We start from the raw sequence: 56,750 nt of genomic DNA, 5'->3' as shown, positions 1-56,750 counted from the left end.
TTCCTCGCCCCGCTGGAAAAGGCCCCGCCCGCCGACGCACGTGATGCTGGAGCCATCGGCCGCTACTTCGAAGGACTCTTCACCAACGGCATTGGCCTGGACGAGTTGGAAGAAGGCCCGGACTTCCTGGGTGTGAAGCTCAAGTACTGGGCGCCCCTGATGACGCAGTACCAGCAGGCCAAGCGCACCGGCCAGCTGACCGCCGATTCCCAGGCCATTCCCCTCATTGTGCGTTCGGGCACGTCCCTGGACCTGAAGTACAACGTCAAGATTGAGGAAATCGACGACGCGGGCAAGGTGGTCCAGGACGTCGGAACTGTCTCGCAGTCACTGGACCAGGACTACCTGCCGTTTGTTTCGAAAGACCCCTTCGTTCTCGCCTGGCCCGGCTCCACAGACCACTCCTCCGTTCTTGGCGCCACCGGCAACTTCAACCAGGGGCTCTACACTCCCGCGAAGTGGAGCACCGACTTCGCGGCCGCCCCTAAGTACACTGACGGCGGCACCGCAGCAAATGGCGCCGTCGACAAGAACGCAGTCCCGGGCGAGTGGGTCACTGTCAACCGGCTGCCCGAAAAGAGCGCCAACGGCACCCCGGTGGACCAGACCCAGCGCGAGCCGGTGGACGAACGCTCTTACCGGGAGAACCTGGAGACGGGGGAGCAGAAGGCGGCAGCCCCGCTCGCCATGGTTTACGGAACCTTCGATCCTTCCGCAGTGGCAGCGGCCGCCGGTGACGTCAACAAGCTTCCGTTGGGTGGCTACGACCCCGCTCCCTTCACCCTGGTCAAGGACGCCGAGGGCAAGGACGTCGCCGCTGCCGGGCTCAAGCCGTCCCTGAGCGCCACCGGGCTGGCCAGCCAGTCCGCCGGTGCCATCACCGACTACTACGGGCTCGCCGCTGCGCGCGGCTACAAGGAAAACGCAGCAGTCATCGACGCCGTCCGCGTCCGCGCCGATGCACCCGGCAGCTGGAAGGAAGCCCAGCCGGACGTTGAAAAGCTGGCCACCGAGATCCGCGGGATGGGACTGGAGGCCACCATCGTTGCCGGGTCCGCCCGCGAGGAAACCGGCATCTTCGTTCCCGGCTACTCAAAGGACGACGCCGGCAAGGAATCCGACCTGGGCACCGTGCAGCAGTCATGGGTCAGGCAGAACGCGGCAGACGCCGTGACAGGTTCGCTTTCCGGAACAAACATCACGCTGCTCTTCCTGACGCTGTGCGGGGCTGCCCTCCTCACCGGTGCCTCCACCGTGAGCTACATCCGCAAGCGCCGGAACGAAGCGGGAACACTGCGCGCCATGGGCTGGACCCAGCGCCGCATCCGCAGCTGGGTGCTGGAGGAGTTCGGTGTGGGTGCGGTGCTGCTTGCCGTGGCAGGCCTCGTCTTGAGCCTGGTCAGCTGGAGCCTCACAACAGCCCTCGTGTGCGTTGCCGTCCTGGTCCTGTACGCCGGTGCTGCATTCTTCGCAGCCCGGCAGCTGCGCCACCGCGACGTCATCGACCAAGAACCGCAGCACGACGAGCGCCTTATTCCGGTGGACTCACCGCTGACCTTCGCGAACCGCCAGCTGGGCACCAACAAGTTCAACACCCTTGCCCTGGCCGTTGCCGTCGGAGTCTTCGGTGCCGCCGTGGGCGGACTGATCGCCCTGCTGATCGACATCCCCCGCGCTGCCGGCGCCAGTGCACTGAGCGGGCTCGCTGCTGCCAGCGTGGCGCTGCCGAGCATCCTCCTTGCCCTCGCAGGCGTGGTGGTGGGACTCGTCCTGACCCTGGTGACCGGGCGCTTTGAGCTTCACGCCAAGCGGCAGTACCTGGGCATCCTCGAAGCCATGGGGTGGAACCCGGACATGCTCCGCCAGGTCCGGCTTTTCGAGAACGCGCTGGTGGGAAGCGTGGCATTGCCCCTGGGCGTGCTGGGCGCCCTCGGCATTGGCCTGCTGCTGGCCCCCTATGCCGCGCTGTGGGCAGGCGTAGCCGGCCTCGTGGCTGTACTTTGCTGGATACCGATTGCAACGAAAGTGGTCCAATGACAAACCAGACCAATGTCCAGCGGAGCCGCAGGAGCGGCTCCGGCGACGTCCCCCTGCAGACGCGTGCCAACACCATCGTCAAAGAAGCTGACCACGAAACCCCGCTGGAACTGAGCGACATCACCATCCGCTACGGCGGCGGCAAGGGCGGGGCCGAGGCAGTCAGCGTGGTGGAAGGCTTCGACCTCACGCTGCACGCGGGTGAGATGCACTGCGTCGCCGGCCGAAGCGGCTCCGGAAAGACCAGCATTCTGACGGTCGGCGCGGGCCTGACCCTGCCGACGTCGGGTCGTGTCTTCTGGGAGGGTGATTCCCTTGAGAGCATGGGAGACGACGAAATTGCCGACCGCCGTCGTGCACTCATCGGGTACGTGGACCAGGGCGGTGCGCTCATTGACGGAATGAGCGCACTGGAGAACGTGCTCCTGCCGGCTGTGCCGGACGGGGAAGTGGAACAGCGCCGCGACATGGCAAAGGACCTGCTGGACCTCGTGGGCCTGGGCCGCCGTATGCGGCACCGGCCGGCCCAGCTGTCCGGCGGCGAACGCCAGCGCGTTGCGATCGCCCGTGCCCTGATCCTGGGCACCCGGGTCCTGGTGGTGGATGAACCTACGGCGAGCCTGGACCGTGCCTCGGCAAACCGCATCATCAGCATCCTGAAGGACACCACCTCGGACGGCATAGCAGTCCTGGTGGCTTCGCACGACCACGAACTCGTCCGGCTCAGCGACTCCCTGACCGAACTGATCTAGCCTGTCCCTCCGCACCGAAGGTAACGTCCACCCGTGACTGCTTCACAGAAAACGCCGTTCTACATCACTACGGCCATCACCTACCCCAACGGGGTGCCCCATATCGGCCACGCCTACGAGTACATCGCCACGGACGCCATGGCGCGTTTCAAGCGGCTTGACGGGTATGACGTGATGTTCCTGACCGGCACCGACGAGCACGGGATGAAGATCGCCCAAACCGCCGAAAAGGAAGGCATCACGCCCAAGCAGCTGGTGGACCGGAACGTGGAGGTCTTCAAGGCGGCACATGCGGCCCTGGACATCTCGTACGACCGTTTCATCCGCACCACGGACGAGGACCACTACGCTGCCTCGCAGGCCATCTGGAAAAAGATGGAAGCCAACGGGGACATCTACCTCTCCAAATACGAGGGCTGGTACTCCGTACGCGACGAGGCCTTCTACGTCGAGGACGACACCGTGGTCAAGGACGACGGCGTGCGCTACTCGAAGGAGACGGACACCGAGGTGACCTGGACGGCCGAGGAGAGCTACTTCTTCCGGCTTTCCGCCTACCAGGACAAGCTGCTGGCCCTCTACGAGGCCCAGCCCGGGTTCGGTGCCCCGCAGTACCGGTTCAATGAGGTCATCAGCTTCGTCAAGCGCGGCCTGGAGGACCTTTCCATCAGCCGCACCACCTTCGACTGGGGCGTACCGGTCCCGGGCAACGACAAACACGTCATGTACGTATGGGTGGACGCCCTGACCAACTACCTCACCGGCGTGGGCTACCCCGACGTCGATTCAGAAAAGTTCCGTAGGTACTGGCCGGCAAATGTCCACGTTATTGGCAAGGACATTTCCCGGTTCCACGCCATCTACTGGCCCGCCTTCCTGATGAGCGCAGGCCTCGCCCTGCCCAAGCGGGTCATGATCCACGGATTCCTCCACAACAACGGCGTCAAAATGTCCAAGTCGCTGGGGAACGTGGTGGCCCCGGCAGACTTCGTGGAGCAGTACGGCCTTGACCAGGTACGTTTCTTCTTCCTGCGGGAAGTGCCCTTCGGCGCGGACGGCAGCTACAACCACGACGCAATCGTCGGCCGCATGAACGCTGACCTCGCAAACAACTTTGGCAACCTTGCACAGCGCTCACTGTCCATGGTGGCCAAGAACTGCGGGGGCAAGGTGCCTGTCCCGGGCGCGTTCACCGCTGAGGACGACGCCATCCTGGCGCAGGCCGGTGGCCTCCTTGACGTTTCGCGGGCAGCGTTCGAGAAGCAGGAATTCAGCCGTGCCCTCGAAGCGGTGTGGGCCGTCCTGGGCGACACCAACGCCTACTTCGCCGAGCAGGCGCCGTGGGTGCTGCGGAAAACCGACGTCGAACGAATGAACACCGTGCTGTACGTGACGCTGGAAGTCCTGCGGATCGTGGCCATCCTTGCGCAGCCGGTCATGCCCGCCGCTACAGCGGCGCTCCTTGCCAGCCTCGGCCAGCCGGAAGGGGAGGCCCGCCAGTTCTCCGCCATCGGCACGCCGATCAAAGCGGGGACGGACCTGCCGGCACCTTCGCCGGTGTTCCCCAAGTACGAGGAACCCGCGGGAGCGTAGGGGCCGGGACGCTCTCTCACTTAATCCGGGTTTTCCGCGGACGCCCTGTCACCCCTGAATCGCCGGTGAGAGAGCGTCCGCTGTTTTCCTGCAGTAAGTGAGAGAGCGTCGCCTCAGCGTTTCGAATAATGAGACAGCTTGACCAGCATATGGATGTCTTGGCTACGCTGAAAGCATGAGCGCATCCTCCATCGATCTGGCAATTATTCCCGGCGACGGCATTGGCCCGGAGGTCATTGCAGAAGCACTTAAGGTGTTGGAGAAGGCTGCCGCGTCGGAGGGCGTCGAGCTCAAGCAGACCCACTACAAGCTCGGCGCAGAGCACTGGCTGGCAACCGGCGAAACCCTGCCGGACCATGTCCTGGCCGATCTGCGCACCAGGGATGCGATCCTGTTCGGTGCCGTTGGAGCTGCCCCCGGCGATACCCGGATCCCCTCCGGCATCATCGAGCGCGAGATGCTGCTCAAGCTCCGCTTCAGCCTGGACCACTACGTCAACCTGCGGCCGTCCCGGCTTTACGGCACTGTCGGCAGCCCACTGGCCAACCCCGGCGTCATTGACTTCATCGTGGTCCGCGAAGGCACCGAAGGCCCCTACGTCGGCAACGGCGGCACGCTCCGTGCAGGAACCCCCCATGAGGTGGCCACGGAAGTCTCGCTGAACACCGCCCACGGTGTTGAACGCGTTGTCCGCGACGCCTTCCGCCGCGCCAGTGCCAGGGAGCGGAAGCACGTCACCCTGGTCCACAAGCACAACGTCCTGGTCTACGCAGGCCACCTCTGGAAGCGCACGGTGGAGGCCGTGGCACAGGAGTTCCCGGAGGTTACGCACGACTACCTGCACGTGGATGCCGCGACGATCTTTATGGTCACCGACCCTTCCCGCTTTGACGTGATCGTCACCGACAACCTCTTCGGCGACATCCTGACGGACCTCGCCGCAGCCGTCACCGGCGGCATCGGCCTGGCAGCTTCCGGGAACATCAACATGGACCGCACCGCACCGTCCATGTTTGAACCCGTCCACGGGTCAGCTCCGGACATCGCCGGCCAGGGCAAGGCCGACCCCACCGCGGCCATCCTGTCTGCGGCGCTCCTGCTGGACCACCTTGGCTACACCCGCGCGGCCCGCAGGATCGAGGCTGCGGTGGTTGCCGACGTCGAGAAGCGCGACGGCGGTGCCCGCACCACCAGTGCCGTCGGCGACGCCATCGCCGCCGGTCTCTGACCGCGCCAGGGCTTCCGGCATCGGGCGTAAGCTTGTCTCGAATCACCAAATGCCGCCTTGCCTTTCAACGCTGAAATGCCAGGCGGCCGATCGTGGAGGAACCATGACTCAGACCGCCCATGGCGTCGAATTCAGCCAGCAGCCCTCGGCCAACCCGAAGTCTGCTGAAGAGCGTGCAGCAATCCTGGCCAACCCGGGATTCGGCAACCACTTCACCGACCACACCGCCATCGTTGACTACGTCGTGGACGAGAACGGCAACGGCGGCTGGCACAATGCCCGCGTGGAGGCGTACGGCCCCATTTCCCTTGACCCGTCAGCTGCGGTGCTGCACTACGGCCAGGAAATCTTTGAAGGGCTGAAGGCCTACCGCCACGCCGACGGCTCCATCTGGTCCTTCCGTCCCGAGGCCAACGCTGCCCGCCTGAATAAGTCCGCCCGCCGGCTTGCGCTGCCCGAACTGCCGGCAGAGTACTTCCTCGGCGCCATCCGCGAGCTCGTCTCAGCCGATAAGGAATGGGTGCCCAGCGGCGACGGCGAAGCCCTCTACCTGCGGCCGTTCATGATCGCCACCGAAGCCTTCCTGGGCGTGCGGGCTGCGCGGGAGGTTTCCTTCCGGGTCATCGCCTCGCCGGCCGGCAACTACTTCGGCGGCGAACTGAAACCCGTTTCCATCTGGATCTCCCGGGAGTACGCCCGCGCGGGCCGCGGCGGAACCGGTGATGCAAAATGCGGGGGCAACTACGCCGCTTCGCTCATCGCCCAGCAGGAAGCCGAAGCCAACGGCTGCAAGCAGGTCCTCTTTCTGGACCAGTTCAACGACAACGCGGTCGAAGAACTTGGCGGCATGAACGTCTTCTTCGTCATGAAGGACGGCTCACTGGTGACGCCGGCGCTGACCGGGACCATCCTCGAAGGCATCACCCGGATGTCGGTTATTCAGGTGGCCAAGGACATGGGCCGTGACGTCGCCGAGCGCAAGATCACGCTGGACGAGTGGCGGGCGGGTGTTGCCTCAGGCGATATCGCGGAGGTCTTTGCCTGTGGCACCGCCGCCGTCATCACCCCGATCGGGGTCCTCAAGGACGCCACCGAGTTCATCGGCTCCGAGGATGCAAAAGCGGGCGAGACCACCATGGCCATCCGCGAAAAACTGCTGGGCATCCAGACCGGAACGGTTCCCGACACGCACGGCTGGCTCACGCGCCTCGCGTAGGCCACCCTTTCGAGAACGCACGACGGTGCCTGCCGGGCTTCTGCCCGGCAGGCACCTTTGCACTGTGCTGCTCTGGTCCCGCGGAAGAAATCAGCGGCGCGCGGCCTTCCGGGCGGCGTTTTTCAAGGCCTTCCGGGACACAGGCTTGAGGGCCTTCCGCTCTGCTTCTTCGGCCAGTGCCCGGTTGCGGCGGGCGTCGATGATGTCATTCCACAAAGCGGTGGCGAAAGCTCCGCCGTCCTGGGCGTAGACGTCATAGGGGTAATCGGCGAATATGGACGGCGCAGTGCTTCCCGTGGGCAGGGCCTTGCCCGTTACTTCCGCGACGGCGTCGGCGACAGCCCAGGTCCGGGTCAGGTGCCTGGCCAGGTTGTCCTGGACAAAGTTATTCGCGTCACTCGCTGCCGCGGCGCGTTTCAGGAGAGCATCCAATTCCCCGGCGACGGAACGGGCGGCCACTTCTTCCACCGCCCCTGAACCTGACGCAAGGTCTTTGGCGTAGGCGTCGACTTCCTCGCGCCAATCGCTGGTCTCGCGGAACTTCTTCCACGTGGGAAACCACACGATGCTGCCCGTAGCGTGGTTGTGGATGTGCTGGAGTCCGCTGTTCTTCTCGGTTGCCGCGTGGTCGTGGCCGGCGGCGTCAGCTTCGGCGAGGAGATCTGCAAGCGTGGTGGTGCTCATGGTGTCTGGTTCCGGCTTCCTTGTGGACATCAGGTGGTCTTCACTGGAGCTAAACCCGGTTCGCCGGCAGTTCTATTCCACCGCGCGGAAGGGCAACCGGCGCGTGCCGGTGGAAGGATGGGGTGGTGACTTCAGCTTCCGGCCCCGTCCTACAGCGCAGCTCGGCCCTGACGCAGTTCATCCTTGCACCCAACCCGGGCCCCATGAGCCTGGAGGGAACCAACTCCTACGTGCTGCGTGCGGCCGGCAGTCCCGGCGCCGTAGTAGTGGACCCCGGCCCGCTGGATGAGGAGCACCTCTGGGCGCTTGCCGGTACCGGCCCTGTTGAACTGATCCTCATCACCCACCGGCACGCCGACCACACTGCAGGTTCCGCGCGCCTGCATCAGCTGACCGGCGCTCCTGTCCGTGCCGCAGATCCCGCCCACTGCCTCGGCGCCGGAAACCCCCTGCAGGACGGTGAGGCGATCCGGATGGCAGGCATGGACGTCATGGTAACGGCGACACCCGGACACACATCCGATTCGGTGTGCTTCCACCTTCCCGCCGACGGCCCAAACGGTTCCGTACTGACGGGGGACACCATCCTCGGCCGCGGCACCACCATGATCGACTACCCGGACGGGACCATCGGTGATTACCTGGCCTCCCTGGACAGGCTGGAATTGCTGGGGCCGGCCACCGTCCTGCCGGCCCACGGTCCGGTGCTGCCGTCCCTGGCCACCGTCGTGCGGGTCTACCGCATCCATCGCCTGGAACGGCTGGCGCAGGTCCGGACGGCACTGGACCAACTGGGCCCGGACGCATCGGCCGGTGACGTCACGGATGTTGTCTACGCCGGCGTCGACCCTTCCGTGCGGCGCGCTGCCGCTGCGTCGGTTGCGGCACAGCTTCACTACCTGCGGGCGGAGCGGGCCGGCGGCGGCCAGGACCCAGGCAGCCTTGGCGGGACGGTAGGGTAGGAGCCATGCGTATTGCTAGGTTTGTTGTCGATTCTGATCCCCTGTACGGCGTGGTGGAAGGTGAAACGGGCAGCGAGGAGATCACCGTCATTCACGGAGACCCTTTCTTCAACGGGGTGGAGCGCACCTCTGTCCGCCACAAGCTCGAAGACGTCCGGCTGCTTGCCCCGATCATTCCCCGCAGCAAGGTGGTTGGCGTCGGCCGCAACTTCGTGGAGCACGCGCACGAACTTGGCAACGAGGTTCCTGCCCAGCCGCTCCTGTTCCTGAAGCCCAACACCGCCGTCATTGGCCCCAACGATCCCGTCGTGCTGCCGGAGTTCTCTGAAGAAGTGTCCTTCGAAGCTGAACTGTGCGTGGTGATCGGCCGGATTTGCAAGGACGTGCCGGAGGAACGCGTGGACGATGTCATCTTTGGTTACACCTGCGGCAACGACCTCACGGCGCGGGACGTCCAGAAGAGCGACCTGCAGTGGACCCGCGCCAAGGGCTTTGACACCTCGGCGCCCCTTGGCCCGTGGATTGAGACCGAACTTGATCCGGACGATGTACAGATCCAGTCCCGGCTGAACGGAGAGCTGCGGCAGGACGGCAGCACCAGCCAGATGATCAGGGGCGTACGGGAACTTGTGTCTTTGGTCTCCCAGGCGTTCACCCTGCTGCCGGGCGACGTCATCATGACCGGTACGCCGGCCGGCGTGGGCCTGGTGAGCGCGGGTGACCGCATCGAGGTGGAGATCGAGGGCATCGGCCGCTTGTCCAACCCCATAGTCCGCCGCTGACTTTTCTCCGCCGTGACCCCTGGCGGCAGACGGTAAAGTTGAAGCCACTATGACTACTGCTGCTGCACCGAATGCTGCCTCCATCCCGCCCGTCACCGCGGACACTCCCGTCCGGGTCCGTTTTTGCCCCTCGCCCACGGGCACGCCCCACGTCGGACTGATCCGCACGGCCCTGTTCAACTGGGCCTATGCCCGGCACACCAAGGGCACCATGGTGTTCAGGATCGAGGACACGGATTCTGCGCGCGACAGCGAGGAAAGCTACCACCAGCTGCTGGACGCGCTGAAGTGGCTGGGCATCGACTGGGACGAGGGCGTGGAGGTCGGTGGGCCGCATGAGCCCTACCGGCAGTCGCAGCGGAGCGATATCTACCAGGACGTCATTGGCCGGCTCCGGGAGGGCGGCTTTGTCTACGAGTCCTACTCCACCCCGGATGAGATCGAGGCGCGGCACCGTGCGGCGGGCCGCGACCCGAAGCTCGGCTACGACGGCTTTGACCGCCACCTGACGGAGGAGCAGCTCGCGCAGTTCAAGGCCGAAGGCCGCGAAGCCGTCCTTCGCCTACGGATGCCGGACGAGGACATCACGTTCAACGACCTGGTCCGCGGTGAAATCACCTTCCGTGCGGGATCCGTCCCGGACTTCGCGGTGGTCCGCGCCAACGGAGCGCCCCTGTACACGCTGGTAAACCCGGTTGACGACGCCCTGATGGGCATCACCCATATCCTCCGCGGCGAGGACCTGCTCAGTTCGACTCCCCGCCAGATTGCCCTCTACCGGGCTTTGCATGCGGTCGGAGTGGCAAAGTACATGCCGGAGTTCGGCCACCTGCCGTATGTCATGGGACAGGGCAACAAAAAGCTCTCCAAGCGCGACCCCGAATCCAGCCTGTTCCTGCACCGGGAGCGGGGCTTCATCCCCGAGGGCCTGCTGAACTACCTGTCACTGCTGGGCTGGTCGCTCAGCGCGGACGAGGACATTTTCACGGTGGAACAGCTGGTGGAGCACTTCGACATCCATGACGTGCTGGGCAACCCCGCCCGCTTCGACCTGAAAAAGGCCGAGGCGATCAATGGGACGCACGTCCGCATGCTTTCCCCGGAAGTGTTCCGGGAGCGCCTGGTTCCCTACCTCCGCGCAGCCGGCCTGGTGGGGGAGATTCTGACGGACCGGGAAGAGGAGATCCTCACCGAAGCCGCACCGCTGGTCCAGGAACGCATCACCCTGCTGGGGGAGGCGCCGGAGATGCTGGCGTTCCTCTTCAAGGCCGACGACGCCATCGACGTCGCCGCCGACGCCCGCAAAGGACTTCCGGAAAACTTGCCCGAAGTACTCGATGCAGCCATCGCGGCGCTCGAACCGGTGGAGGAGTGGACCGCGGACAACATCCAGACCGCGCTGAAGCAGGCACTTGTTGAGGACCTCGGCATCAAACCCCGCCTGGCGTTCGGACCTGTGCGCACCGCAGTCTCCGGACGGCGGATCTCGCCACCGCTGTTCGAGTCCATGGTGATCCTGGGCAAGGAGTCCTCCCTCCGCCGGCTGCAGGCGTTCCGCGGCTGATGGAAGCTCCCAGCCGGGCAGGCGGCGCAGTGCTGGCCACGCCCTTCGGTACCGTCCGGGGCGTGCTCTTCGATATCGATGACACCCTGGTCGACCTCGAATACTCGATGACCACGGCTCTGCGGGAGGTCAGCGAACACCTCCTGCCGGGGCTTGACCAGGCCGGCTGGGAGCGGTTCGGGCGCATCTTCACGCACGAGACCACGCACTACTACGACCGCTACCTCGCCGGCGAACTGACGTTTAACGAACAGCGGCTGTTGCGCGGCCGGGCGGCATTGGGCCACTTCGGCGTTGAGCTTGGAGAGGGCGAGCAATCGCACCAGTGGCTCAGCGCCTACATCGAAAAACAGCCGGCCTACGTAAAGCCTTTCCCTGACGTGATGCCGCTCCTGGACCTCCTGGACACGGCCGGCATCCCTTACGGGGCCGTCAGCAACAACGTCCATGACTACCAGCGGGCCAAACTGGACGGCGCAGGACTCGGGCGGGTCCGGCGCCTGGTGGGAACGGACACCCTCGGCGTGGCTAAACCCGATCCAGCCATTTACCTTGAGGGCGTCCGGCTCCTGGGCACCAACGCCGCCGACACCCTGTACGTAGGAGACAACCGCCTCCTCGACGCGGAGGGCTCGACGGCGGCAGGCCTTGTCGGTGTCTGGCTCAACCGGGCGGGGGAGCCCGCGGCGGGGTTCGAGGGCAACTCGGTCTCTTCCCTTGAAGGGTTAGTCGCGTAGCGGCGCCTTGTGCGGGCCGCCGCCACTCCGGCGGCCCGCTCACCTTTCGGCGGCAGGGGCCGGAATGCCCGATTTGTGCGAGCCGGAAGTCTCGGGTAAAGTAATTTCTCGTGCTGAGGCGCACGGAGCAGGGTAAATGCCCTGAAAACCGGCCCGAAAGTATCATTGGGATATGGTGTAATTGGCAACACTACGGTTTCTGGTACCGTCATTCTAGGTTCGAGTCCTGGTATCCCAGCTCTGTTTGGAGCCCTGTGCATGGGCCGATAACAGAAGGTTTCGGACGGTCCGCCGATTTGAAACCACAGCGAAGTGTGTGAAACAATCACTGAGCTTGACCAGCGGAAGCGTTGGTTGGAAGTACCGAAAGTACACGGCCCCATCGTATAGCGGCCTAGTACGCCGCCCTCTCACGGCGGTAACGCGGGTTCGAATCCCGCTGGGGTCACCAGCAAGAATGGTCCCGGGCAAACGCCCGGGGCCATTTTTCTTTGCCCGGATGCTTTCCTGCCCGCCCTGGCCTCCTCTTCCGGACAGCACACCGTGGGTTTCCCGGAGGTGTGCTGTTTGGGGGGGCTTTGCGAAGGAACCCCACCAGCGCCGCCCTGAACTGGCATGATGTTGCTGTGACCTACCGGAACGAGCAAGACCACCCGAACGATGCGCAGGCGGCCCCGCCGGCTTTGGCAGCAGTAACGCTGCTGGAAGAGGTCCGGGATGACCTTGCAGGCACGGCACTTCCGCTTGCGTTGCCGGACGCGGAGCAGGCGCGGCGTGATGCGGGCGGGGCGGTGGCCCAGCTCGACGACTACATCCTTCCCCGGTACCGCAGCCTTGATGCCCCGCTCCTGGCAGTGGTGGGCGGTTCCACAGGTGCGGGCAAGTCGACCCTCGTCAACGCCCTGGTTGGCCACCCCGTCACCCGGTCCGGCGCTATCCGGCCCACCACCCGCCAGCCCATCCTCCTGCACCACCCGTCCGAGGCCGCCTGGTTTGAAGGACAACGCGTCCTGCCAAGCCTCAGCCGGATCCGGGGCTACGCTGCCAGCAGCCCGGTGCCGGCAAGCAGGGCGGGAGCCGTGCCGGACGCCGGTGCAATGTCTTCCCTCGTCCTGGTGGCCGACCCCGCAGTTCCGGCCGGTATTGCCGTCCTGGACGCCCCGGACGTCGATTCAATTTCCGATGACAACCGCAAGCTGGCAGCGCAGCTCCTCGCCGCCGCCGATCTGTGGATCTTCGTCACCACCGCCAACCGCTACGCCGACGCCGTCCCCTGGAAACTGCTCCTAAACGCAGCTTCCAGGGACATCATGGTCGCGGTGGTCCTTGACCGGGTACCGCCAGGGGCGGAAACGGAAGTCAGCGAGGACCTGCGCGCCCTGCTGGACCGTGAGGGCCTGGGCGGGGCACAACTGTTCATTATCCCGGAAGCCCCCCTGGATCCGCTGGGCATGCTGCCGGCCGCCGCCGTCCTCCCGCTGCGGACATGGCTTGGCGCGCTGGCGGCGGATGCCGCCGGCCGTTCCGACATCGCCCGGCGCACGCTGAACGGGACTGTCCGGGCGCTGGCCGGCCGTGTGGCTGCCGTGGCCCAGGCCGCCCGGGAGCAGCAGGCCGCCGGGGACAGCCTCGAAGCCGCAGCGGTGGCGGCCTACCGTGATGCTGCCAACCGGATCCTCGACGCCACCAGGGACGGAGCCCTGCTGCGGGGAGAAGTGCTTGCCCGCTGGCAGGACTTTGTGGGAACCGGCGAATTCTTCCGGACTCTGGAACAGAACGTCGGCCGGCTCCGGGACCGGCTGGGCGCCTTTTTCCGTGGTGAACCTGCCCCGGCCGTAACGGTTGAGGCAGCGATCGAGACGGGGCTGCAGGCTGTCATCGTCGACGAAGCCGCAAATGCCGCCGAGGACACAGACCAGCGCTGGCGGACTGACCCCGCCGGGCGCCAACTGCTGGGAACGGACGATCTTTCCGGCACTACGCCGGGCTTTGAGGACAGGACCGCTGCCGAGATCAGGGCCTGGCAGGAAGCGTTAATGGAACTGATCCGCACCGAAGGACAGGGAAAACGGACACAGGCGCGCTGGCTGTCCTTCGGTATCAATGGCCTGGGTGCTGCCCTGATGATCGTTGTGTTCTCGATGACTGCCGGACTGACAGGACTCGAAATCGGAGTGGCGGGCGGAACCGCCGTCGTTGGCCAGCGGCTGCTCGAAGCGGTTTTCGGCGAGGACGCCGTCCGTCGCATGGCCGAAAAAGCACGCGAGGACCTTCACGCCCGGTGCCAGCACCTGTTGCAGGATGAGCGGCAGAAGTTTCTTTCCCGGCTGCCCGGGCGCGATGAGAGCGCCCCGCAGACCCTTGCCGCGCACGCGGACGCACTGGTCCGTCTGGCGGACAACGCATGAGCCGCCACAGCGACACCCGCGAAGCGTCACGGCTTGACCGCAGGCTTTCGGCCCTCAACGATGCCCGCGGGCTGGGCGAGGGCGTCCTTCCCGATGAGTCCCTCCAGGAAGTCTTCACCGTCCTCGAACGCGCCAGTTCACGGCGGTCGCTTTCGGCGGACCACACCGTGGTGGGGTTCTTCGGCGCCACCGGAAGCGGCAAGTCGTCCCTGTTCAATGCGGTCAGCGGAGCTGAAATTGCGACGGCGGCGGCGCGCCGGCCCACAACGTCCGAACCCCTGGCGGGGGTGTGGGGAGCTGAGGGCAGCGACCCCCTCCTCGATTGGCTGGAGGTCCGCAACCGCCACCACGCGGCAGCTGTGGAAGGGTTCGCTGATGAGGAGACGGGCCTGATCCTGCTAGATTTGCCGGACTTCGATTCCACCCGGGCAGCAAACCGCGAGGTGGTCCAGCGGATGGTGGGCCTGGTGGATGTCCTCGTCTGGGTGCTTGACCCCCAAAAGTACGCAGACGCCGCGGTGCACAATGACTTCCTGTCGCGTCTGGCCTCGCACGGCGCCGTCACGCTGGTAGTCCTCAATCAGGTGGACCGGCTTCCGGAGCGTGACGTGCAGCCCGTCCTGGAATCGCTGCGGGCCATCCTTGCCCGGGACGGACTGGCGAAGGTCCAGGTATTGGCGGCGTCGGCCCTGACCGGTGCAGGTGTGGACAAAGTCCGCGCGGCCATCCGGAGCGTAGCTGTGAAGCGCAAGGCCCAGTCCGAACGGCTTGCTGCCGACATCACCAGGGCGTCAGCTGACCTGGCTGCGGTGTCCGGCGGGGGAGAAGCGGCAGGGGTCCGTTCGGCCGCAAAGGAACGCCTGGCCGATGAGCTCGCCGTAGCTGCCAACGTTCCCACGGTGGTCCGGGCGGTAAGCCAGTCTTACCGGCTTGAGTCAGTAAAGCGCACCGGTTGGCCGGTGACCAGGTGGCTGTCCCGGTTCCGGCCCGATCCGCTGCGGCGACTCAACCTGCGAAGCGGGGCTCCGTCTGAGCTGAACCGGACCTCGCTGCCGCCCGCAGGAGCGCCGGAGCGCGCACGCACGGACGCGGCCGTCCGGGAGTTCGCCGACACCGCCAGTGCCGGCGCGCCGGGGCCGTGGCGTGCCGCCATCCGCGGAGCAGCCCGGGAGGGCAGGGAACGCCTTCCTGACGCGCTCGACCAGGCCATCGCCGGAACCGATCTTGCCGCGAACCGCAAGTCATGGTGGTGGGGCGTGTTCAACGTGGTGCAGTGGCTGGCGCTGCTGACGGCGCTGGGAGGCCTTGGCTGGCTCGCCGTCCTGGCCGTCCTCGGCTATTTCCAGATGCCCGTTCCGGAGGTGCCAAGGCTTGAAGGCTGGCCGCTGCCCACGCTGATGATCGCAGCCGGGGTGGTCCTGGGAGTCTTCCTGGCCATAACCGGCCGATTCATTGCCGCTGCAGCTGCGGGTGCGCGGGCGGCGAAGGCGAGGAAACGGCTCAATGCTGCAGTGGCAGCGGTGGCACACGAACTTGTAGTGGAACCCGTGGAAGTGGAAGTTACCAGGCTTTCCGCCTTCAACGCCGCGCTGAAGACGGCCCGGGCCGGATAAGCGGGATATCCGCTGCGGCAAGGCCGGGTTGGAAGGCGGGAGCCTCTTAGTTGCCGGCGGCTGCCAGCTCCGCAGCCGCGTCCCGGACCTTGATGAGGGTACGCAGGTTCCGGGTTGTGGTGGAGGCTTTGAACCTGGGTTTGGCCGTGATCCTGCTGAAGGGGCTGGCCAGCGTTCCCCCCGCCGGCGCCAGCCAGGCCAGTGCCTCGGAACCCAGCCTCGTCTGTTTCGCCCCCTTTAGGGCAGCCCCCGCAGCATCGAGTTCATCCAGCATCGCCTGGTCGGAGGAAAGCGTGATGTAGGTGTGGGTGCTTTTGTCATCGTCCGGGTACGGGCAAGCTGCCACGAGATCGGCCAGCCGGGCTGCGTCGAGCACCACCACCCAGGCGTCATAGCCAAACGCATCGCGAAGGCACTTCTCGCACTCCCGCTTAACTGCAGCCGCATCCAGGCTGCTGGCCAGGACCACGTTCCCGCTGGCAAGCAGGGTACGGGCATCGGAAAACCCGGCAGCCTTCAGCGCCTCCCGGAGGTCCGCCATTTTGATATTGATGCCGCCAACGTTGATGCCGCGAAGAAACACTGCATAGCTGCCCATGGCGGAAATACTAGCCGCCGCCCATCAAAGCTCAGGCGGTCACTTGTCCTTGTTCCGGTTCAGTCGTTGTTCTTGCGCAGGGCCTCGGTGAGGATCCGGCCCGCGTTGCAGACCACTTCGGCATGCAGCCTGCCGGGCTGCCGCGTGAGGCGCTCGATTGGTCCGGAGATCGAAACAGCGGCGATGACCCTGCCGGACGGACCGCGCACCGGTGCGGAAACTGAGGCGACCCCCGGCTCGCGTTCACCGAGGCTTTGTCCCCAGCCCCGCCGTCGTACGCCGGCCAGGACGGTGGGTGTGAAGCGGGCCGACTGCAGCCCTTCGAGCAGGCGGTCGTGGTCCTCCCACGCGAGGAGTACCTGGGCCGCGGATCCTGCCTTCATGGACAGCTGCGTTCCCACCGGGATGGTGTCGCGCAATCCGATGGGGCGCTCGGCGGAGGCGACGCAGACGCGCCAGTCGCCCTGCCGGCGGAAGATCTGCGCACTTTCGCCCGTGGCGTCGCGCAGCTGCATCAACACCGGCCCGGCGGAAGCAATCAAACGGTCCTCGCCTGCAGCCGAGGCAAGTTCAACCAGCCGGCTTCCCAGGACGAAGCGGCCCTGGATGTCCCGGCTCACCAGCCGGTGGTGCACGAGGGCAAGGGCAAGGCGGTGGACAGTGGGCCGTGCGAGCCCGGTGGCTGCCACCAGCTGCGCCAAAGTAGTGGGGCCGGCCTCGAGTGCATCAAGCACATGGGCCGCTTTATCAATGACACCGACTCCACTAGAATTGTCCATGTAATGATATTGCCGTCTCATTATCTGAGATGCAAATCTTTCGGCTGGCGCAGTGCGAACGCGTACTGGTTCAGTGGAACTCATCAGCCAAACAGCAGTGAAGGGAGATGGCCATGGCAAACACATTGGCCGAGAAAGTCTGGGACGCCCACGTGGTGCGCAAGGGTGACGGCGACGGTGCCAATGCCCAGCCCGACCTTCTCTTCATCGACCTCCACCTTGTCCACGAGGTCACATCCCCGCAGGCTTTTGAGGGCCTCCGGCTGGCAGGCAGGAAACTGCGCCGGCCGGACCTGACCATCGCCACGGAGGACCACAACACTCCCACGCTGGACATTGACAAGCCTATCGCCGATCTCACCAGCCGCACCCAGATCCAGACGCTCCGCAACAACTGCGCCGAGTTCGGTGTCCGGCTCCACTCCCTGGGTGACGCCGAGCAGGGCATCGTGCACGTGGTGGGCCCGCAGCTGGGCCTGACCCAGCCGGGCATGACTGTTGTCTGCGGTGACTCCCACACCTCCACCCACGGCGCCTTCGGAGCGCTGGCCATGGGCATCGGAACCTCGGAGGTGGAGCACGTTATGGCCACCCAGACACTGTCGCTGAAGCCGTTCAAAACGATGGCCATTAACGTTGAGGGCACGCTGCGCCCCGGCGTCACGGCCAAGGACATCATCCTCGCCGTCATCGCCAAAATCGGCACCGGTGGCGGCCAGGGCTACGTCCTGGAGTACCGGGGCTCCGCAATCCGCGCGCTGTCCATGGACGCCCGCATGACCATCTGCAACATGTCCATTGAAGCCGGCGCGCGCGCCGGCATGGTGGCGCCGGACCAGACCACGTACGACTACATGAAGGGCCGCCCGCACGCCCCGGAAGGCGCTGACTGGGACGCCGCCGTCGAATACTGGAACACGCTCCGTTCCGACGACGACGCCGTATTCGACGCGCAGGTGGACCTGGACGCCGACACGCTGGAACCGTTCGTCACCTGGGGCACCAATCCCGGGCAGGGCGTTTCGCTGTCTGAATCGGTGCCGTCCCCCGAGGACTTCGGCGATGAAAACGCCAAGGCCGCAGCCGAACGCGCCCTGCAGTACATGGGACTCGAGGCCGGCACGCCCATGAAGGACATCCGGGTTGACACCGTCTTCCTTGGATCCTGCACCAACTCCCGCATGGAGGACCTGCGCGCCGCCGCAGACATCATCCGCGGGCGCCAAAAAGACCCGAACATCCGGATGCTGGTGGTGCCCGGATCGGCGCGCGTCCGGCTGGAGGCCGAGGCTGAGGGCCTGGACAGGGTCTTCAAGGACTTCGGGGCGGAGTGGCGCTTCGCAGGCTGCTCCATGTGCCTGGGCATGAACCCCGACCAGCTGGAAGTGGGGGAGCGCTGCGCCTCCACCTCCAACCGCAACTTCGAAGGGCGCCAGGGCAAGGGCGGCCGCACCCACTTGGTGTCGCCGGTGGTCGCCGCTGCCACAGCCATCCGTGGCACGCTCAGCTCGCCGTCGGACCTTGATCCGGCCCCTGAATCAGCCGCCACCCGCACGAACGCAGCCTAGGACACGCCATGGAAAAGTTCACCACCCACACCGGAATCGGCGTCCCGCTGCGCCAGAGCAACGTTGACACGGACCAGATCATCCCCGCTGTGTACCTCAAGCGCATCACCCGCACGGGCTTCGAGGACGCCCTGTTCTCAGCGTGGCGCAAGGACCCGGCGTTTATCCTGAACCAGGCGCCCTTCAGCGCCGGTTCGGTCCTGGTGGCCGGGCCGGATTTCGGTACAGGATCCTCCCGTGAGCACGCCGTTTGGGCCTTGAAGGACTATGGCTTCAAGACTGTGCTCTCCTCCCGGTTTGCCGACATCTTCCGGGGCAACTCCGGCAAGCAGGGACTGCTCGCCGCCGAAGTGGCCCAGGACGACATCGAATTGATCTGGAAAGAACTGGAGAACGCTCCCGGGACCGAAGTCACGGTGGACCTTGTGTCCAAAACGGTGGTCTGCGGCAACATCGTGGCACCCTTCGAAATCGACGACTACACGCGGTGGCGCCTGCTCGAAGGCCTGGACGACATCGGCCTGACACTCCAGCATGAGGCAGACATCACTGCCTACGAGGCCACCCGCCCTGCCTTCAAGCCGAAAACACTGCCGGCCCGCCTTTCCTGAGCCCGCCCAAGCAGCCGTGACGGGGGCGGCGGCGGCGCGCCACGCCCTGCCGCCGTCGCCCGCGTATTTCGGTTCGGTAACGCAACCTCCTATGCTTGGTTGGAGCCTTTGCAGGGATCTTGGGGCTAGTCATCGTTAGGAAACCGGTATATGAGTAGTGTTCTGACCATCCGCGGCGGAGTCCCGCTTACTGGCCGCGTCACCGTCCGGGGAGCGAAGAATCTCGTTCCGAAGGCCATGGTGGCGGCGTTGCTGGGCAACGAGCCATCGGTGTTGCGGAATGTGCCGGAAATTAAGGACGTGGAGGTAGTCACCTCCCTCCTGCAGCTGCACGGAGTCACCGTGGTCAAGGACCCGGTGAACGGGGACCTGACCCTGGACCCGAAAGCGGCCAAAACGGCCCCCAGCACGGCCATCGACGCCCACGCCGGCGACTCCCGGATTCCCATCCTGCTCTGCGGCCCGCTGATCCACGCCATAGGCGAAGCGTTCATCCCCGACCTTGGCGGCTGCAAGATCGGCGACCGCCCCATCGACTACCACCTGGACGTGCTCCGCCAGTTCGGTGCAGTAGTGGAAAAGCGGCCCGGCGGCATCCACATTTCCGCTCCCAAGGGCCTGCACGGGGCCAAGATTTCCCTGCCGTACCCCTCTGTCGGCGCCACGGAGCAGGTGCTGCTGAGCGCCACGCGCGCGGAGGGCATCACGGAACTTTCCGGTGCCGCAACCGAACCGGAAATTATCGACCTCATCGCCGTCCTGCAGAAGATGGGCGCGATCATCAGCGTCCAGACCGACCGCACCATCCGCATCGAAGGTGTTCGGGATCTCGGCGGCTACAACCATCGGGCGCTTTCGGACCGCAACGAGTCGGCGTCGTGGGCTTCGGCTGCACTGGTGACCAAAGGCGACATCTACGTTGAAGGCGCATCACAGCGCGACATGATGACCTTCCTCAACACCTACCGTAAGGTGGGCGGCGGCATGGACATCGGCGAGGAAGGCATCCGCTTTTACCACCGCGGCGGAAAGCTCACCCCGCTGGTCCTGGAAACGGACGTGCACCCCGGCTTCATGACCGACTGGCAGCAGCCGCTGGTGGTGGCGCTGACCCAGGCCGAGGGCGTTTCGATTGTCCACGAGACCGTATATGAAAACCGGTTTGGCTTCACTGATGCCCTCATCCGGATGGGCGCCAGCATCCAGGTGCACCGGGAATGCCTGGGCAGCGTCCCCTGCAGGTTCGGCCAGCGCAACTTCCTCCACTCCGCGGTGATTTCGGGGCCCACCCAGCTCAAGGGAACCGACATCGACGTGCCGGACCTCCGCGGCGGCTTCAGCCACCTGATCGCGGCACTGGCCGCAACCGGAACCTCCCGCGTTACAGGGATCGACATCATCAACCGGGGCTACGAGCGCTTCACCGAAAAGCTCGCCGGACTCGGCGCCGATTTCGACATCACCACGGCGAAGTAGCGGTACCGAAGTGAAGGAATCGGTCAAGAGCCGCGCCACCCTCGCCGTGGTCGCGGCCATAGTGCGCCCCGTGTTCAACCTCATGATGGACAAAAAGTGGGAAGGCACCGAAAAGCTGCCTGCCGGTGGTTTTATCGCAGCGCCCAACCACTGTACCGAGATTGATCCGCTGATCATCGGCCACATCCTTTACAACCACAAGCGCGCCCCCCATTTCCTGGCGAAGTCCGGACTGTTCAAGGTTCCGGTCCTGGGCTGGGTCCTGCGGGCCACCAAGCAGGTGCCGGTGGAACGCTCGACGGCGGGTGCGAACCGTTCGCTGCAGGTGGCCCAGGAAATTGTTGCCGAAGGCGGCGCCATCATTATTTATCCCGAGGGGACCCTCACGCGCGATCCGGACCTGTGGCCCATGAAGGGGCACACCGGCGCGGCGCGCCTGGCCCTCGAGGGGAATATTCCGGTGGTTCCGATTGCACACTGGGGCGCGCACGAAGTGTTCCCGCGCTACGGTAAGCGGTTTCACCTGTTCCCCCGCAAGAAGTCGAGGGTGGTGGTGGGCGAGCCCGTCGACCTGAGCGCCTTCACCGGCCGTCCCCTGGACAAGGCAACGCTGGCCGGGGCCACCGACGCCATAATGGATGCCATCACCGCCCTGCTCGCAGACATCAGGGGCGAGCAGCCTCCCGCGGAGCGCTGGGATCCGGCCAGGCAGCAGCAGGCGAAGCACGGCCGCTTCGTGGAGCGCGGGCAGCAGCAAAATGGCGAACGGACGGCCGGTGACTCCTGAGGGGAACCACCCCGGTTCAGCCCGGTCCGTCGCGATCCTGGGTGCAGGGTCGTGGGGGACGACGTTCGCCAAGATCCTGGCCGATGCTGCCACTGCAGCAGGCGAGCAGCGCGCCATCCGGATCTGGGGCCGGCGGAGCGAAGTGGTGGAGGAAATCAACACGGTCCACCGCAACGCGCAGTACTTGAAGGAAATCGCCCTCCCCAAGAGCATTACTGCTTCCACCGACGTCCGTGACGTGTTCGAGGGGGCAGATCTGGTGGTCCTGGCCGTGCCGGCCCAGTCGCTGCGGCCGCAGCTGCGCGCATGGAAAGACATGATCGCGCCCGGTGCCATGGTGGTTTCCCTCATGAAGGGCCTTGAGGTGGGAACCGACGCCCGGATGAGCGAAGTCATCAGCGAGGAACTCGGCCTGCCCACCGAGCGCATTGCGATCGTCTCAGGGCCGAACCTTGCCATGGAGATCGCCCGGGAAGAGCCCACAGCCTCAGTGGTGGCCTGCACCGACGCGGCTGCTGCCGGCTGGATCGCACGCAGCTGCACCGCACCGTACTTCCGGCCGTACACCACCTCGGACATTGTCGGGGTTGAGATCGGCGGCATCGTCAAGAACGTCATTGCGCTGGCGGTGGGCATCTGTGAAGGCAGGCAAATGGGGGACAACACCAAAGCCTCCGTGATCACCCGTGGCCTCGCCGAAACATCCCGCCTTGCCCTGGCGTTGGGCGGGGAAGCGAAAACGATGGCCGGACTCGCGGGCCTGGGCGACCTCGTGGCAACGTGCTCCTCACCCCTGTCCCGGAACCACACCGCCGGACGGCTGCTGGGCCAGGGCCTCACGCTGGAGGAGGTGGGCCAGAAAATGACCCAGACTGCCGAAGGCATTAAGTCCGGCCAGGCCGTACATGATCTTGCAAAACAGCTTGGCGTGGAGATGCCCATCACGGCTGCCGTCGTTGCCGTGCTGGCAGGCAAGCTGTCCGTTGACCAACTGGGGCCGGTCCTGCTGGCCCGGGAACTGAAACCTGAAGGCGATTACTGACAATGTCCCATGACAAACTGACCGCAACAGAGCCGGCCGGCGGGGCAAAGCCCCGGGTGGCGGTACTTTTCGGCGGCCGTTCCAGCGAACATGCCGTCAGCTGTGTCACTGCCGCCGGCGTTCTTGGTGCGATCAACAGGGATAAGTACGAGGTCATACCGATCGGGATCGCCAAGTCGGGGCAGTGGGTGCTGGCTGCCGCCGATACCGCCCAGTGGTCCCTCGCCGCATCCTCGCTGCCGGAGGTGGTTCCGTCGCAGCAGACCGTGACGCTGGCCCAGATCGGCGGTGAACACCAGCTGATCGTTGCCTCCCCGAACGAGGTTCCGCAGGAACTCGGCACCGTGGATGTGGTGTTCCCGCTGCTGCACGGCCCGTTCGGCGAGGACGGAACCATCCAGGGATTGCTGGAACTCTCGGACACCCGGTACGTCGGGGCCGGCGTCCTGGCTTCGGCAGTGGGCATGGACAAGCACTTCATGAAAGTGGTCTTCGAAGCCGCGGGCCTCCAGGTGGGCCCCTACATCGCGGTAACGGACCGGCAGTGGAGCAAGGATGCCGAATCCGTGCGGAAAAAGGTGGACCGGCTCGGCTTCCCCGTATTTGTTAAGCCGGCACGGGCTGGATCGTCCATGGGCATCTCCAAAGTTGATTCGCTGGACGAACTGGACGCCGCCATCGAAGAAGCCCGGCGGCACGACCTCAAACTGGTCATTGAAGCTGGAATTGTTGGCCGCGAAATCGAGTGCGCGGTGCTGGAAGGCAGGGGCATCGACGCTCCCCGGACTTCCATGCCCGGCGAAATTTCCGTGGCCGGGGGAAACCACGAGTTCTACGACTTCAACGCCAAGTACGTTGAGGACGACGCGGCCTCGCTCAGCTGCCCGGCAGACCTTCCTGAAGAAGCGATCACCCGGGTGCGCGAACTTTCCGCAGCCGCCTTTGACGCGGTGGGGGCTGAGGGCCTGAGCCGGGTTGATTTCTTCTACACCCCGGACGGCCAGCTGATCATCAACGAGATCAACACCATGCCGGGTTTCACCCCGAAAAGCATGTACCCGCAAATGTGGGCCGCATCCGGTCTGGACTACGCCGGGCTCATTGACGAACTTATTCACCTCGCCCTGAACCGCAAGACCGGCCTCCGCTGAATTCCGGGCTGGATCGCCGGCGCTGAAGCCTCCCTACCCGCCCCTGACCTCGCTTCGGCCAGGGAAGCCGGCGGGCGTGGGCCCCACTACTGGCTTTGCGGCAGGTCCTGGAGCTCTTCCTGGCCCACGCAGTTCCGGGTGGGCGGGATTTCTCCTGCGGCGACGGCAAGATCGGCCAGGACCGTCGCGGAGCTGATCTTGTCCGGATCCAGAAGGATTTCGGTGGCGGGCTCCCGGCCGTAGGTTGTCAGCGTCCAGACGGGGTCGCCTTCCTTGATCACCCAGTCGATTCCGTTGACCGTGACGCAGCGGTCCGTCGTGGGGCCCGGCACGTTGACTCCGCAGCGAAGAACCACCAGGGAGGGTTCGCCCCACACCGCGGTGGCCTGGCTGTTCGTTTTGCGCAACGCAGCGTCACCGATGGCTTCCGGCAAGGCCACCATCATGGGAGCGCAGGCCGGGTTTGCCGCATCCCGGGCTGGGGGAACGTCGACGGCGGGGGAGCAGGCAGCCAGGGCCAGGCAAGCAACAGTCCCCATCACCGCCATCCCGGCAACGCGGGCGGGCAAGGGAAGCGTTGGGCGGTGCATACTCCAAGACTATCGGTGCAGCCGGGTTGTCCCGGACGCACTGCCCGTGCGGTACCTGAATGGGCGCAGGCCGCCAATGTCGGGGGCCCGCTGTAGCGTAGTGGCGTGCCTGAAAAGCGTTTGACAATCCAAGAGCATCCGCCCGTCGCAGCCCTCTCCGAAGCCGAGCTGCTGGCGCGGATTTTCCCGCGCCTGTCCATGGGAGGGGACCACGCCCAAGCCACGCTGCTCGGTCCCGGGGACGATGCCGCTGTGGTGGCGGCCCCTGACGGGAGGACGGTCATCAGCATCGACACGCAGGTGCAGGACCAGGATTTCCGGCTGGAGTGGCCCAACGGGTACCGGACCACCGGCTTTGATGTCGGCTGGAAAGCGGCAGCGCAGAATCTCAGCGATATCAATGCCATGGGAGCTGCAGCCACGTCCCTGGTGGTCAGCCTTACCCTCACCCCGGAGACACCGGTTGCCTGGGTGGAGGACCTGGCGGATGGGTTGACGGCCGGCATCAGGAGCTTGGGCGCCACCAGGTGTTCCGTGGCCGGAGGTGATCTGGGCAGGGGCAGGGAAATCTCCGTCACCGTGGCGGTCCTGGGGACGCTCGACGGCCACCACGCGGTTCTGCGGTCCGGAGCGCAACCCGGTGACGTCGTGGCCCTTGCCGGAACTGCGGGGCACGCGGCTGCCGGCCTGGCACTTCTTGAGTCCGCTGTCAACATCGAGGCCCTTCGCCCTGAACAGCGGGTCTTCCTGGATCGCCAGTGCAGGCCCCGGCCCCCACTGGCTGCCGGGCCTGCCGCCCGGAGCGCAGGCGCCACTGCCATGCTGGACGTCTCGGACGGCCTGCTGCGGGACGGGCTACGGTTGGCGGCGGCCAGCGGCATCACCATTGACCTAGACGCCGCGCCGCTGAGGGCGCTGGCGGACGTGCTGCGGCCTGCCTCGGATCTGTTGGAGACCGATCCGATGGCGTGGGTTCTTGGTGGCGGGGAAGACCACGGACTGCTCGCCACATTCCCACCGCGCGTTCAGCTTCCGGCCGTATTCACTGCGATAGGCTCGATACAAGCATTGGGAAGCAACGAAAGCCCGAGCGTCAAAACAGCGGGCCAATCCGCGGACACCGGGGGATGGGATCACTTTGCACACTAAGGTTGCCGCCAACGCGCAAGCGATGAAGAGGTGGCTGGGCAAGGCGGAGACCGTCCTGGGGAACCACAGCGACCGCCTCAATGCCATCAATATCTTTCCCGTGGCTGACGGCGACACGGGCACCAACCTGTACCTAACTGTCCGTGCGGCCTCCCAGGCTGCTGCAGCCGCGGATGACCAGGCCGCACACCTGGACGTTGGCGCTGTGCTGGCCGGCGCCGGCCAGGCGGCCCTGGAGGAGGCAAGGGGCAACTCCGGCACCCTGTTCTCAGTGTTCCTCTGCGCGGCGGCCGAGCCCCTGGCAGGGCACACCCGGCTGACGTCGACACTGCTGGCTGCAGCCCTGAACCGCGCCCAGATCCGGGCTTGGTCGGCGCTCAGCGATCCCGTCCCGGGAACGATGCTTTCGGTCATGGAGGCCGCTGCCCGCGCCGCCGCCGCCGTGGATGCCGGGCAGAACGGCGATGACAGCAACCACGCCCTCGGGCTGGCCCTCGATGCCGCCGTCGAAGCCGCCCTCGCTGCCGTCATCCGCACCGAGGACCAGCTGGACGCATTGACCACCGCGCGCGTCGTGGATGCCGGCGGAGTAGGGATGCTCCTGATCCTGGACTGCCTTCGGTCTGCTGTCCTGGGCGAGGAGCTCCAAAGCGAACTCCTCGATGGGCTCCACGGCTATGACGTGTCCGATCCCCACATCCACACGGCGCTGCCGGACGACGACGGCGTCGAAGTCATGTGCACCATCAGCCTCTCACCGCTGCAGGCCGCCACGCTTCGCCAGCAGCTTGACGAGATCGGCGAGTCGGTCATCATGAGCCAGGTGGGCAGCGGTTCCGACAGCGAGGGAAACTACCGCTGGCGCGTCCACGTCCACGTCCCTGCCCCTGAACCGGCTGTTGCCATCATCCGCTCCCTTGGTGATCCGGTGCAGATCAGTATCAGCGAACTCACCCTGCCGCAGGGACCGCAAACGGATGCAGTGAACTCCAGTGGGCATGAGCGCTGAACTGGACCTCGCGCTGGAACGCCGCATCGGCAAACGTTCCGCGGCGGTGATTGAAAAGCACCTTGGCATCACCACGGTGGACGGGCTGCTGAACTATTTCCCGCGCCGCTACATGTCCCGGGGAGAGTTGACACCCATCAACGAAATTCCGCGGGACGAGGAAGTCACGCTCATTGCCAGGGTGCTTTCCAGCAGCACCAGGTCCATGCAGGCCCGCCGGGGGACAATCACCGACGTGGTGGTCTCCGACGACGACGGGCAGCAAGGGCTGCGGCTGGTTGGCGGCACAGACTACCGGGGCAAAGTCCCCGGCACCCTCAAAATCAGCTTCTTTAACGGCTACAAAGCGAAAGCCGAACTCCTGCCCGGACGCCGGGCCCTGTTCTCCGGAAAGGTCACCAGCTTTAAGGGAGTCCTGGGTTTGACCAACCCCGACTTCCAGCTCCTCGACGAGGACCCTTTCAGCCAGGGCGTCCAGGACCCTGAAAAACTCGCGGCCATGCCCGTTCCGGTTTACCCGGCCACGTCCAAACTTCCCAGCTGGAAGATTCAGAAAGCCATTTCAACCCTGCTTGAAACCGTGGACCTCGACGCCCTGCCTGATCCCGTCCCGCCCGCGGTCGCTGCACGCGAAGGGTTCCTTCCGCTTGCCCAGGCGTACCGGCTCATCCACGTTCCGGAATCCCCTGACGACTGGCAGCGGGCACGGGACCGGCTCCGGTACCACGAAGCGCTGGTGCTGCAGTCCGCCCTGGCCCGGCGCCGCGCACAGCTCGCCGCTGAGGAAGCCACTGCACGCCGGCCCGTCCCTGACGGACTGCTCGCCGCCTTTGATGCCGGCCTCCCCTTCACCCTCACAGCCGGACAGGCCGCCGTCGGGACAACTTTCGCCGCGGAACTGGCCCGCGACTGCCCCATGAACCGGTTGTTGCAGGGCGAAGTAGGGTCAGGAAAGACCGTCGTGGCGCTGCGCGCCATGCTGCAGGTGGTGGACGCCGGAGGGCAGGCGGCATTGCTGGCGCCTACCGAGGTCCTCGCCGCGCAGCACTTCGAGTCGATCCGCCGCGCACTGGGGCCGCTTTCAAGGGACGGCCTGCTGGGAGGGCTCGATAACGCCTCCGTCCAGGTCACGCTGCTGACAGGTTCCATGCCGGCCGCGGCACGCAAGCAGGCCCTGCTCGACGCCGCCTCCGGGACCGCCGGCATCATCATCGGCACCCACGCCCTGCTCAGCGGCAATGTCACCTTCTACGATTTGGGGTTGATCGTGGTGGATGAGCAGCACCGTTTCGGCGTGGAGCAACGGGATGCGCTCCGGGCCAAAGCCAGGAAGCCGCCCCACCTGCTGGTCATGACTGCTACGCCCATCCCGCGCACCGTTGCCATGACGGTGTTCGGGGACCTTGAAACGTCCGTCTTGGACGAGCTTCCCGAGGGCAGGGCACCGATCAGCACCCATTTGGTGGGGCTGGCGGAGAATCCCGCCTGGGCCGGCCGCATCTGGGCCCGTTCACGGGAGGAGATCGACGCCGGCCACCAGGTGTACGTCGTGTGTCCCAAGATCGGGGCCGACGACGACGGCGACTTCAGCCCCGGGGAAGCCGACCTGGATGAAGGCTCCGACGGGGAAAACGGACGGGAACTGGCGTCAGTTACCGCCGTCGTCGAACAGCTCCTGGACGAGCCCGCCCTTTCCGGGGTCCCGATGGCACCACTCCACGGGCGCCAGCCGCCCGAAGTGAAGTCCGCCAACATGGCCGGCTTCACGGCAAACAGCGTCAAGCTGCTGGTTTCCACCACGGTGATCGAAGTGGGCGTGGACGTACCCAACGCCACCCTCATGGTCATCCTCGACGCCGACCGCTTTGGCATCTCCCAGCTGCACCAGCTCCGCGGACGGGTGGGACGGGGAGGCCTGCCGGGGACCTGCCTGCTGGTCACCGCACTGGAGCCTGAACACCCCAGCCGGCGACGGCTGGACGCTGTTGCGGCCACCACGGACGGTTTCGAACTTTCCCAGGAGGATCTCAAGCTGCGCCGTGAGGGTGACATCCTGGGCGCCTCCCAGTCCGGAGGCCGTTCCACTTTGAAGCTGCTGCGCGTGCTCGAACACGAAGCTGTCATCAGCCGCGCCCGTGACGACGCCCAGCACATCGTGGCCGAAGACCCCTCGCTGCGTGCGCACCCGGATCTGGCCGAGGCCATGGACAAGTACCTCAACCCCGAGAAGGAGGCTTTCCTTGAACGCGGTTAGCACGCACAAACCAGAAGCAGGCCGCGGCGCAGGCGCAGGTGCCCAATGAGCCGCATCATTGCCGGTGCCGCTGGCGGTACGCCTCTGCAGTCGGTTCCGGGTTCCTTGACCCGGCCCACCACGGACCGGGTCAAGGAGGCTTTGTTCTCGCGGCTGGATGCCTTTGAGGTCATCAGCGGGGCGCGGGTGCTGGACCTCTACGCTGGTTCGGGGTCGCTCGGGGTGGAAAGCGGCAGCAGGGGAGCCCTGACGGTGGACCTGGTGGAGTTTGATGCCAAGGCGAGCGCCGTCTGCCAGCGCAACGCCGACCTCATCAACGGGGTACTGGGGCGCAAAGCCGTGACGGTCCACCGTTCCAAAGTTGAGCCCTTCCTTGAGCGCGCCGACGACACCGCGGCCTGGGACCTGGTGTTCCTGGACCCGCCCTATCCGCTGGAGCAGGTGGCGCTGTCCGCCGTACTGGAAAAGCTCGCTGCCCACCTCTCGCCGGCCGCTGTGGTGGTGGTGGAACGTTCATCCCGCTCACCGGAACCGGGCTGGCCCAGTGGTTTGGCACGTTTCGCAGAGAAAAAATACGGCGAGACCCGGCTCTGGTTTGCGGAGCCTTTTGTGCCGGACGCCATCGATCCGGACGTTGTTGACGAGGACCCGGTCAGCCACGACGCCGCTGACCGGGACTAGGACGTCAAAGCGTCCAGGTCCACGCCGGCCAGGACCTTGGCGGGATGCGGGCCGCGGGACAGCAATTCCGCAGACCAGCCGTCCGGCCAGGACGTCTGGGTGCCGGCCAGGACGATGTTGCCCGGGTAGCGGCCGTCGAACATTCCGGCTTCAGCAAACGCCGCCACGTCGCCCATCGCCTGCCGCATGGCTGCGACCTGGCTGCGGACAAGGGTAAGCCCGGGCTCGTCGCCCACATTGACGATCAGCAGCCCGTGCGGGGTGAGCCGATCCCGAACCTCGCCGTAGAACGCGGCGCAGGCGAGATGTTCGGGCGCTTCGGGGCCGGAGAAGATGTCCAGGATGACGACGTCGAACAGCAACCCGGGTTCGAGTTCAGCAAGGGCGCCGCGGGCGTCCCCGATGGTGGTATGCAGGTCCGTCCCTTCCGGAAGGGGCAGCTGGCGCAGGACAAAATCCAGCAGTTCACGTTCCAGCTCCACCGCGTGCTGGACGGACCCCGGCCGCGTGGCCTGGATATAGCGGGCCAAGGTCAGTGCCCCGGCCCCCAGATGCAGCGCCGTCACCGGTGTGCCGGCAGGGGCAGCCAGATCCACCAGGTGCCCGATCCGCCGCAGGTACTCATAGAAGATCTCCTCCGGCCGGACCAGGTTTACGTGGGACTGCTCCGCGCCGCCAATGCTGAGCACGAAGCTGCCGTCAATGAAAGCGTCCGGTTCGATGGTTGCGTGCTGTCCGGTAGTTCGCAAAAACCGCTCCGCATGCCCGCCGCTGCGTGCAGGCATCAGAGCCGGTTCCTGAGCGTGGACAGCCGGCGGGCGGCTTCCTCTAGGACATCGGTTTTCTTGCAGAACGCGAACCGCAGCAGACTCCGGGTCCTCTCTGCCCCTTCCGGGTGGCAGAAGACAGGAACCGGAATGGCGGCCACGCCAACCAGGCCAGGGAGCTTGCGCGCCAATTCCACTGAGTCGCGGATGCCCAGCGGTGACGTGTCAACGTTGACGAAGTAGGTTCCCTGGGGGTTGAAAACGTCGAAGCCCGCGGCCCGGAGGCCTTCACTGAGGATGTCCCGCTTGTGCATCAGCTCAGCGGCAATGCCGTGGAAAAAATCGTCCGGCATGCCGAGCCCGGTGGCGATGGCCGCCTGGAACGGCGTGCCCGAACTGTAGGTGAGGAACTGTTTAACGGTGCGCACAGCGGAAACAAGTTCTTCCGGGCCCGTGAGCCAGCCGATTTTCCAGCCGGTCAGGGAGAAGGTCTTCCCGGCAGACGAAATGGTGATGGTCCTGTCTTTGGCTCCCGGCAGGGAGGCCACCGGCACGTGCCGTTGGCCGAACGTGAGGTGTTCGTACACCTCGTCACTGACGATCAGGCAGTCGTGCTTCCGGGCCTGGTCGACGATTCGCTGCAGCACCGGGCGGGGAAAGACGGCGCCGGTGGGGTTATGGGGATTGTTCAGCAGCACCACCCGTGTCCGCCCGGTGAAGGCCGCCTCCAGCGCTGCCATGTCCGGCATGAAGTCCGGAGCCAGCAGGGGCGCGGTCACATGCGCAGCACCGGACAGGCCGATGATTGCGCCGTAGGAGTCATAAAAGGGTTCGAAGGTCAGGACCTCGTCGCCGGGTCCGGCAAACGCCAGGAGGGAGGCGGCGATGCCCTCGGTGGCCCCGGTGGTAACCACCACCTGGGTCTGCGGGTCCGGGGTGAGGCCGTAAAACCTTTCCTGGTGGGCAGCCACTGCTTCCCGGAGTTCCACGACGCCTTTGCCCGGTGCGTACTGGTTCGCTCCGGACGTGATGGCCGCCCGGGCTGCTTCCCGGACTGCCAACGGTCCATCCTCGTCCGGAAAACCCTGGCCCAGGTTGATGGCACCGGTCCGGACCGCAAGTGTGGTCATCTCTTCGAAGATCGTGACCCCCAACGCGCCGTCAGGCCCCAGAAGGTTGGCTCCGAGTGCCGTCCGCTGCCAGGGGGCCGGGGCTGCAGGGGTGGAAACTTCCCGTCGTGGATGCATCCAGTCATGGTATCCCGGCCTTTTTATGGGTAGGTTCGGAACATGAGACGAGCTGTCTGCCCAGGATCCTTCGACCCCATCCACAATGGCCACCTTGAGGTCATTGCCCGGGCTGCGGGCCTTTTTGATGAAGTTCTCGTTGCGGTCTCCACCAACCCGGCCAAGAAGTACAGGTTCGCATTGGAAGATCGGCTGGACATGGCACGGGAAACCCTGGCCTCGCTGAAGGGCATCGTGGTGGAACCCGTAGGGGAGGGACTTCTCGCGGAGTATTGCCGCCAGCGCGGCGTCTCGGCGATCGTCAAGGGACTCCGGTCCTCTTCGGATTTCGACTACGAGCTTCCCATGGCCACCATGAACCGCCAGCTCAGCGGCGTGGAAACAGTGTTCCTGCCGGCCGAGGCCCACTACATTCATTTGTCATCCACCCTGATCAAGGAAGTTGCCGGCCTGGGCGGCAATGTCTCGGAATACGTACCCAGGTCCGTGCACCGGCGGATGCTTGCGGGCGAGCCGGCGCCGGAACAGCAGCAGAGAGGGTAGGCTGGTCCGGTACTTCGGCGCCGCCGGCTGCCTGGTTTGAGTCCCCGTGGCTCTTCAGGCTAAGATGGTACGTCGGTCATATGTTCAACAGGAGTTCTCATTAAACGAGATGCTGGTTCGCCCCTGGCGTTCGACGTCAAGGACCTCGGACGCAGTCCGGGAAGCATGCGGACACTGAAGGAACATGTACCCGCACCGGGTGATCTCGGTGTGGCGCTTATTGGTGTTCAGGAAGGCTCGGATATCGAGCTGGATCTGAGGCTTGAGGCCGTACACGAAGGAATTCTGGTATCAGGAACCGCCCTTGCCGGGGTAACCGGTGAATGTGGTCGATGCCTGGATCCCCTTGCGTATGACCTTGAGGTCAATGTGCAAGAACTTTTCTTCTATGAAGGCGTGGAGCTTTCGGACGGAGAAGATGATGAAGAGCAACGTCGAGTCGAGCACGATGTAATCGATCTTGAACCGGTGTTGCGGGACGCGGTTGTCACCAATCTGCCGTTCCAGCCGGTGTGCCGGGAAGACTGCCAGGGCCTTTGCTCCGAATGCGGAGCGCGCCTGGAAGACGAGCCGGGGCACCACCACGAGGTCTTGGATCCTCGCTGGGCTGCCCTAGCTGATATGGCTAAGCCTGACCGGCAAAATTGATTTGTACGTGTTTGTCTAGAGAGAAATGAGTTAGCCGTGGCTGTTCCCAAGCGGAAAATGTCTCGCTCGAATACCCGCGCCCGCCGCTCGCAGTGGAAGGCGACCGCCCCCCACCTGGTGAAGACCGTGGAGAATGGCCAGGTTACCTACAGCCTGCCGCACCAGGCAAAGGTCGTTACCGACTCGGCCGGCACCGCGCTGTTCCTTGAGTACAAGGGCCGCAAGGTCGCGGACGTCTAATCGGCCCTCCGGCTGACATGATGTCTTCAACTGAAGAGCTTTTGAAGCGTCTCGGTGTCTCTATTGACGCCGGGACGCTTCGTCTTGCGCTCACGCACCGTTCCTACGCCTACGAAAACGGCGGCATCCCCACGAATGAGCGGCTCGAATTTCTGGGCGACTCCATCCTGGGGTTCTCCGTCACGGACGCTTTGTACCGGGACAACCCGGACCTTCCGGAGGGAGATCTCGCGAAGCGCCGCTCTGCCGTGGTCAGCACCCGTGCCCTCGCCGGCATCGGCCGGAGCCTCGGCATTGGCGACTACATCTACCTCGGACAGGGCGAAAAGCTCACCGAGGGCAAAAACAAGGCCTCCATCCTGGCTGACACCATGGAGGCGCTGATCGGTGCCACCTACGTCTCCAACGACATCGAGACGGCCCGTCAGCTGGTGATGCGCCTGATCGGGCCCCTGCTCAAGGACGCCGCCGCCCTGGGCGCGGGGACGGACTGGAAAACCAGCATCCAGGAACTGGCAGCCAGCCGCCAGCTTGGCACCATCCACTATGCCGTGGACGGCTCCGGGCCCGACCATGCCCGGGTCTTCGCCGCTGCCCTGCACATTGGCGGCAAGGCTTATGGCAAAGGCACGGGACATTCCAAGAAGGAAGCGGAGCAGGAAGCTGCCGCCGACGCCTGGCGGGCCCTTACCGGCAGCGCCGGTTCCGCGCCGGCCGGCAAGTCTCCCGGTTCCGTAGCCGCCAAGTAGCCGGCGTGCCTGAACTTCCCGAGGTTGAGGTGGTCCGCCGCGGCCTGGTGAGCTGGGTCCGCGGCAGGACCATCGAACACGTGGAAGTCCTCGACCAGCGCTCGATCCGCCGTCACGCGCTGGGTACCGAAGACTTCGTCGGAAACCTCCAGGGTGCAACCGTTGCGGACGTGGTGCGGCGGGGCAAGTTCCTCTGGATGCCGCTGCTTGATGCGGCCGCAGGGGCTGAGGAACCCGACGGCGGCCCGCGGGTGGCGCTGATGGCGCACTTGGGCATGAGCGGCCAGCTGCTGATGCAGGACGTCAGTGTCCCCGACGAGAAACACCTCAAGGTACGGTTCCGGCTGAGCCCGTGCGAAGGCATGCCGGAACAGTTGCGCTTTGTGGACCAGCGCATCTTTGGTGGCCTGTTCGTCACGGCTCTGGTTCCAACGGACGACGGCGGCCCGGGTGGCCTGGCTGAGTTGCCCCTGCCGCTGATCGCAGAGGAGGCGGCGCACATTGCCAGGGACCCCCTGGATCCGGCGTTTTCCTTCGACCTCTTTTACCGGCGCCTCCGCAAACGCAGGACAGGACTGAAGCGGGCCCTGCTGGACCAGGGCCTCGTGTCAGGCATCGGAAACATCTACGCGGACGAGTCCCTGTGGCGTGCCCGGCTCCACTACGCCCGGCCCACCGACACCCTGCGCCGTGCGGAAGCGGAGAGGGTACTGGGCAGCGCCCGTGAGGTCATGCTGGATGCGCTGGCCGCGGGCGGAACCAGCTTCGATTCGCTGTACGTCAACGTCAACGGCGCTTCCGGCTACTTCGACCGGTCCCTCAACGCCTACGGGCGGGAAGGCCAGCCCTGCAGGCGCTGTTCCGCTGCCGGAATACACGCAACCATCCGCCGAGAGCAGTTCATGAACCGTTCCTCGCACACCTGTCCCGTGTGCCAGCCCCGTCCCCGCAACGGACGCTGGTAGTTCAGGCCGCGCAACCGGTCCAATCCGCGGCCTTCCTGCCGCTAAGCAGTAGATTTGGTGCAGGGAAGCATCCGTCCCAGCCATCCAGGAGATCCAAAAGCCTTGCACCTCAAAAGCCTTACCGTTCGGGGGTTCAAGTCCTTTGCGTCCGCCACCACCTTCAACTTCGAACCAGGCGTCACTGCCGTGGTGGGCCCTAACGGTTCCGGAAAGTCCAACGTGGTGGACGCCCTGGCGTGGGTCATGGGGGAGCAAGGTGCCAAGACCCTGCGCGGCGGCAAGATGGAAGACGTCATTTTTGCCGGTACTTCCGGCAGGGCGCCGCTCGGGCGCGCCCACGTCTCGCTGACCATCGACAACGCCGATGGCGCCCTGCCCATCGAATACAGCGAAGTCACCATATCCCGGACACTCTTCCGCGCCGGTGGTTCCGAGTACGCCATCAACGGTGCGGGATGCCGGCTGCTCGACATCCAGGAACTCCTGTCCGATTCCGGCCTGGGCCGGGAAATGCACGTCATCGTGGGCCAGGGGCAGCTGGACCGGGTCCTGCACGCCACCCCTGAGGACCGGCGTGGGTTCATTGAGGAAGCTGCAGGCATCCTGAAACACCGGCGCCGCAAGGAACGGACAGTCCGCAAGCTCGAAGCCATGCAGGCGAACCTGCAGCGCCTCACGGACCTCACGGGGGAGATCCGCCGCCAGCTGACCCCGTTGGGCAAACAGGCCGAGGTGGCCCGCCGCGCCCAGCGCGTCCAGTTCGACGTCCGCGACGCCCGGGCACGGCTTCTCGCCGATGAGCTCGTCCTGCTGCAGGAAGCACTGGAGCAGGACGTTGCTGACGAAGCCGCGCTGAAGTCCCGGCGGACCGCCGTCGCGCAGGAACTGGAAACCGGGCGCCGGCAGCAGGCTGCCCTGGAGCAGCTGGCAGCGGAAGCAACCCCGAAACTGAACGCGGCGAGGGACACCTGGTACCGGCTGACCGCTGCCCGTGAACGGCTCCGTGCCCTCGGAACCCTCGCGCAGGAGCGAAGCCGCCTGCTCGGGTCCAGCGAGCCCCCGCCAGCCGGCCGGGATCCGGAACAACTGGAGCGGCAGGCCGCCCGGGTCCGCGGGGAACTTGCCGAGCTCGAACGCCACATTTTGGATAAACGCAGCAGCCTTGAAGCCTCCAGCGCAGCGAAGGCAGAGGCAGAGTCGGCCGCCCTTGCCGAAGACAAGCGCCTCACCGCCGTGCTCCGGGCAGCGGCTGACAGGCGTGAAGGACTGGCACGGCTCGCCGGACAGGTCTCTGCCGCAAGGTCGCGCGTCGAATCGGCGCAGGCCGAGCTGGGCCGGCTCCGGGAATCCCAGGCTGCCGGGATGGAACGGCGGGCCAAGGCCCAGTCCGAGTTCACGGCGCTGGAGAACCAGGTGGCGGGCGTCGAAGAAGGGGAAGAATCCCTTGACTCCGAGTACGAGGCCGCCGGGGCAGCCCTTGATGCAGTGCTCCAGGACATCGCAGGCCTCAAAGCCGCCGTGAGCGAGGGAATTAGGAAGCGCGACGCCCTGGCCGCGCGCCGGGATGCCCTGCAGCTCGGACTGAACAGGAAGGACGGGGCAGCGCACATCCTGAAGGCGGGAATGGCCGGGGTACTGGGAACCCTCGCGGCGGAACTGACAGTGGAACCGGGTTATGAAACCGCAATAGCCGCCGCCCTGGGCGAAGCGTCGGAGGCGGTCCTCGTACGGGACCCCGGGGCGGCAGCACGGGCCGTTCAACTGCTCAAGGACGACGACGCCGGGAGGGCCGCGTTCCTGCTCGAACTGGCAGGTGCGGCCCGGGAGGCCGGGACCGGCGGGTTCCCGGCGCTGCCCGAAGGAGCCCGCCGGGCCGTGGAACTGGTGCAGCACGCCGGGCGTGCAGCCGCCGCGGTGAGGCACCTGCTGGCCGCCGCCGTCGTTGTCGCTGACACTCAGGCGGCCGCCGCGCTGGTGGCTGCCCGCCCCGGCACCACCGCGGTAACGCGGGCGGGAGATGTCTTCACCGCGGTTTCAGCCGCGGGCGGATCAGCGAAGGCGCCATCCCTCCTTGAGGTCCAGGCTGCACTGGACGACGCCGACAGCCGGCTCGCAGCCGTCACAGCGGAGCTGGAGCGGAACCGGTTCGCCCTTGCCGCGGCTGAGGCCCGGCGTGTCGGGGCGCAGGAACAGGCGGACGCCGCCCTTGACCGGCTGCACGAATCCGACGCCAGGCTGGCAGCGGTAGCGGAACGGCTGGGGTACCTCAACTCCGTACTTCGCAGCGCGGTGGGGGAGAGCGACCGGCTGGCCGCGTCGCTGGCAAGGGCAGAAGCAAACGTGGTGGCCGAGCAGGAAGCGCTTACCGCCGTGACCGCCCGGCTCGCCGCAGCACAGGAGGCGCCGCTGGAGCAGGAGCCCTCCACTGAACACCGGGATGCGCTCGCCAGGACCGCCGCAGCCGCCCGGGCGGCCGAGGTTGAGGTCCGGCTGGCGCTGCGCAGCGCCGAAGAGCAGCTCGCCGCCACCCGGAACCGGGTGGAATCGCTGGAACGCGCCGCTGCCACCGAGCGCCGCGCCCGGGAAGAAGCAGCAGAGCGGGCCCGCCGCCGCCGTGCCCAGGCGAAACGGGCTGCCGCCGTAGCTGCCGCCGCAGAGCTGGCCCTGCGGTACATGGACGTGTCCGTGGACCTGGCACGGCATGAACGCGACCTCGCTGAAGAGAACCGGGAACAGCGTGACAAGGAACTGCTGAACATCCGGACCGCCAATGACTTCCTGGCGCGGGAGCTGGCCGAACTGACGGACAATGTCCACCGCGACGAGCTGGCCCGCACACAGCAACGGGCCCGCATTGCAGCACTGGAAACACGGTCCATCGAGGAGCTGGGGATCACCCCGGATGCCCTGGTGGCGGAATACGGGCCTGCGGTTCCTGTCCCGGTCCCTGCCCGGGAAAGCGGCGACAAGTGGGCCGCGCTGCGGGCCCCGGTGGATTCCAGCGGAGCGGAAATCATTGAGGGAAAGCCGTATGTCCGCGAGGAGCAGGAAAAGCGGCTCAGGAAAGCAGAACGCGACCTGGCCAGCCTGGGCAGGGTTAACCCCCTGGCACTGGAGGAATTCGCCGCCCTTGAGGAGCGCCACCAGTTCCTCAGCACCCAGCTGGAGGACCTGAAAGCCAGCCGGAAGGACCTCCTGGACATCATCAAGGAAGTGGATGACCGCGTCCAGCGTGTTTTCACGGAAGCCTTCGAGGATACCCAGGCGCAGTTTGTGAGCGTATTCGCACGGCTGTTTCCCGGCGGAGAAGGACGGCTGGTGCTCACCGATCCCTCCGACATGCTTACCACCGGCATCGAAGTCGAAGCCCGCCCTGCGGGAAAGAAAATCAAGCGGCTTTCGCTTCTCTCCGGCGGCGAGCGCTCGCTGACCGCGGTGGCCCTGCTGGTGGCGATCTTCAAGGCACGGCCGTCACCGTTCTACGTGATGGACGAAGTGGAAGCGGCCCTGGACGACACGAACCTCGGCCGGCTCATCACTATCTTTGAAGAACTCCGGAAATCCAGCCAGCTCATTGTCATCACCCACCAGAAGCGGACCATGGAAGTGGCGGATGCACTCTATGGTGTGACCATGAGGGGCGACGGCGTCTCCACCGTCATCAGCCAGCGCCTGGGCCCCGAGGTGTAGGCAGGACGCACGGCGTTCAGCTGCGTCTGCGCCGCCCGTAACGCCCGCCCCGTTATGAGAAGCTAGGGGAGTGAACGACATCCTCCCCATAATTCTGTCCATTGTTGCTGCCTTGGCGGTTATTGGCGGACTGATTCCGGTCCTGCTCAAAACGCGGAAAAACATCACCCAGTACCCCGGAACCCGGGACGCCAATGATCCTGTCCTGCCCCGCAGCGGAAGCACAGCCGTTGAGGACCGCCCGGGCCCGCCGACGGACCGCAGGGCGCCGGACGGGGTGGACCTGGAGGGGCTTGATACCACCACGGTCCCCGATGATGCAGCCGGGCTGGAAGCCATTCCCGTGGACACGCCAATGCCGGTGGCCGGCAGGCTTGTGCGCCTTCGCGGACGGCTGGTGCGCTCCAACAACGTCATGGGCAAGGGACTGCTGGCACTGCTCTCCAGTGACAGGATCGACGAAAACGTCTGGGACGAAGTCGAGGAAACCCTCCTGCTGGCGGATCTTGGCACCGAACCTACCATGCAGCTCGTGGACGCACTCCGGGAGCGCGTCAAGGTGCTGGGCACCCGTACCCCCGAACAGGTCAAGGTGCTGCTCCGGGAAGAACTCATCAAGCTTGTCGACCCCACCATGGACCGGACCCTGAATGTCCAGCGCCATGCCGACAGGCCCGCCGTCATGATGGTTGTCGGCGTCAACGGCGTGGGTAAGACCACTACTGTCGGCAAACTCGCGCGCGTGCTGGTGGCTGAGGACAAGGACGTCATCCTTGGCGCCGCGGATACCTTCCGGGCTGCCGCCGCCGAGCAGTTGGCAACCTGGGGCCAGCGTGTGGGTGTTCCCACGGTGAAGTCGGACATTCACGGCGCGGACCCGGCGTCGGTGGCCTACGAGGCCGTGAAGGCAGGCATTGACCAGGAAGTCGACGTGGTGATGATCGACACCGCGGGCCGCCTCCAAAACAAGGTGGGCCTGATGGACGAACTGGGCAAGGTCAAGCGCGTGGTGGAAAAGCTGGCTGAGGTGGACGAGGTCCTCCTGGTGCTCGACGCAACCACCGGCCAGAACGGCCTGAACCAGGCACGCGTGTTCTCCGAGGTGGTCAACATCACCGGAATCGTCCTGACCAAGCTGGACGGTACGGCCAAGGGCGGGATCGTCGTCGCCATCCAAAAGAGCCTTGGTGTTCCGGTCAAGCTGATCGGACTCGGTGAAGGTGCAGACGACCTCGCCCCGTTCGAGGCGGAAGCATTCGTTGACGCCCTGCTGAACTAGGGCGTGTCAGCCGCCTCCGGTGCCTTGGCGGTCTTAAGGGTCTCACGGGTGCCGAGCCAGGTGCAGGCCGCAACCAGCATGATGCCGCCCGTCACGCCGAACGCCCAGCCGTAGCCCAGCCAGTCCGCAAGCACACCCGCCAGCACCGGCCCAACGATCGCGCCGACGTCGGACGTCATCTGGTAGACCGCCAGGACCTTGCCGCCGGACCTCCCGTTGCCGATCACATCGGCGACCGCTGCCTGCTGGGCAGGTCCGAACAGTCCGGATCCGACGCCGGCCAGCGCCGAAGCCGCCAGGAACCACGCCAGATCCCCGGCGAAGCCGATCCCGGCCGTCGACGCGGCAGCCACAAACAGGCCCGAGACCATCATGGGCTTGCGCCCCAGGCTGTCCGCCAGGCGGCCCGAGAAGGTCAGCGCCGCGGCGTTGCCCGCGGCGAACACCGCCAGGGCAAGCCCTGCTGCCTCGGGTCCGGCCCCAAAGACCGCGGCGGCAAACAGCGGAACGGTGGCCATACGGACCCCGAAAGTGGCCCACCCGTTGGCGAAGCTGGACACCAGGGCGGCGCGGTACGCTCCAGTCCCCAGGGCCTCTCCCAGCTTCATCGCCGGATCCCGCTGCTCCGCCTCGGCGGTTCCCCGGCGCTCGTGGCTCAGCTGCGTCTGGACCACAAGCGCGGCCACTGCCAGGGCCGCGGCGTAGGCCAGGAAAGGTACCCGGAGGCCGAACCCTGCGAGCAATCCGCCCACAATGGGACCGCAGACATTGCCGATGAGGAACGCCGAGGCGTACGCGCCGGACACCCTGCCGCGGCTTTCCGGAGGCGCCAGCCGAATCACCAGCGCCATGGAGGCCACGGTGAACATGACTGACCCTGCACCGCCGAGGCCACGGAAGAGCAGCAGCTGCCAGTAGTCCTGGGCGAACGCGCACGCCGCCGTGGAAAGCGCCACGATCAGCAGCCCCGCGACGTAAACCGGCCGCTCGCCCAGCTTGCCGATCAAACTTCCGCCCGCCGGCGCAAACACGAGCCGCATGAACGCGAAGATGGCCACAATCACCGACGCTTCGGTGTTGCCCACCCCAAACGTGGTGGCAAACTGCGGCAATACGGGCGCAACAAGCCCGAACCCCAGCGCAATAAGGAACGCGGCGACGAGCATCACCTTGATGTCGCGGGGTAACCGGTCCCGCTGCTGCCGGAAACGGGCCCGGACCCTGGCTGTGGCGCCGCTTCCGCGGGGTGCTGCCGTCATGATGCGCAAATCCTTGCAGTCTTGAGTGCCGGGTGCCGGCGAAAACGATGAAACACAACGGTAACAAGCCAGATATGCACCATTTACTTCCTAGAGGTTGTTGTAACAGCCCGGCAATCTAAATCCTCCGCGGGCGAAACACGGCGCGCACAAACTCATTACAGGACGCGAAAAGGCGTTGGCAGGCGGAGGACTCCGCATTATTCGATCAGGAAGGACGTGCGCCATGGAACTAACCCCAGGTCACGTATGGATCATGGTGTCGGCAGCCCTCGTGCTGCTCATGACACCGGGTCTGGCATTTTTCTACGGCGGCATGACCCGAGCCAAGGCCGCGCTGAACATGATGATGATGAGCTTCATTTCCATCGGCATGGTGGGCGTCGTCTGGGTCCTTTGGGGCGCCTCCATGAGCTCCGGCGAGGGATTCCTGCAGATCGTCGGCAACCCGTTCGCCACCTTCGGCCTCGAAGGTATCGACACTCCTGATGGGCTGATCAAGATTGGCTACGCTGCCACGTTCGCCATCATCACTGTCGCCCTGATCAGCGGCGCCATCGCCGACCGGGCAAAATTCGGCGCCTGGAGCGTTTTCGTGCCCGTTTGGGTCACCCTGGTTTACTGCCCCCTGGCCTACATGGTCTGGGGCGGCGGTCTCTTCGGCCCCGAAGGCGCTGTGGGCCAGGCCCTCGGCCCCGCCATCGACTTCGCCGGCGGCACCGTGGTCCACATCAACGCAGGTGTCGCAGCACTGGTACTCGTCCTCATCATCGGCAACCGCAAGGGCTTCGGCAAGGATCCCAACCACCGACCGCACAACATCCCGTTCGTGATGCTCGGTGCTGCCATGCTGTGGTTCGGCTGGTTCGGCTTCAACGGCGGCGCCGCGGCTACCGCCGAACAGGGCGGCCTCATCTGGGTCAACACCCTTGCAGCACCGGCTGCCGCAATGCTCGGCTGGCTGGTCACCGAACGCATCCGTGACGGACACCCCACCTCCCTTGGTGCAGCATCCGGTGTGGTTGCCGGTCTGGTGGCCATCACCCCCGCCTGCGCCAACGTCAGCCCCGTCGGCGCCCTCGGCCTCGGCGTAGTGGCAGGCGTTGCCTCCGCCCTGGCGGTGGGACTGAAGTTCCGCTGGGGCTTTGACGACTCGCTCGACGTCGTCGGCGTCCACCTCGTTTCCGGCATCATCGGCACCGTGGCCCTCGGCTTCATCGCACTGCCCGCCGACGGCGTGGGCGGGGGCCTCTTCTACGGCGGCGGCATGACCCAGATGTGGGCACAGCTTGCGGCGGCCGGCATTGCCATCGCCTACTCCGCAATCCTGACCGCCCTCATCGCCCTGGCCATTCACAAAACCATGGGTTTCCGGGTCTCGCAGGAACAGGAAACGGTGGGTGTGGACCTCAGCCTGCACGCCGAAACTGCCTACGAGTTCGGTGTTGGCGGCCACGGCGGCACCTTCCAGCCGCTGCATGACATGATCACGGGCAAGACCCAGCCGGAAGCCGCGGAGGTTTCCGCAGCCACGCCGGGCGACCGGAAGAACCAATCAGCCACAGGCAAGGAAAGCGTGGGGGCATGAAACTGATCACCGCAATCGTCAGGCCGGAAAAGCTTGAAGCCATCCGGGAAGGCCTGGAGTCCTACGGCGTGCAGGGCCTGACGGTCAGCGCGGCCAGCGGCTACGGCCGGCAGCGTGGCTACACCGAGGTGTACCGGGGGGCCGAGTACAACGTCGACCTCCTGCCGAAAATCCGGGTGGAAGTCCTTGCAACCGACGAGCAGGCCGATGACATCCTGGACGTCATCATCGCGAGCTCGAACACGGGCCGGGCGGGGGACGGCAAAGTCTGGACCATGGACGTCTTTGAGGCAGTGCGGGTCCGGACCGGGGAACGCGGAGTCGCCGCCATCTGAGGCGGAAACTAACCCGGCTAAAGCACCAACAGGGAAGCGGGCAGGAAACCTAAGGGTTTCCTGCCCGCTTCTCTGTTGCCCGCCTCCGCTTAGGAGCCCGCTGGGGCCAGCTGATCAGGCTTCCCGCCCTACTCAGCCCGCGCGGTACCTGCCCACGACGCCGGCCCGGACGATCCGGCGTCGTACTCCTCCAGCGGAACTGTGCCCTCCTGCCATGCCTTCAGGACCGGCTCGACAATCCGCCAGCAGTCCTCCGCCGTATCACCCCGGACCGAAAGCAGCGGATCGCCGGCCAGCACCCCCTCCAGCACTTCACCGTAAGGCAGGAGTGCAGAGGCGCTGAGTTCGGCTTCCAACGTGATCCGGCTAAGGCTGAGGATGTCGCCGGGACCGTTCACATCGACGTCGAACTGGAGTGTGTCCGGCCCGAAGCCGATCCTCAGCTGGTTTGGCGAGTCCACGCCCGTAAAGCCCTGGGGAAGGTGGGGGACCGGCCGGAACGTCACCACGGCCTCCTTGCGCTTGGCGCCCATGGCCTTGCCGGAGCGCAGGATGAATGGAACGCCCTTCCAGCGCCAGCTATCGATCCCCACCTGGATCTGCGCCAGGGTTTCGGTGCCGCGTGAAGCATCCACACCCTCCTCCCCGGCGTAGTCCGGCACTTCCTTCCCGCCAACGGTTCCGGCTGTGTAGCGCGCCCTGTGGGTGGAAGCCGCATAGGGGGCGCGCACGCTGCTGGCGCGCAGGACCGTGGAAACGGCGTCGCGCAGGTCCCGTTCACTGATGCTCGACGGCGGCTCCATTGCCATCAAAGCCATAATCTGGAGCAGGTGGCTCTGGATCATGTCCCGGAGTGCGCCAGCGCCGTCGTAGTAGCGCGCCCGGCCCTCCAGCGCGAGATCCTCGTCGAAGATAATCTCCACCTTTTCCACGTGCTGACGGTTCCAGACCGGCTCGAGGAAGTTGTTGGCGAAACGCAGGCCCAGGATGTTCAGCACCGTTGCCTTGCCGAGGAAGTGGTCGACCCGGTGGATATGGTCCTCCGGTACCAGCTGCACCAGGGTCTGGTTCAGCGAGCGCGCTGATTCCTCGCTGGAGCCGAAAGGCTTTTCCATGACCAGCCGCGTTCCGGCCGGAACCTGCCCGGGCCGGAGTGCCTCGCAGGCAAGCTGGCTGATTCGGGGCGGCAGGGCGAAGTAGATAGCAGTGGGACCGTCCAGCGCAGCGAGCAGCGATGCCAGCGCCCCGTCCGCCGTGACGTCCAGCTGGTGGTAGACCGTCTCCTTTTCCAGGTCCTCCAGTGCCTGCAGGCCATCCGGGCCCGCGGACTCGGCGGAGGCCGCAAAGGACGTCCGAACCCTGTCCCGCCACTGTTCCGGGGTCCAGGGATCTGACCCTGCCCCGACGAGCCGGAGCCCGGCCGAGCGGCCCGTTGCCACCAGCCGTGCCAGACCGGGCAGGAGCAGCCGGCCGGTAAGGTCGCCGGAAGCGCCGAGGATGAGCAGGGTTTTCACTGTTGTTTGGCTCGTCATTTTGCCAGCATGCCACCTTGCGGGCCCGAGTTGGTACCCTTGATAGTCGAGTCCCGATCATCCACTGAAAGAAGTGCACGGCGCGTGTTCAATTCACTCTCTGACCGGTTGACAGCAACCTTCAAAAATCTCCGCGGCAAGGGCCGCCTCACTGAGGCCGATGTTGACGCCACAGTGCGCGAGATCCGCCGCGCCCTCCTGGACGCCGACGTTGCCGTCCCCGTTGTCCGTGAATTCACAGCCCGGGTCCGCGAACGCGCCCTCGGCGCCGAAGTCTCCGGTGCTCTGAACCCCAGCCAGCAGATCGTCAAGATCGTCAACGAGGAACTGGTGGAGATCCTGGGCGGCGAAACACGCCGCATCCGCCTGGCCAAGAACGGCCCCACCATCATCATGCTGGCCGGCCTCCAGGGCGCCGGCAAGACCACCCTCGCCGGCAAGCTGTCCAAGTGGCTGAAGGCCCAGGGTCACAGCCCCATGCTGGTGGCCTGTGACCTGCAGCGCCCCAATGCCGTCACGCAGCTCCAGGTGGTTGGCGAGCGGGCCAAGGTGCCCGTCTTCGCGCCCCACCCCGGAGCAACGTACTCCGAGCTTGAGCACCCTGCCGGGGATCCGGTAGCGGTGGCCCGCGCCGGTGTTGAGGAAGCACGCCAGAAACTTCACGACGTCGTCATCGTGGACACCGCGGGCCGCCTGGGCGTCGATGCGGACATGATGGAGCAGGCACGGCAGATCCGCCGCGCCATTGTTCCCAACGAAGTCCTGTTCGTCATCGATGCCATGATCGGCCAGGACGCCGTCAACACGGCCCTCGCCTTCGATGAGGGCGTCAACTTCACCGGCATCGTGCTGTCCAAGCTGGACGGCGACGCCCGCGGCGGTGCCGCCCTCTCGGTCGCGTCGGTCACCGGCAAGCCCGTGATGTTTGCGTCCACCGGCGAGGGCCTGGACGACTTCGAACTCTTCCACCCGGACCGGATGGCCTCCCGCATCCTCGATATGGGTGATGTCCTCACGCTCATCGAGCAGGCCGAGAAGTCCTGGGACAAGGACGAAGCCGCCAGGATGGCGAAGAAGTTCGCCGACCAGGAGGACTTCACCCTGGACGACTTCCTGGCCCAGATGCAGCAGATCCGCAACATGGGCTCCATGAAGAAGATGCTCATGATGATGCCGGGCGCGCAGAACATCCGCCAGCAGCTCGAGCAGTTCGACGAGCGCGAAATCGACCGTGTCGAAGCCATTGTCCGGTCCATGACGCCGCACGAGCGCGTGGCTCCCAAGATCATCAACGGGTCCCGCCGGGCCCGCATCGCCCGCGGTTCCGGTGTGCACGTCTCAGAGGTCAACGGCCTTTTGGAGCGTTTTGCGCAGGCCCAGAAGATGATGAAGAAGATGGCCCAGGGCGGGATGCCCGGCATGCCCGGGATGCCGGGCATGCCCGGTGCGGGCGGCGGCGCGCGGAAGAACGCAAAGAACGCCCCCAAGAAAAAGGCCAAGTCCGGCAACCCTGCAAAGGCTGCGCAGGAGCGTAAGGATGCCGAAGCCCGCCGCGCAAACGCTGCCAAGGCACTGCCCACCGGAGCCGCCTTCGGCCAGCAGGGAGGCGACTTCGACCCTTCCCAGTTGAACCTGCCCAAGGGCTTTGACAAGTTCCTCGGCAAGTAACACGTCCGCAACCAGTCCCCGCCAAGGGTCGTTGTGAAGGGTTCACAGCGACACCGGGCGAAGCCCGGCTGTGAAGTCGGCGGAGTCGAATAGGGTTGGGTCATGTTCAAGCAGAGGGTAGTGTTCGTGCACGGTGCCGGCAGCTTCGGCTCCGCTGCCTGGCCGCGCCAGCACGGCATGGCACTGTCCTATGACGCACTGTTCCTGCGCCGCCATGGCTACGACCCCCTGGCGGAGCCTGTCCAGGCCTCTTTCGAAGAGGACACAGCCATTGTGCTGCGGTCCCTGGCTGACGACGGCAGGGGTGCTGCCGGAGGTCATGTCGTGGCACATTCGCAGGGAGCCATCGCGGCCATGATGGCCGCCGTGGAACGGCCCGACCTGGTCTTTTCCCTCACCTTGGTTGAGCCCGCCTGTCTGTCACTGACGGCCGAGCTGCCGGCCACGGCAGCGCACATCGGGCTGATGCAGCCCCTGTTCGACGTCCGGCAACAGATGAGCGACCAGGACTTCCAGCGCGAATTCGTCCGCAGGGTCTACGCCACGGACCTGCAGCAGCCGGCCACGGCGGAGGAAAAGCGATCCGCCAGGCGGCTCCGGCTTCAGGCCCCCTCCTGGGAAGCCCCGCTGCACATTGTCCCGGGCGTTCCCACCCTCGTCCTGACCGGAGGATGGGAGCCGCTCTACGAGGAGATCGCAGGTTACCTGCGGGAAACCGGGGCCCTGCACCGGACGGCGGCGGGAGGGCACCGGCCCCACGACTCCCTTGAAGGGGACCGCATCATCCGCTCATTTATCAGCGGCGTCAACCGGGTCCAGTCGGCGCAGGCCTCCTAGGCGTTCCGGTACCCCGCGGCGTTGTACGGGAGCCCATGGCCGCGGCCGGTAAGGGCTTCCGGACGGAAAGAGGCATGTGCATGGAAAAAACCATCCAGTTCACTGGAACCGTCCTGACTGGTCCCGACAGCCAGGAGCGCGGGCTGTGGTCCGTGGACGGAAGGCTCACGTTCCACCGGCCGCCAGGGAAGCCGGAACAAGTCCTGGACGGCTGGGTGCTTCCCGGATTCGTGGACGCCCACTGCCACATCGGGCTGGGACCCGACGGCGCGGTGGATCCGGCGACGGCCGCGGAACAGGCCAGAACCGACCTGAACGCAGGCACACTGCTGGTCCGGGACGCCGGCTCCCCGGCTGACACGCGCTTCCTTCAGGACAGCCACGACGCGCCGGTACTGATCCGCGCCGGCAGGCATGTTGCCCGGACCCGGAGGTACCTGCGGGGCTTCGCTGAAGAAGTGGAACCGGACGGCCTTGTTGAAGCCGTCCGGAAGCAGGCCCGTGACGGCGACGGCTGGGTCAAGCTTGTGGGGGACTGGATCGACCGGGAGGCCGGCGACCTCGCGCCGTCGTTTCCCGCCGCCGCCGTCAGGGACGCCGTTCAGGCGGTGCATGACGAAGGCGCCCGGATTACCGCCCATTGCTTCGCCGAAGACACCCTGGACCAGATGCTGGACGCAGGCATCGACTGCATCGAACACGCCACCGGCCTCCTGCCGCGCCACCTCCCGCGGTTCGTGGAGCAGGGCGTCCCCATCGTCCCCACCCTCATCAACATCGCCGCGTTTCCGGACATCGCGGCGCAGGCGGAACCCAAGTTTCCCCGGTACGCCGCACACATGCGGACATTGTGGGAGCGCCGGGCTGAGCGGGTGCTGGAAGCGTATGAGGCGGGAGTGCGACTCTACGCCGGCACCGATGCCGGCAGCGTTATCCGGCATGGCAGGATCGCCGAAGAAATCCTCGCCCTCCACCACGCGGGACTGCCCATATCCGCCGCCCTTGATGCCGCCTGCTGGGGAGCACGCAACTGGCTGGGCGCCGAGGCGCTGCAGGAGGGGGCCCGTGCCGACGTCGTGCTGTGCCGGGAGGACCCGCGGAGGGTACCCGAGACCATCAGCGCGCCCGCGCATGTGGTCCTGGGAGGCCGCGTGCTTCGCTGATCCAGGGTATTCGGCTTCACCACTTGGAATAAATTGAAGCTTCAAGTAATTTTAACAGTCAAAGGCCTGCGTACCCCAAGGGCCCAAGGACCGGGAGAATTTGATGACTACAGAAGCCGCTACCCAGGATCTTCTTCCTGCCGAACTCACCATGGGCACCGTAATGCTCAAAGTGGGGGACATGAAGGTGATGACCGATTACTACCAGCGCGCCCTGGGGCTTGAGGTGGTCGCGGAACAGGACGGCGGGCTGTACTTGGGCCGGCTGCAAAAGCCCCTGGTGCACCTGGCGCCCGGGCCGGGGCTGAACCTCCCGGGCAGGGGAGAGGCCGGCCTCTTCCACACCGCCCTGCTGTTCGAAAACCAGGCAGACCTCGCGGCCACCATCGCCACTGCCGCCCAATTCGAACCCCGCTCCTTCACGGGCAGCGCCGACCACCTAGTCAGCGAAGCCTTCTACTTCAACGACCCCGAGGGCAACGGCATAGAGCTTTACTGGGACCGGCCCCGGAGCAACTGGTCATGGAACGGCACGGACGTGGTCATGGACAGCCTGGCCCTGCCACCGCAGCGCTACCTGGAACAGCACCTCACCGAGGAATCCCTTGAGCGCCAGCACGGCTCCGCGGCGGGAGTGGGCCACGTCCACCTCCAGGTGGGCGACGTCCAGTCGGCGCGCGACTTCTATGTGGGAATCCTTGGGTTCGAGAAAACCGCCGGCTGGCACGGGCAGGCGTTGTTCGTCTCGGCCGGCCGCTACCATCACCACATGGCCATGAACGTCTGGAACAGCCGTGGTGCCGGCCCGCGCAAGGACACCCTCGGCCTCGGCGAGGTGCTCATCGAGGTGCCGTCCGGCGACGACGTCGGGGCGCTGGCTGACAGGCTGAAGGTCGCGGGCGTGCCGGCGCACCACACCGGCGCCGAACTGCGGTTCGAGGATCCCTGGCGCAACCGCATCCGGGTAGCGGTCCACTAACGCCGGCGTGCCCGCGCCCAGGTCGGCCGCCAGGCAGCGGCGGGCTGTGTAATAGGCTGAAGCTGAACGGCCGGGGCGGCGGATGCCGATCTCCCCAAGGCCGTACCGTCGACGGAATGAGGGCAATTCCCATGGGCTTCACCGAAATCTTTGTGGCCACGCACGATGGCGCGCTTAAGCGCGCCGCACTCCTGGACCAGGGCGGACAGGCGCCTGCCGCCGACGCCGTCAGGATCCAGGGAATCAGCGATTTCGAAGTGGAACAGCTCGGTGACTTGGCGGGCACTGCTGTGCACGCCGGCGGGGCTGATTACGAGCTGACCATGGTGGATGTGGCCAGCGACTCGCTCCTGGCGGTCCCCGCAGCCATGGTCCGTGCCCTGGCGGACCTGCTCTCCTATGAAACCGAGGGGGAGGGCAACATCCTCGACGACGTTGCCGAGCAGTGGGCCGCCCAGGACGACATGCCGTTTGGAGCAGACGAGGCACGCGGTTACGTTCAGCAGCTGGCAAAACTGGCCGGCGGAATCGACGATACGGAACGTACCGGCCTGTACGTCTGGTCCTCCTGACGCCCCCGAAGCATCCCGGGCAGCGGAAGGCGGGGCGCCAAGTCGAAATCCCGGCCTTCATCTGGCACAATAAACAGGTACTCGATCCGCGTGGCCCCTCTCTCCGCGTCCGGATCCTGTCCTTCGAACCCGCAAGTACGGCCCGCCCCACGGGTGCAGAACGCCGGGTTCAACCCCTTTCTGAAACAGGAGTGACCACAAAAGTGGCCGTAAAGATTCGCCTTAAGCGCTTTGGCAAAATGCGCGCACCGTACTACCGCATCGTCGTCGCGGACTCACGCACCAAGCGTGACGGCCGCGCCATCGAGGAGATCGGCAAGTACCACCCCACCGAAGAGCCCTCATACATCGAGGTCAACTCCGAGCGTGCCCAGTACTGGCTGTCCGTCGGCGCCCAGCCGTCCGAGCAGGTCGCCGCGATCCTCAAGATCACCGGTGACTGGCAGAAGTTCAAGGGCCTCCCGGGCCAGGAAGGCACCCTGAAGACCAAAGCTCCGAAGGACGCCTTCGTTGCTCCGGAAAAGGGTTCCGTGATCATCCCGGAAGCCATCACCAAGAAGGCATCCAAGTCTGACGCAGCCGAGGCACCGGCCGAGGCAGAGACCACCGAGGCTGAGTAAGTTGCTGGCAGAAGCGCTGGAACACCTGGTCCGGGGGATCGTCGATTCCCCGGATGACGTCAAGGTCAGCTCGAAGAGCAACCGCCGCGGGGACACCCTCGAGGTGCGGGTCCACCAGGACGACCTCGGCCGGGTGATCGGCCGTCAGGGCCGCACGGCACGCGCACTGCGCACCGTTGTGGCAGCCCTGGCCGGCGGCGAACCGGTAAGGGTCGACGTCGTCGACACCGACCGCCGCCGCTGAGCGCTCAGCACCACCAGTTTTGCTCCGGCCCCTCCACCAGCGGTGGAGGGGCCGGAGTGCTTTCCCCGGAACACCGCAACCACATTCAAGACAGAGGAACACATGCAGCTCCAGGTGGCACGAATCGGCAAACCCCACGGCATCCGCGGCGAAGTCACGGTCCAGGTACTGACCGACGCCCCTGAGGACCGGTTTGTGCCCGGTACTGAATTTGTGGTCGAACCGGTGTCCGCAGGCCCGCTCACCGTGAGCAGCGCCCGCTGGAACAAGGACATCCTCCTGCTGGGTTTCGACGAAATTGAAACCCGGAATGAAGCCGAAACGCTCCGCGGAGCCAAGCTCTTCATCGAAACCGAAGAGCTCGACGAGGACGATGACGAAGGCTGGTACGAGCACGAACTGGTCGGACTTGAGGCCCGCGTCGGCTCCCGCGTCGTAGGCAAGATAACGGCACTTAACACCATGCCTGTGCAGGACCTCCTGATGGTTACCACCCCGGATGGGGAAGAGCTTCTGATTCCGTTCGTCGAGCAGATCGTGCCCGAGGTCAACATCGAGGAAGGGTTCATCCTCCTCACTCCGCCCGACGGCCTCTTTGAAGTCAACTCGGACGATACCGCGGCGCCGGAAACTGAAGGCAAAGCGTAAATGCGGATCGACGTCGTCAGCATCTTTCCCGAGTACCTGGCGCCGCTGGAACTGTCGCTGATCGGCAAGGCGCGCCAGGACGGGCTGCTGGACCTCCGAGTCCACGATCTCCGCTCCTTCACCACGGACAGGCACCGGACGGTGGACGACACACCCTACGGTGGCGGCGCCGGAATGGTGATGAAGCCGGAACCCTGGGCGCAGGCACTGTCCTCCGTAGCCGCTGACCGTCCGGAAGCCGCCGGGAAGCCGGTCCTGATTGTTCCCTCGCCCGCCGGAGAGCGGTTTACGCAGGCCCTGGCCTACGAACTGGCCGGGGAGGAACACCTCACGTTTGCCTGCGGACGCTACGAGGGCATTGATGAGAGGGTCATCGAGTGGTCCCGGGAGCATTTCACCGTGCGCCCCGTCAGCCTGGGCGACTACGTCCTGAACGGCGGCGAGGTCGCCGTACTGGCCATGGTAGAGGCCATTGGCCGGCTCCTGCCGGGCGTCGTGGGCAACCCCGAGTCGCTGGTGGAGGAATCCCACTCGGACGGGCTGCTGGAATACCCGGTCTACACCAAGCCTTCCGTCTGGCGGGATCGTGTGGTGCCGGCCGTGCTCCTCAGCGGCAACCACGGGAAGATCGCCCAGTGGCGCCGCAGCGAGCAGTTCCGACGGACGGCGGAGCGCCGCCCGGACCTGCTCGAAACGTTCGACGCCGGGAAGCTGCCCCGCACGGACCGCGCCGCGCTGCAGGAACTGGGGTACGACGTCGTCGGCGGCCGGCTGGTGCGCCGCCCGGACGCGCCGGGTGAACACGCGGATTGATCGGGGACCGGCTCCGCCGGAAGGCTGCGTCAATTAGCCGTACCCGGCGGAGTGTGGCAAAATTGGTCCTTGTGTCTGCTGGGTCCGCACCTGCCACAGGGGGAGCGCAACCAACAGCTAAGACAACTGTCCTCTTCAATCAGTGCAAGGGGGCGGACCTACCTTTCGGCAGTAATTTCCGGCAGCGCTGCAAAGCGTCCGGGCTTGACTGCCGTGACCCAAAGTGAATGACCCGTGGCGTTCACCAGGAGTGCAAATCATGCATATTCTCGATTCCGTAGATGCAGCTTCGCTGCGCACCGATGTTCCCGAGTTCCGCGCGGGTGACACCCTCAAGGTCCACGTGAACATCATCGAAGGCAAGAACACCCGTGTCCAGGTATTCCAGGGCTTCGTCCTGGGCCGCCAGGGCAACGGCGTCCGCGAGACCTTCACGGTCCGCAAGGTTTCCTTCGGCGTCGGCGTGGAGCGTACCTTCCCGGTACACTCCCCGATCATCGAAAAGATCGAACTCGTCACCAAGGGTGACGTGCGCCGCGCCAAGCTTTACTACATGCGCGCACTGCGCGGTAAGGCTGCGAAGATCAAGGAAAAGCGCGACTTCAGCACCGCCAAGTAAGTCCTTCGCGGACCTACAAAGGCAGGGCCGCAGCCGTATCCGGCCAGCGCCGGAGCCATGCACCAGCGCCAGGATACGGACTTATGGACCACACAAAACGCCAGCCCGGGAAAACGGGCTGGCGTTTTGTGTTCCTTGCCCTTGTCCTGGCCGTCGCCATCAGCGGGCTGGTCCGCTCGCTGTGGCTTGATGTGTACTTCATACCGTCCGAGTCCATGGAACCTCTGCTTGAAGGCGGGGACCGCATCCTGGTGTCCAGGACCGACTTCCGGGCCGAACCGATCCGCCGGGGCGACATCGTGGTGTTCGACGGACGCGGAACCTTCGCCCCGCTCAACAGCGGCAAGGGTCCGCTGGTGGACACCATTGCGGCAGCGGCGCAATGGCTTGGCCTTACCGGCAGCGACACCACCTACGTAAAACGGGTGATCGGCCTGCCCGGGGACACGGTAGTCTGCTGCGGGCCCGACGGGAAGATCACGGTCAACGGCCAGCCGCTGACTGAGCCCTACCTTTTCCCGGGAGACGCTCCCAGCACGCAAAAATTCGCTGCCGAGGTGCCGGACGGGCGGCTGTGGCTGCTGGGCGACCACCGCTCGCTGTCCGCTGATTCCCGGAGCCTGCTCGGCGCTCCCGGCGGGGGAATGGTTCCGGTGGACCGGGTTGTCGGCAGACCGGTCCAGATCATCTGGCCGCTTGATAGATTTGCTGAAGTACCTCGGCCGCCAGCGGCAGGAACCATAACAGAGAACGGACAGTAGATGCCCGAGAACCACGCGCGGACACCCGAACCGCGTCCCGACGGAGCTTCCGAGTCCCGGGCCGGCGCCGCACCTGAGGCAGCCGCCGCGGATTCCGGAGTACCTGCCCCCGAGGCGGCGGGCAGCCGCGCCGCAGCCAGGGCCGGGGAGAAGGCCGGCGGAAGCCAGGTGCTCGCCTGGCTGAAGGAAATTGCCACCGTGGTGGTGATCGCCGTGGTGCTCTCCTTCCTGATTAAGACCTTCCTGTTCCGTGCGTTCTTCATCCCTTCCGAGTCCATGGTCAACACTCTGGACATCGATGACCGGATCTTCGTCAACCTCCTGGTGCCCGAACCGTTCTCGTTGAGCCGCGGGGACGTCGTGGTCTTCCGCGACACCAAGGGCTGGTTGCCGGCTGCGGAGGAAAGGGCTGAAGGACCGTTCACCTGGGTCCAGGACGGCCTGACCTTCGTGGGCCTGCTCCCGGACAACTCCGAACAGCATCTGGTCAAGAGGGTCATCGGGCTGCCGGGGGACCATGTGGTCTGCTGTGATGCCGGCGGTAAACTGACCATTAATGGGACTGCCATTGACGAAAGCTACGTCAATTCCGCTGAGGTTCCACAGATCCGCAACTTCGATGTGACTGTCCCCGAAGGCAAGGTGTGGGTAATGGGCGACAACCGCAACCACTCCGCCGATTCCAGGGCCCATATGGACTCCGATGGCGGGTTCATCGACATCGCCGACCTCGAAGGCAAGGCCGCGGTCATCGCCTGGCCGTTGAACCGCATCACTGCCCTCGACAACCACGAGGACGTATTCGAGAACGTACCGGCGGCGCCCTGACCATGCCCTCCGCAGTTCAGGCCGGCGCCGCCAAGGCAAGGACCGGTTCCACGAAGGCAGCCTCAAAAGCCCCTACCTTGAGGCACGAACGCACGTTCAAGGCCCAGGGAGCGCGGCTGGTTGCCGGCGTTGACGAAGTGGGACGCGGCGCCCTTGCAGGTCCGGTAAGTGTCGGAATCGCGGTGGTGGACCTGGAGCGCCAGAAGCCGCTCGCCGGTGTGAGGGACAGCAAGCTCCTTAGCCCCGCAGAACGGGAACGGCTGGACCCGCTGGTCCGGCGGTGGAGTGTCGCCTCGGCCGTGGGCCACGCGTCCGCGCAGGAAATCGATGACGTCGGCATCATCGCTGCCCTGCGGCTGGCCGGAACGCGGGCATGGCAGGAAATCCTGGCCGCGGGAGTCACCCCCGACCTGGTGCTTCTGGACGGAAGCCATAACTGGCTTTCACCCGCGGATCAACTGTCGCTGTTTGACGGGCCGGTTCTTGACGCCGGTTGCGACGCGCCTGTGCACACCAAGATCAAGGCCGACATGCAGTGCCAAAGCGTTGCCGCCGCCAGCGTCATCGCCAAGGTGGAGCGGGACAGGATGATGCGCAATCTTCACGCTGAGTACCCGGACTTCGGCTGGGACATCAACAAGGGCTACGCCACCGTCCTGCACCGGGATGTCCTTCGGGCGGCAGGGCCCACGCCCTACCACCGCGTAAGCTGGCGCCTGCTCGGCGGGGAGTTGCTGGACGGCGGGCTTGCCGGCGAAGACGAACCGGGGATCGAAGCCTGACTCCGTCCGGGCACGGCCACCAGCGGCACCGCCAATGGTGCAAGATGGAAACATGAGTGCTGAGGATCTTGAAAACTATGAAACCGACATGGAGCTGCAGCTCTACCGTGAATACCGCGACGTCGTCGGACTGTTCAGCTACGTTGTCGAGACCGAACGGCGCTTTTACCTGGCCAACCACGTGGACCTGCAGGCGCGCAGTGCCGACGGTGAGGTCTATTTCGACCTGACCCTGCAGGACGCCTGGGTATGGGATGTATACCGGTCCGCCCGTTTCGTCAAAAGCGTCCGGGTCCTCACGTTCAAGGACGTCAACGTGGAAGAACTGCCGCGCAATGAGGAACTGGCCCTGCCCAAGGACGTCGACCTGGGCCAGTAGTCCCGGACATGCCTCGGCCTTCCGTGCGCTTCCGGCACTTCCTTAACTGCTGACTTTTCCTGCACAGGGGCCTTAGTACACATAGGAAACAGGCTCCCTTACCTTTGCAACCCTGCAGCCTCAGGCTGGTTGCGGAGGTAGAAGATGAAATCAAAAGACCTGTTGGGCCGGCACGGCGAGGACCTCGCGGCCCGTTATCTTGAGTCGCTGGGCATGTTGGTGTTGGAGCGCAACTGGCGCTGCACCGAGGGCGAAATCGACATCGTGGCCCTCGACGGTGACGCCCTGGTTATTGCCGAAGTCAAAACGCGCCGTTCCCTCGACTACGGCCACCCTTTCGAAGCGGTGGGCCCGGAGAAGCTTGCACGACTTCACCGGCTCGGCTCCGCCTGGTGCCGGGACCGGGAGTTGCGGATGCCCCTGCGGCGCGTGGACGTGGTCGCAGTTGTGGACGGCGGCGCCGGTGAACCCCTCGTGGAGCACCTCAAGGGGGTGGGATAAATGGCCCTCGGAAGAACGTACTCCATCGCGCTGGTGGGCCTGAACGGGTACATCGTGGAAGTTGAGGCTGATATCGGCCAAACGCTGCCGGCATTTGTGCTCCTCGGCCTGCCGGACGCTTCCCTGAACGAGGCCAAGGAACGCATCCGGTCTGCCGCCAAAAACTCCGGTATTCCGCTCAGCCGCCGGAAAATTACCGCGAACCTGATTCCTGCCTCCCTTCCTAAACGAGGGTCCGGGTTCGACCTCGCGGTCACCATGGCCGTGCTCCGCGCCGCGAACGATATCAAGCCCACCGGCAATACCGTCTTTATCGCGGAGCTGGGACTTGATGGCAGGCTGCGCCCGGTCCGTGGAATCCTTCCGGCCGTTATGGCGTCTGTGCAGGCAGGGTATCCGGACGTCGTTGTAGCACAGGCAAATCTTGCGGAGGCCGCCCTGGTGCCCGGCGCCAACGTCAGGGGATACCGGACCCTTGCCCGGCTGGCACTGGATTCCGGTGCAGACCCGCAGGAACTCGCGCTGGACTTCGAACCGGAAGACCCTGAGCTTCCCTGCGACGGTCCGGAGGAAGCGGCGGTGCATCCGGACATGGCGGACGTCTCAGGCCAGGGTGATGCCCGGCAGGCCCTCGAAGTCGCGGCCGCCGGAGCCCACCACCTGCTCCTGACCGGACCTCCCGGTGCCGGCAAAACAATGCTGGCGGAGCGCCTCCCCGGACTCCTGCCGGACCTGGGGGACCACGAGGCCATGGAAGTCACTGCCATCCACTCACTGTGCGGCCTGCCGTCGTCAGCGGTCCAGCTGCTGCGGCGGCCTCCCTTCGAAAGCCCGCACCACTCGGCTACGGCCGCAGCCATCATAGGCGGCGGTTCGGGCCTCCCCAGGCCAGGCGCTGCCTCCCGCGCGCACCGGGGCGTCCTGTTTTTGGACGAGGCACCCGAGTACGAGCGCCGGGTGCTCGATGCCCTGCGCCAGCCCCTGGAAAGCGGTGAGCTGGTGATCCACCGATCCGCAGGAACAGCTGCCTACCCTGCCCGCTTCCAACTGGTCCTGGCAGCCAACCCCTGCCCCTGCGGCAAGGCCTCCGGCAAAGGGCTGGACTGCACCTGCACCCCCATGATGCGCAGGCGGTACCTGGCCCGGATGTCCGGGCCACTGCTAGACCGGGTGGATATCCAGCTGCAGGTAGAGCGGGTATCCCTGGCTGAGTTTGGTCAAGC

Annotated in this window: 54 protein-coding genes and 2 tRNA genes (2 of these 56 running past the window's edge); 48 read left to right on the top strand and 8 right to left on the bottom strand. The window is 65.7% G+C overall.

The window, feature by feature from the left end; genetic code table 11:
- The 5 genes from AC5RTE_RS03510 to AC5RTE_RS03490 form a co-directional block, all read left to right on the top strand.
- On the top strand, positions 1–2,037 hold the 3' portion of the coding sequence (locus AC5RTE_RS03510) for an FtsX-like permease family protein (protein ID WP_494039990.1). Its footprint begins 762 nt before the window's first position; 2,037 of the gene's 2,799 nt are visible here — the last part of the coding sequence; its start codon lies off the left edge, out of view; it ends in the stop codon at positions 2,035–2,037.
- Positions 2,034–2,789 (top strand): ABC transporter ATP-binding protein, encoded by a 756-nt coding sequence (locus tag AC5RTE_RS03505; protein WP_494039989.1) that lies wholly within the window; start codon positions 2,034–2,036, stop codon positions 2,787–2,789. Before AC5RTE_RS03510 ends, AC5RTE_RS03505 begins: the two co-directional genes overlap by 4 nt.
- Positions 2,790–2,822: 33 nt before the next feature.
- Positions 2,823–4,382 (top strand): methionine--tRNA ligase, encoded by a 1,560-nt coding sequence (gene metG / locus AC5RTE_RS03500; protein ID WP_494039988.1) that lies wholly within the window; start codon positions 2,823–2,825, stop codon positions 4,380–4,382.
- 175 nt (positions 4,383–4,557) lie between these two features.
- The gene (locus AC5RTE_RS03495) at positions 4,558–5,610 is read left to right on the top strand and encodes a 3-isopropylmalate dehydrogenase (RefSeq protein WP_494039987.1); all 1,053 of its coding nucleotides are present in this window, start codon (positions 4,558–4,560) and stop codon (positions 5,608–5,610) included.
- Positions 5,611–5,713: 103 nt separating this feature from the next.
- On the top strand, positions 5,714–6,826 hold the full coding sequence (locus AC5RTE_RS03490; RefSeq protein ID WP_494039986.1) for a branched-chain amino acid aminotransferase: 1,113 nt from the start codon (positions 5,714–5,716) through the stop codon (positions 6,824–6,826).
- A 90-nt stretch (positions 6,827–6,916) separates the two neighbouring features.
- On the opposite strand, the gene AC5RTE_RS03485 is transcribed toward AC5RTE_RS03490, so the two are convergent.
- Positions 6,917–7,510 (bottom strand): hypothetical protein, encoded by a 594-nt coding sequence (locus AC5RTE_RS03485; protein ID WP_494039985.1) that lies wholly within the window; start codon positions 7,508–7,510, stop codon positions 6,917–6,919.
- A gap of 125 nt (positions 7,511–7,635) precedes the next feature.
- On the opposite strand from AC5RTE_RS03485, the gene AC5RTE_RS03480 reads away from it, so the two are divergent.
- From AC5RTE_RS03480 to AC5RTE_RS03445, 8 genes are all read left to right on the top strand, one after another.
- Positions 7,636–8,472 carry an MBL fold metallo-hydrolase gene (locus AC5RTE_RS03480; protein WP_494039984.1) on the top strand — a complete coding sequence of 279 codons (837 nt, stop codon included), beginning with the start codon at positions 7,636–7,638 and terminating at the stop codon, positions 8,470–8,472.
- A 5-nt stretch (positions 8,473–8,477) separates the two neighbouring features.
- Positions 8,478–9,254: a fumarylacetoacetate hydrolase family protein gene (locus AC5RTE_RS03475; protein WP_494039983.1), complete on the top strand. Its 777-nt coding sequence runs from the start codon at positions 8,478–8,480 to the stop codon at positions 9,252–9,254.
- Between the two features lie 49 nt (positions 9,255–9,303).
- Positions 9,304–10,818 (top strand): glutamate--tRNA ligase, encoded by a 1,515-nt coding sequence (gltX, locus tag AC5RTE_RS03470; protein ID WP_494039982.1) that lies wholly within the window; start codon positions 9,304–9,306, stop codon positions 10,816–10,818.
- The gene (locus AC5RTE_RS03465; RefSeq protein WP_494039981.1) at positions 10,818–11,555 is read left to right on the top strand and encodes an HAD family hydrolase; all 738 of its coding nucleotides are present in this window, start codon (positions 10,818–10,820) and stop codon (positions 11,553–11,555) included. Before gltX ends, AC5RTE_RS03465 begins: the two co-directional genes overlap by 1 nt.
- A gap of 166 nt (positions 11,556–11,721) precedes the next feature.
- Positions 11,722–11,793, top strand: a tRNA-Gln gene (locus AC5RTE_RS03460).
- Between the two features lie 137 nt (positions 11,794–11,930).
- Positions 11,931–12,006 (top strand) — tRNA-Glu (locus AC5RTE_RS03455).
- Positions 12,007–12,181: 175 nt separating this feature from the next.
- A complete protein-coding gene (locus AC5RTE_RS03450) occupies positions 12,182–13,963 on the top strand; it encodes a dynamin family protein (RefSeq protein WP_494039980.1) in 1,782 nt (593 codons plus the stop codon).
- The gene (locus tag AC5RTE_RS03445; RefSeq protein ID WP_494039979.1) at positions 13,960–15,576 is read left to right on the top strand and encodes a GTPase; all 1,617 of its coding nucleotides are present in this window, start codon (positions 13,960–13,962) and stop codon (positions 15,574–15,576) included. The genes AC5RTE_RS03450 and AC5RTE_RS03445 overlap by 4 nt, the downstream gene beginning before the upstream one ends.
- Before the next feature lie 46 nt (positions 15,577–15,622).
- On the opposite strand, the gene AC5RTE_RS03440 is transcribed toward AC5RTE_RS03445, so the two are convergent.
- Positions 15,623–16,174, bottom strand: coding sequence for a DUF1697 domain-containing protein (locus AC5RTE_RS03440; RefSeq protein WP_494039978.1), 552 nt, complete (start codon positions 16,172–16,174; stop codon positions 15,623–15,625).
- A 59-nt stretch (positions 16,175–16,233) separates the two neighbouring features.
- The gene (locus AC5RTE_RS03435) at positions 16,234–16,953 is read right to left on the bottom strand and encodes an IclR family transcriptional regulator (protein WP_066292257.1); all 720 of its coding nucleotides are present in this window, start codon (positions 16,951–16,953) and stop codon (positions 16,234–16,236) included.
- A 113-nt stretch (positions 16,954–17,066) separates the two neighbouring features.
- Here AC5RTE_RS03435 and leuC point away from each other — a divergent pair, with 113 nt between their 5' ends.
- The 6 genes from leuC (at position 17,067) to AC5RTE_RS03405 (ending at position 23,588) form a co-directional block, all read left to right on the top strand.
- Entirely contained in the window at positions 17,067–18,521 is a 1,455-nt protein-coding gene (leuC, locus tag AC5RTE_RS03430; protein ID WP_494039977.1) for a 3-isopropylmalate dehydratase large subunit, read from the top strand.
- 8 nt (positions 18,522–18,529) lie between these two features.
- Positions 18,530–19,132 (top strand): 3-isopropylmalate dehydratase small subunit, encoded by a 603-nt coding sequence (gene leuD / locus AC5RTE_RS03425; protein ID WP_494039976.1) that lies wholly within the window; start codon positions 18,530–18,532, stop codon positions 19,130–19,132.
- A 150-nt stretch (positions 19,133–19,282) separates the two neighbouring features.
- Complete coding sequence (gene murA / locus AC5RTE_RS03420) at positions 19,283–20,608, top strand: UDP-N-acetylglucosamine 1-carboxyvinyltransferase (RefSeq protein ID WP_387546289.1); 1,326 nt, start codon at positions 19,283–19,285, stop codon at positions 20,606–20,608.
- Between the two features lie 10 nt (positions 20,609–20,618).
- Positions 20,619–21,395 carry a lysophospholipid acyltransferase family protein gene (locus AC5RTE_RS03415; protein WP_494039975.1) on the top strand — a complete coding sequence of 259 codons (777 nt, stop codon included), beginning with the start codon at positions 20,619–20,621 and terminating at the stop codon, positions 21,393–21,395.
- Positions 21,367–22,437: an NAD(P)H-dependent glycerol-3-phosphate dehydrogenase gene (locus AC5RTE_RS03410; protein WP_494039974.1), complete on the top strand. Its 1,071-nt coding sequence runs from the start codon at positions 21,367–21,369 to the stop codon at positions 22,435–22,437. Before AC5RTE_RS03415 ends, AC5RTE_RS03410 begins: the two co-directional genes overlap by 29 nt.
- 2 nt (positions 22,438–22,439) lie before the next feature.
- The gene (locus AC5RTE_RS03405; RefSeq protein WP_494039973.1) at positions 22,440–23,588 is read left to right on the top strand and encodes a D-alanine--D-alanine ligase family protein; all 1,149 of its coding nucleotides are present in this window, start codon (positions 22,440–22,442) and stop codon (positions 23,586–23,588) included.
- A gap of 86 nt (positions 23,589–23,674) precedes the next feature.
- Here the strand turns inward: AC5RTE_RS03405 and AC5RTE_RS03400 are convergent, their stop codons facing one another.
- Positions 23,675–24,178, bottom strand: a complete 504-nt coding sequence (locus AC5RTE_RS03400; protein WP_494039972.1) for a DUF3515 domain-containing protein — start codon at positions 24,176–24,178, stop codon at positions 23,675–23,677.
- A 105-nt stretch (positions 24,179–24,283) separates the two neighbouring features.
- On the opposite strand from AC5RTE_RS03400, the gene thiL reads away from it, so the two are divergent.
- From thiL to rsmD, 4 genes are read left to right on the top strand one after another with little or no spacing between them, the layout of a single operon-like run.
- Entirely contained in the window at positions 24,284–25,327 is a 1,044-nt protein-coding gene (gene thiL / locus AC5RTE_RS03395) for a thiamine-phosphate kinase (RefSeq protein ID WP_494039971.1), read from the top strand.
- Between the two features lie 22 nt (positions 25,328–25,349).
- Positions 25,350–26,336: a DAK2 domain-containing protein gene (locus tag AC5RTE_RS03390; protein ID WP_494039970.1), complete on the top strand. Its 987-nt coding sequence runs from the start codon at positions 25,350–25,352 to the stop codon at positions 26,334–26,336.
- Positions 26,326–28,590, top strand: coding sequence for an ATP-dependent DNA helicase RecG (locus tag AC5RTE_RS03385; protein WP_494039969.1), 2,265 nt, complete (start codon positions 26,326–26,328; stop codon positions 28,588–28,590). Before AC5RTE_RS03390 ends, AC5RTE_RS03385 begins: the two co-directional genes overlap by 11 nt.
- Before the next feature lie 45 nt (positions 28,591–28,635).
- Positions 28,636–29,271 (top strand): 16S rRNA (guanine(966)-N(2))-methyltransferase RsmD, encoded by a 636-nt coding sequence (gene rsmD, locus AC5RTE_RS03380; RefSeq protein WP_494039968.1) that lies wholly within the window; start codon positions 28,636–28,638, stop codon positions 29,269–29,271.
- Here rsmD and AC5RTE_RS03375 read toward each other — a convergent pair.
- Both AC5RTE_RS03375 and AC5RTE_RS03370 read right to left on the bottom strand, forming a co-directional pair.
- Positions 29,268–30,056, bottom strand: a complete 789-nt coding sequence (locus AC5RTE_RS03375; RefSeq protein ID WP_494039967.1) for a spermidine synthase — start codon at positions 30,054–30,056, stop codon at positions 29,268–29,270. The two genes, rsmD and AC5RTE_RS03375, sit on opposite strands and share 4 nt — an antisense overlap.
- Positions 30,056–31,285 (bottom strand): aminotransferase class I/II-fold pyridoxal phosphate-dependent enzyme, encoded by a 1,230-nt coding sequence (locus tag AC5RTE_RS03370; RefSeq protein WP_494039966.1) that lies wholly within the window; start codon positions 31,283–31,285, stop codon positions 30,056–30,058. The genes AC5RTE_RS03375 and AC5RTE_RS03370 overlap by 1 nt, the downstream gene beginning before the upstream one ends.
- Before the next feature lie 42 nt (positions 31,286–31,327).
- On the opposite strand from AC5RTE_RS03370, the gene coaD reads away from it, so the two are divergent.
- The 7 genes from coaD to ftsY all read left to right on the top strand — a co-directional run bounded on the left by coaD (position 31,328) and on the right by ftsY (position 39,399).
- Positions 31,328–31,828: a pantetheine-phosphate adenylyltransferase gene (gene coaD / locus AC5RTE_RS03365; protein ID WP_494039965.1), complete on the top strand. Its 501-nt coding sequence runs from the start codon at positions 31,328–31,330 to the stop codon at positions 31,826–31,828.
- 123 nt (positions 31,829–31,951) lie between these two features.
- Entirely contained in the window at positions 31,952–32,476 is a 525-nt protein-coding gene (locus AC5RTE_RS03360; RefSeq protein ID WP_494040149.1) for a YceD family protein, read from the top strand.
- Between the two features lie 36 nt (positions 32,477–32,512).
- The gene (gene rpmF, locus AC5RTE_RS03355; RefSeq protein WP_009356569.1) at positions 32,513–32,716 is read left to right on the top strand and encodes a 50S ribosomal protein L32; all 204 of its coding nucleotides are present in this window, start codon (positions 32,513–32,515) and stop codon (positions 32,714–32,716) included.
- Positions 32,717–32,736: 20 nt separating this feature from the next.
- Positions 32,737–33,465 (top strand): ribonuclease III, encoded by a 729-nt coding sequence (gene rnc, locus AC5RTE_RS03350; protein WP_494040148.1) that lies wholly within the window; start codon positions 32,737–32,739, stop codon positions 33,463–33,465.
- A gap of 5 nt (positions 33,466–33,470) precedes the next feature.
- Positions 33,471–34,430, top strand: coding sequence for a bifunctional DNA-formamidopyrimidine glycosylase/DNA-(apurinic or apyrimidinic site) lyase (mutM, locus tag AC5RTE_RS03345; RefSeq protein ID WP_494039964.1), 960 nt, complete (start codon positions 33,471–33,473; stop codon positions 34,428–34,430).
- Between the two features lie 102 nt (positions 34,431–34,532).
- Positions 34,533–38,120: a chromosome segregation protein SMC gene (gene smc, locus AC5RTE_RS03340; RefSeq protein ID WP_494039963.1), complete on the top strand. Its 3,588-nt coding sequence runs from the start codon at positions 34,533–34,535 to the stop codon at positions 38,118–38,120.
- A gap of 70 nt (positions 38,121–38,190) precedes the next feature.
- The gene (gene ftsY, locus AC5RTE_RS03335; RefSeq protein ID WP_494039962.1) at positions 38,191–39,399 is read left to right on the top strand and encodes a signal recognition particle-docking protein FtsY; all 1,209 of its coding nucleotides are present in this window, start codon (positions 38,191–38,193) and stop codon (positions 39,397–39,399) included.
- On the opposite strand, the gene AC5RTE_RS03330 is transcribed toward ftsY, so the two are convergent.
- Positions 39,396–40,658 carry an MFS transporter gene (locus AC5RTE_RS03330; protein WP_494039961.1) on the bottom strand — a complete coding sequence of 421 codons (1,263 nt, stop codon included), beginning with the start codon at positions 40,656–40,658 and terminating at the stop codon, positions 39,396–39,398. The genes ftsY and AC5RTE_RS03330 overlap by 4 nt on opposite strands.
- 226 nt (positions 40,659–40,884) lie before the next feature.
- Here AC5RTE_RS03330 and AC5RTE_RS03325 point away from each other — a divergent pair, with 226 nt between their 5' ends.
- Positions 40,885–42,246, top strand: a complete 1,362-nt coding sequence (locus tag AC5RTE_RS03325; protein ID WP_494039960.1) for an ammonium transporter — start codon at positions 40,885–40,887, stop codon at positions 42,244–42,246.
- The gene (locus AC5RTE_RS03320) at positions 42,243–42,581 is read left to right on the top strand and encodes a P-II family nitrogen regulator (protein WP_050687078.1); all 339 of its coding nucleotides are present in this window, start codon (positions 42,243–42,245) and stop codon (positions 42,579–42,581) included. The genes AC5RTE_RS03325 and AC5RTE_RS03320 overlap by 4 nt, the downstream gene beginning before the upstream one ends.
- 128 nt (positions 42,582–42,709) lie before the next feature.
- Here AC5RTE_RS03320 and AC5RTE_RS03315 read toward each other — a convergent pair whose 3' ends face one another.
- Positions 42,710–44,113 carry a glucose-6-phosphate dehydrogenase gene (locus AC5RTE_RS03315; RefSeq protein ID WP_494039959.1) on the bottom strand — a complete coding sequence of 468 codons (1,404 nt, stop codon included), beginning with the start codon at positions 44,111–44,113 and terminating at the stop codon, positions 42,710–42,712.
- 84 nt (positions 44,114–44,197) lie between these two features.
- On the opposite strand from AC5RTE_RS03315, the gene ffh reads away from it, so the two are divergent.
- From ffh to AC5RTE_RS03235, 16 genes are all read left to right on the top strand, one after another.
- Complete coding sequence (gene ffh, locus AC5RTE_RS03310; protein ID WP_494039958.1) at positions 44,198–45,781, top strand: signal recognition particle protein; 1,584 nt, start codon at positions 44,198–44,200, stop codon at positions 45,779–45,781.
- A gap of 102 nt (positions 45,782–45,883) precedes the next feature.
- Entirely contained in the window at positions 45,884–46,618 is a 735-nt protein-coding gene (locus AC5RTE_RS03305; protein WP_494039957.1) for an alpha/beta hydrolase, read from the top strand.
- An 80-nt stretch (positions 46,619–46,698) separates the two neighbouring features.
- Positions 46,699–47,781, top strand: a complete 1,083-nt coding sequence (locus AC5RTE_RS03300; protein ID WP_494039956.1) for an amidohydrolase family protein — start codon at positions 46,699–46,701, stop codon at positions 47,779–47,781.
- Between the two features lie 103 nt (positions 47,782–47,884).
- Positions 47,885–48,760, top strand: a complete 876-nt coding sequence (locus tag AC5RTE_RS03295) for a VOC family protein (protein WP_494039955.1) — start codon at positions 47,885–47,887, stop codon at positions 48,758–48,760.
- A 131-nt stretch (positions 48,761–48,891) separates the two neighbouring features.
- On the top strand, positions 48,892–49,332 hold the full coding sequence (locus AC5RTE_RS03290) for a hypothetical protein (protein ID WP_494040147.1): 441 nt from the start codon (positions 48,892–48,894) through the stop codon (positions 49,330–49,332).
- Between the two features lie 203 nt (positions 49,333–49,535).
- On the top strand, positions 49,536–49,952 hold the full coding sequence (gene rpsP, locus AC5RTE_RS03285) for a 30S ribosomal protein S16 (protein WP_494039954.1): 417 nt from the start codon (positions 49,536–49,538) through the stop codon (positions 49,950–49,952).
- A gap of 1 nt (position 49,953) precedes the next feature.
- Positions 49,954–50,196 (top strand): RNA-binding protein, encoded by a 243-nt coding sequence (locus tag AC5RTE_RS03280; protein WP_013601399.1) that lies wholly within the window; start codon positions 49,954–49,956, stop codon positions 50,194–50,196.
- A 102-nt stretch (positions 50,197–50,298) separates the two neighbouring features.
- Positions 50,299–50,844, top strand: coding sequence for a ribosome maturation factor RimM (gene rimM / locus AC5RTE_RS03275; RefSeq protein WP_494039953.1), 546 nt, complete (start codon positions 50,299–50,301; stop codon positions 50,842–50,844).
- Positions 50,845–51,657 carry a tRNA (guanosine(37)-N1)-methyltransferase TrmD gene (gene trmD, locus AC5RTE_RS03270; RefSeq protein ID WP_494039952.1) on the top strand — a complete coding sequence of 271 codons (813 nt, stop codon included), beginning with the start codon at positions 50,845–50,847 and terminating at the stop codon, positions 51,655–51,657. It begins immediately after the preceding gene.
- A gap of 259 nt (positions 51,658–51,916) precedes the next feature.
- Complete coding sequence (gene rplS, locus AC5RTE_RS03265; RefSeq protein WP_494039951.1) at positions 51,917–52,276, top strand: 50S ribosomal protein L19; 360 nt, start codon at positions 51,917–51,919, stop codon at positions 52,274–52,276.
- Positions 52,277–52,359: 83 nt separating this feature from the next.
- On the top strand, positions 52,360–53,037 hold the full coding sequence (gene lepB / locus AC5RTE_RS03260) for a signal peptidase I (RefSeq protein WP_494039950.1): 678 nt from the start codon (positions 52,360–52,362) through the stop codon (positions 53,035–53,037).
- On the top strand, positions 53,038–53,865 hold the full coding sequence (lepB, locus tag AC5RTE_RS03255) for a signal peptidase I (protein WP_494039949.1): 828 nt from the start codon (positions 53,038–53,040) through the stop codon (positions 53,863–53,865).
- A 2-nt stretch (positions 53,866–53,867) separates the two neighbouring features.
- Entirely contained in the window at positions 53,868–54,647 is a 780-nt protein-coding gene (rnhB, locus tag AC5RTE_RS03250) for a ribonuclease HII (protein WP_494039948.1), read from the top strand.
- A gap of 52 nt (positions 54,648–54,699) precedes the next feature.
- A complete protein-coding gene (locus tag AC5RTE_RS03245; protein ID WP_013601392.1) occupies positions 54,700–55,026 on the top strand; it encodes a DUF2469 domain-containing protein in 327 nt (108 codons plus the stop codon).
- Positions 55,027–55,170: 144 nt separating this feature from the next.
- Positions 55,171–55,527, top strand: coding sequence for a YraN family protein (locus AC5RTE_RS03240; protein ID WP_494039947.1), 357 nt, complete (start codon positions 55,171–55,173; stop codon positions 55,525–55,527).
- On the top strand, positions 55,528–56,750 hold the 5' portion of the coding sequence (locus AC5RTE_RS03235; RefSeq protein WP_494039946.1) for a YifB family Mg chelatase-like AAA ATPase. 322 nt of this gene lie beyond the right edge of the window; 1,223 of the gene's 1,545 nt are visible here — the first part of the coding sequence; its start codon is at positions 55,528–55,530; the stop codon falls past the right edge of the window. It begins immediately after the preceding gene.

It is taken from the genome of Arthrobacter sp. K41 (assembly GCF_059089645.1).
Note: the sequence above shows the minus strand (reverse complement) of the source record. Positions and strands in the feature narration are given on the sequence as shown.

Excerpts from the sequence above, each read along its gene's own strand:
- AC5RTE_RS03505 (WP_494039989.1), top strand. The coding sequence starts at position 2,034 with ATGACAAACCAGACCAATGTCCAGCGGAGCCGCAGGAGCGGCTCCGGC.
- AC5RTE_RS03495 (WP_494039987.1), top strand. The coding sequence starts at position 4,558 with ATGAGCGCATCCTCCATCGATCTGGCAATTATTCCCGGCGACGGCATT.
- AC5RTE_RS03490 (WP_494039986.1), top strand. The coding sequence starts at position 5,714 with ATGACTCAGACCGCCCATGGCGTCGAATTCAGCCAGCAGCCCTCGGCC.
- AC5RTE_RS03485 (WP_494039985.1), bottom strand. The coding sequence starts at position 7,510 with ATGAGCACCACCACGCTTGCAGATCTCCTCGCCGAAGCTGACGCCGCC.
- AC5RTE_RS03475 (WP_494039983.1), top strand. The coding sequence starts at position 8,478 with ATGCGTATTGCTAGGTTTGTTGTCGATTCTGATCCCCTGTACGGCGTG.
- gltX (WP_494039982.1), top strand. The coding sequence starts at position 9,304 with ATGACTACTGCTGCTGCACCGAATGCTGCCTCCATCCCGCCCGTCACC.
- AC5RTE_RS03465 (WP_494039981.1), top strand. The coding sequence starts at position 10,818 with ATGGAAGCTCCCAGCCGGGCAGGCGGCGCAGTGCTGGCCACGCCCTTC.
- AC5RTE_RS03445 (WP_494039979.1), top strand. The coding sequence starts at position 13,960 with ATGAGCCGCCACAGCGACACCCGCGAAGCGTCACGGCTTGACCGCAGG.
- AC5RTE_RS03440 (WP_494039978.1), bottom strand. The coding sequence starts at position 16,174 with ATGGGCAGCTATGCAGTGTTTCTTCGCGGCATCAACGTTGGCGGCATC.
- AC5RTE_RS03435 (WP_066292257.1), bottom strand. The coding sequence starts at position 16,953 with ATGGACAATTCTAGTGGAGTCGGTGTCATTGATAAAGCGGCCCATGTG.
- leuC (WP_494039977.1), top strand. The coding sequence starts at position 17,067 with ATGGCAAACACATTGGCCGAGAAAGTCTGGGACGCCCACGTGGTGCGC.
- leuD (WP_494039976.1), top strand. The coding sequence starts at position 18,530 with ATGGAAAAGTTCACCACCCACACCGGAATCGGCGTCCCGCTGCGCCAG.
- murA (WP_387546289.1), top strand. The coding sequence starts at position 19,283 with ATGAGTAGTGTTCTGACCATCCGCGGCGGAGTCCCGCTTACTGGCCGC.
- AC5RTE_RS03410 (WP_494039974.1), top strand. The coding sequence starts at position 21,367 with ATGGCGAACGGACGGCCGGTGACTCCTGAGGGGAACCACCCCGGTTCA.
- AC5RTE_RS03405 (WP_494039973.1), top strand. The coding sequence starts at position 22,440 with ATGTCCCATGACAAACTGACCGCAACAGAGCCGGCCGGCGGGGCAAAG.
- AC5RTE_RS03400 (WP_494039972.1), bottom strand. The coding sequence starts at position 24,178 with ATGCACCGCCCAACGCTTCCCTTGCCCGCCCGCGTTGCCGGGATGGCG.
- AC5RTE_RS03390 (WP_494039970.1), top strand. The coding sequence starts at position 25,350 with ATGAAGAGGTGGCTGGGCAAGGCGGAGACCGTCCTGGGGAACCACAGC.
- AC5RTE_RS03385 (WP_494039969.1), top strand. The coding sequence starts at position 26,326 with ATGAGCGCTGAACTGGACCTCGCGCTGGAACGCCGCATCGGCAAACGT.
- rsmD (WP_494039968.1), top strand. The coding sequence starts at position 28,636 with ATGAGCCGCATCATTGCCGGTGCCGCTGGCGGTACGCCTCTGCAGTCG.
- AC5RTE_RS03375 (WP_494039967.1), bottom strand. The coding sequence starts at position 30,056 with ATGCCTGCACGCAGCGGCGGGCATGCGGAGCGGTTTTTGCGAACTACC.
- AC5RTE_RS03370 (WP_494039966.1), bottom strand. The coding sequence starts at position 31,285 with ATGCATCCACGACGGGAAGTTTCCACCCCTGCAGCCCCGGCCCCCTGG.
- coaD (WP_494039965.1), top strand. The coding sequence starts at position 31,328 with ATGAGACGAGCTGTCTGCCCAGGATCCTTCGACCCCATCCACAATGGC.
- rnc (WP_494040148.1), top strand. The coding sequence starts at position 32,737 with ATGTCTTCAACTGAAGAGCTTTTGAAGCGTCTCGGTGTCTCTATTGAC.
- AC5RTE_RS03330 (WP_494039961.1), bottom strand. The coding sequence starts at position 40,658 with ATGACGGCAGCACCCCGCGGAAGCGGCGCCACAGCCAGGGTCCGGGCC.
- AC5RTE_RS03325 (WP_494039960.1), top strand. The coding sequence starts at position 40,885 with ATGGAACTAACCCCAGGTCACGTATGGATCATGGTGTCGGCAGCCCTC.
- AC5RTE_RS03320 (WP_050687078.1), top strand. The coding sequence starts at position 42,243 with ATGAAACTGATCACCGCAATCGTCAGGCCGGAAAAGCTTGAAGCCATC.
- AC5RTE_RS03315 (WP_494039959.1), bottom strand. The coding sequence starts at position 44,113 with ATGACGAGCCAAACAACAGTGAAAACCCTGCTCATCCTCGGCGCTTCC.
- AC5RTE_RS03305 (WP_494039957.1), top strand. The coding sequence starts at position 45,884 with ATGTTCAAGCAGAGGGTAGTGTTCGTGCACGGTGCCGGCAGCTTCGGC.
- AC5RTE_RS03300 (WP_494039956.1), top strand. The coding sequence starts at position 46,699 with ATGGAAAAAACCATCCAGTTCACTGGAACCGTCCTGACTGGTCCCGAC.
- AC5RTE_RS03295 (WP_494039955.1), top strand. The coding sequence starts at position 47,885 with ATGACTACAGAAGCCGCTACCCAGGATCTTCTTCCTGCCGAACTCACC.
- AC5RTE_RS03290 (WP_494040147.1), top strand. The coding sequence starts at position 48,892 with ATGGGCTTCACCGAAATCTTTGTGGCCACGCACGATGGCGCGCTTAAG.
- rimM (WP_494039953.1), top strand. The coding sequence starts at position 50,299 with ATGCAGCTCCAGGTGGCACGAATCGGCAAACCCCACGGCATCCGCGGC.
- trmD (WP_494039952.1), top strand. The coding sequence starts at position 50,845 with ATGCGGATCGACGTCGTCAGCATCTTTCCCGAGTACCTGGCGCCGCTG.
- rplS (WP_494039951.1), top strand. The coding sequence starts at position 51,917 with ATGCATATTCTCGATTCCGTAGATGCAGCTTCGCTGCGCACCGATGTT.
- lepB (WP_494039950.1), top strand. The coding sequence starts at position 52,360 with ATGGACCACACAAAACGCCAGCCCGGGAAAACGGGCTGGCGTTTTGTG.
- lepB (WP_494039949.1), top strand. The coding sequence starts at position 53,038 with ATGCCCGAGAACCACGCGCGGACACCCGAACCGCGTCCCGACGGAGCT.
- rnhB (WP_494039948.1), top strand. The coding sequence starts at position 53,868 with ATGCCCTCCGCAGTTCAGGCCGGCGCCGCCAAGGCAAGGACCGGTTCC.
- AC5RTE_RS03245 (WP_013601392.1), top strand. The coding sequence starts at position 54,700 with ATGAGTGCTGAGGATCTTGAAAACTATGAAACCGACATGGAGCTGCAG.
- AC5RTE_RS03240 (WP_494039947.1), top strand. The coding sequence starts at position 55,171 with ATGAAATCAAAAGACCTGTTGGGCCGGCACGGCGAGGACCTCGCGGCC.